The sequence below is a fragment of the Geminicoccus sp. genome (assembly GCF_035556675.1).
Lineage (GTDB): Bacteria > Pseudomonadota > Alphaproteobacteria > Geminicoccales > Geminicoccaceae > Geminicoccus.
Genome location: NZ_DATMFZ010000032.1, coordinates 1 through 49,189 on the forward strand (window position 1 = coordinate 1; position 49,189 = coordinate 49,189).

Genomic DNA, 49,189 nt, shown 5'->3' on the forward strand with positions numbered 1-49,189 from the left:
TAGAAGCCTTCCAGGTAGATCGCATAGAGGATCACCTCGGTGGCCCCCTGCGGACCGCCCTTGGTCATCACCGCCACCGTGTCGAACACCTTGAAGGCGGTGATCGAGGTGGTGACGATCACGAACAGGGTGGTCGGGCCCAGCAGCGGCCAGGTGATGGTGAGGAACCGGTCGACGCCGTTGCCCACCCCGTCGATCGCGGACGCCTCGTAGAGGTCGCGCGGGATCGAGGACAAGCCAGCCAGGAACAGGATCATGTTGAAGCCGATCAGCTGCCAGATGCCGATCATGGCGAGCGTCGGCAGGGCCAGGTCCGGGTCGCTCAGAAACGGCACCTCGCCGAAGCCCAGCTTGCGCAGGGCGGCGTTGATCACGCCCAGGCTCGGGTGGAGCAGGAACTGCCAGACCGTCGCCATCGCGATCAGGGTCGAGGTCACCGGCAGGAAGTAGATGATCTCGTAGAAGGAGCGGGTGCGCTTGCGCTGGTGGACCAGGACCGCCACCAGCAGCGAGAGGATCACCGAGCCCGGCAGCACGATCGCGACATAATAGAGCGTGTTGACCAGCGAGCGACGGAACGTCTCGTCGGAGAAGGCCTGGGCATAGTTGTCGAGCCCCACCCACTCGAACGTCACCACGCCCAGCTCGTAGTCGGTGAAGCTCAGACCCGCCAGGACCAGGAGCGGGACGACGTGGAGCGCCAGCAGCAGGAGGAAGGCCGGCAGGGCGAAGCCGGCACCGGTCAGCTTCTGCCAGAGGAGCTGGCGCCGGAACGGCATCGCCGCCGTGCTCATGTGCCGGAACCTCCGGCCAGCGGCGCCACCGGGCGGGCCGGTAGCGGGCTCGATGCCAGGGATGCCGGCAGGGCGACCCGCTCCCCGGCCGCATCGAAGACGTGGCAGGTGCCGGCCTCGAACAGCAGGTCGACCGGCTCGTCCGCCACGACCGCCTCGCTGCCCATCACCCGGCAGATCAGGCCGGCCTTCTCCCCTCCCAGCAGGTCGAAATGCAGGATCTGCTCGGGCCCCAGATTCTCGCGGCGATGCAGCCGCGCCGGCAGGCGCACGGGATCCTGGAAGGCAGGGGCCAGCGGGGCCGGCACCACCGCCTCCGGCCGGAGCCCGACCGTGACCTCGGATCCCGGCGGCAGGCCGGTGGCGAGGCCGATCCGGCCGCCCGGGATCTCGATGGCACCGTCCGCGTCGATCCGGCCCTTGATGAGGTTGATGGTCGGGCTGCCGATGAACTGGGCGACCGTGAGGTTGGCCGGCCGGTCATAGAGCTGGGCGGGGGTGCCCAGCTGGATGATCCGGCCGCCATGCATCATCGCGACCCGGTCCGACATGGTCATCGCCTCGACCTGGTCGTGGGTCACGTAGACGAAGGTGGCGCGCAGCCGGGCATGGAGGTCGGCCAGCTCGCTGCGCATGTGCACGCGCAGCTTGGCGTCCAGGTTGGAGAGCGGCTCGTCCATCAGGAACACGGCGGGATGGCGGACCATCGCCCGTCCGAGCGCGACGCGCTGGCGCTGGCCGCCCGAGAGCTGGGCCGGGCGGCGGTCGAGCAGCCGGTCGATCTGCAGCTGCTCGGCGACCGTGCCGACCTCCTGGCCGATTCCCGCCATGATCCGGCGGCGCCTGGGCGAGAGCAGGCGGAGGAGCGGCAGCCGCTCGGCCATGGTCAGGCGGGCCATGGTGAGCGGCAGGGCCAGGTTCTGGAACACCGTCATGTGCGGGTAGAGCGCGTAGCTCTGGAACACCATGGCCACGCGCCGCTCGTGCGGCCGCAGATGGTCGATCGCGGCCCCGTCCACCGCGATGCTGCCGGCGGTCTGCGGCTCCAGGCCGGCGATGATCCGGATCAGGGTCGACTTGCCGCAGCCCGACGGCCCGACCAGGGTCAGGAATTCGCCATCCGCGATCGAGAGATCGATGTCCCGCAGGACGGCGGTGTCGCCGAAGGACTTGCTGATGCCGCGAAGGTCGAGCTGCGCCATGGATGGGTCGATCCGCTCAGACGGGCCGCAGGACGGTCAGGAGACCGAGCTGCCGGGATAGATTTCGTGCAGGACGTCGTCGATCCAGAACATGTGCAGTTCCGGCACGTCGACACGGGCGACGGACAGTTCCCTGCCTTCGAACTCGTAGACCACGGCACCCAGCCGGCTCTCGCCCGGCATGCCCGGCTGCTGATCGGGGCGCAGCGCGAAGGCGGTGGACGGCGCCCAGACATAGCGCACGCCATCCAGCTCGAAGTCGTGCGACTTGTGCAGGTGGCCGGATGCGACCAGGCCGACATCGTGCCGGCCGATCAGCTCCATATAGGCCTGGCGCGGCTCCGGCTTGGCCGCCCAGTAGCCCATGTCCGGATCCTCGGGCTCATGGATGAACAAGGGCCGGTGCAGGAACCAGCCGATCCGCCGCCCGCCGGCGCTGGCCATCCGGTCCTTCAGCCAGTCGAGCTGCCTCACCTCCTCGCCCCGGCTGCTGCCGATCAGCATGGAGTTCAGGCCGATCAGCCGCCACTCCTCCAGGTCCATGACCCAGTTGCCGGTGCCGAACCCTTCCGCCCAGGCGGCGAGCCGCGCGTCGTCGACCGGCTGGGCCAGGGAGTCCGGATCGCCCACGTCATGGTTGCCCGGCACGGACTGCCAGGGGATGTCCAGGCCCTGCAGGAGTTCGGCGCAGTACGGGATGTCACGGGCGTCGCCGGCACCATCCAGCGTGACGTCGCCGGTATGGATCAGCAGGTCGGCGTCCTGGGCGTCCGCCCAGGCCTGGACCTTGCGCCAGTTGTCCAGGAAATGCCGCTTGGCGAAGCCGACATGGGTGTCGGAAATCTGCAGGACCTTCGCCATCAGCGGCCATGCCCCGGGCAGAAGATCGCTGCGCAGCGGCAGGCAGCCGGCCACGTCCAACTTTCGGGCATGTCACCATCCTGCGGGCTTCGTTCCGACAGCCGCCAGTGTTGCAGGGGATCCGGCGGGCCGCAACCCGACGCACGCCAGTGACCGGAAGTGGACGCGAAAAGGGCCGGACGTCGCCGCCCGGCCCTTCCCAGTAAGTTCGAAGCTGACTTGCGGCTCAGCGCTTGCTGAACTGGAAGCTGCGGCGAGCCTTGGCCTTGCCGTACTTCTTACGCTCGACCATGCGCGAGTCGCGGGTCAGGAAGCCGCGGACCTTCAGCGCCGGGCGGGCCGCCGGATCATAGGCCACCAGGGCGTGGCTGATGCCGTGGCGCACCGCGCCGGCCTGGCCGGACAGGCCGCCGCCGGCCACGGTCGCGACGATGTCGTAGCGGCCGACCGCCTGGATCTGCTCGAACGGCTGGTTGACGATCATCTGCAGGGTCGGCCGGGCGAAGTAGGCCGGCATTTCCTTGCCGTTGACCGTGAACTTGCCGGTGCCGGGCTTCACCCACACCCGGGCCACCGACTCCTTACGGCGGCCGGTGGCATAGGCGCGGCCCTGGGCGTCGATCTTGGGCTGTGCGGGTGCGGCCACCGGCTCCACAGGAGCGGCGGGGCGCAGGCGGGCGAGTTCGGAAAAGGAACGGGCGGTCTCGGCCATGGATCTGCTCAGGCTGCGGTGCGGGCGTTCTTGGTGTTCAGCGCGGCGAAGTCGACCTGGGTCGGCTGCTGCGCCTGATGCGGATGCTCCGCACCCTTGTAGACGTGGAGCTTGCGCATCACGTCACGGCCGAGCGGGTTGCGGGTGATCATCCGCTCCACCGCCTTCTGGATGACCCGCTCGGGGAAGCGGCCGTCCAGGATCTTGTCGGCGCGGGCCTCGCGGATGCCGCCCGGATGACCGGTGTGGCGATAGTAGACCTTCTGGGTCCGCTTGTTGCCGGTGAGGACCACCTTCTCGGCGTTGATGATCACCACGTGATCGCCGGTGTCCATGTGCGGCGTGTACATCGCCTTGTGCTTGCCACGCAGCCGGTTGGCCACGTAGGTCGCGAGCCGGCCCAAGACGAGGCCTTCGGCGTCGATCAACAGCCAGTCGCGCTGGATGTCGGCCGGCTTGGCGGAATAGGTGCCCATCAGATCAACTCACTTCTGCCATCAACGCTACCTGACGGCAGCCACAAGACATTCATCGCCGGGAGCCGATGCCTCCAGCGGTGGGCGGTCGTTTAGCGGCGGCACCGCCTCCCTGTCAAGCCGGCGCTCCATCGGGCCCTGTCCTGGAGGGGATCGCATAGGTGCCGACCGCGTGCGCCACCGGCTGGTCGCTGCCCTCGGACAGCAGCCTGACCTCGGCGATGGCCAGCGTGCGCCCGAGCCGGAGCAGGCGGGCTTCTGCGAGCACGTCGGCGTGACGGGGCTTGGCCAGGAAGTGGAAGGTCAGGTCGGTGGTCACGCACAAGGGTTCGTGGCCGATCCTGGCCAGGACCGCACCCCACAGCGCGATGTCGGCCAGCGTCATCATGGCCGGCCCCGATACCGAGCCGCCCGGGCGCAGGGCAGTGGCCGACCAGGGCAGGCGCACCACCGCGCCGTCGCGATCGAACCGGTCGACCTTCAGGCCGAGGGTTGCGGCGAGCGGCACGCTGCCCAGCGCCAGGGCTTCGAAGCCTGCGGCATCCAGGGGTTCCAGGGGTGAGGAAGACGTGGTCGACACTGGGTCAAGGGTTCCATTCGGCCGGTTCCGGGCCCTCCTTGCCGCATCCATGCTGGTGGGACCAGCCCGGATTGGCGGGCTGCCGGGCGTCGAGGGAACCGAGCCACGCTGCCGGCCACCATATTCCTGAAGAAGCTGATCGAGCCTGAGCGTGGCCGGCAGGAGCGGCTGAGGCGACGGCCGACACCGCTCCATGCCTTCCGAGACTCAGGGAAGGATGGCGGTCACGCGGATCTCGATGCGCATCGTCGGCAGTCCCAGGGCCGCCACCCCGAGCTGCGTCCAGATGGGGGCGTGGTTCGGCATGTAGTGGCGGTACAGCCTGGCCATCGTCGCGTTGACCTCCGGGGGAAAGCCGCCGACATGGTAGGAATTGACGTGCACGACGTGCTCCCAGCCGGCACCGGCGGTCGCCAGGGTCCGCTCCACGTTGCGGAACGCCTGGGCGATCTCATCCTCGAGGGTGTCCGGAATCTCCAAGTCGTCGTTCCAGCCGCCCTGGCCCGAGATCTCCACGCGGTTGCCGATCTTTACCGCCTGCGCGTAGTGCAGGAGCTCCAGCAGGCGCTCCCCATAGCCGGGGGTGATGAAGAATTCCGGCTTTGCCATTCGGCTGCTCCGTTCTTGGGGGGGCGTCGAGATTGTCAGGAGCGGCTCAGGCGATGGCGCCGCCATCCACCGTGAGGACGGTCCCGGTGATCTGCCGTGCCGCGGGGCTGGCCAGGAAGGCCACGGCGGCCGCCACGTCCTCCGGCGTGCCGTAGCGACCGAGCGCGGTCAGGGCACGCTGGCCCTCGGCTTGCTCGCTATCGGCCGGGTTCATGTCGGTGTCGGTGGAACCGGGCTGCACCAGGTTCACGGTGATGTCGCGGGGCCCCAGCTCGCGGGCGAGGCCCCGGGTCAGGGAGAGGAGCGCCGACTTGGTGAGCGAGTACGCCGTCACGTTCGGGAACGGGACGCGCTCGCCCAGGCCCGAGCCGATGGAGATGATGCGCCCCCCTTCCCGCAGGTGCGGGATGGCGGCCTGCGCGGCCAGCACGGGGCCGCGCACGTTGACGTGCAACAGGGCGTCGATCTCGGCGAGGCTGACCTCCGCCAATGGACCATAATGAGCGATGCCGGCGTTGTTGACCAGGATGTCGAGGCCGCCCAGCCCCTCGGCCGCCTCGTCCACCGAGCGCTTCACGGCCGCGGGATCGGCGCTGTCGGCCTGGATGGCGAGCCCCTTGCGCCCCTTGCCTTCGATCTCGCGGACGACCGCGGCGGCGCGATCGGCCGAGCGCTCGAAGGTGATGGCCACGTCCGCGCCCTTCTCGGCCAGCGCCAGCGCGATGCTGGCACCGATGCCGCGTGATCCGCCCGTGACGAGGGCGCGCTTACCAGCCAGTTCACTCATTGCTCTCACTTTCTGTATCGATTGATACATAAATAGCTAGGAGCGTTGAGGAGGCGGATCAAGGGATATATATGTAGTGACCGTTGCATAAATCGGGACAGACCGTGTCAGCCGACGGAACGGCCCCGGCTCGCCCACGCGGGCGGCCCCGCGCCTTCGACCGGGAGGCGGCCCTGGCGAAGGCCACCCGCCTGTTCTGGCTCAAAGGCTATGAGGCGACTTCGATTTCCGACCTGACCGAGGCGATGGGGATCGGCTCACCCAGCCTGTACGCCGCCTTCGGCTCGAAGGAGTCGCTCTATCTCGAGGCGCTGAGCTTTTATGCCGACCATTACGGCGATCTCGTCTGGGGCAGGTACAGCGCCGCGGCGACGGCGCGTCAGGCGGTCGAGTGCCTTCTGCTGGATTCGGCCGTGGCCCTGACCGACACGTGCGGCGGCAACCCACCGGGCTGCATGGTGACGCTCTCGTCGGCCGGCTGCGGGGAGCATGCCGAGCTCGACGCGCGCATGCGCTCGGCGCGGGCCGCCATGCTCGACCGCCTGGAGGCGCGCATCGGCAAGGCGGTGGCCGAAGGTGAGCTTCCGGCATCGACCGATGTCCAGGCGCTGGCCCGGTTCGTCCAGACCGTCCAGAGCGGCATGTCGATCCTGGCCCGCGACGGCGCTGGCCGCAGCGAGCTGGAGGCCGTGGCCAGGATCGCGATGCTCGGCTGGGACACCCACACCCGGAACAGCGACGACATTTGATCCCTGCCGTCAGGGGGTGGGAGAGCCCGTCCCGACACTATATGGAGGGTGCCAGCCAGCCCTTCACGGGCCGCATCCGCGCTTCCGGGACCAGTCCGCCATGTCCGGCACCAGCATCCAGAACGAGCCACTGATCCTGCGGGACGACCAAGACGGGGTCGCCACGCTCACGCTCAACCGGCCCAAGGCGTTCAACGCCCTGTCCCGGCCGGTCCTGGCCGAGCTGGAGGCGCAGCTGGACACGATTGCCGAGGACCGCTCGGTCCGGGTCGTGGTGCTGACCGGACACGGGCCGGCCTTTTCCGCCGGCCACGACATGAAGGAGATGGCGGCCGACCGCAGCGAGGCGACGCTCACTGAGCTGTTCAGCCACTGTTCCCGGGTGATGGTGAAGCTCGCCCGCCTGCCGCAGCCGGTGGTGGCGCGGGTGGACGGGATCGCGGCCGCGGCGGGGTGCCAGCTGGTCGCGGCCTGTGACCTCGCGATCTGCACCGAGGAGAGCCGCTTTGCCACCTCGGGCGTCAAGTTCGGCCTGTTCTGCGCGACCCCGGCCGTGGCGCTGCGCCGCGCCGTGCCGCAGAAGGCGGCGCTGGAGATGCTGTTCACCGGCGACTTCATCGATGCCGCCGAGGCGCTGCGCCTGGGGTTGGTCAACCGGGTGGTGGCGAAGGCGGAGCTGGACGGGGCGGTGGCCGACCTCGCGGCCCGGATCGCCGAGAAGCCGTTCGACGTGATCGCGCTCGGCAAGCGGGCTTTCCATGACGAGGCCGGGATGGGGCTGGAGGAGGCCTACCGGCATGCGACCGGGGTGATCGTCCAGAACGCGACCGGCCCGGACTTCGGCGAGGGCGTGGCTGCGTTCACCGAGAAGCGCAAGCCGGTCTGGCCGAACGGCTGAGCCACCTCCCTCCCCCGCCCCTGCCGCCTGGACCGTCATGACCGCCGAGCTGCGCTACGCCGACGCCGATCTCCGCCGCATCCTCAAGGAGGTGAAGACCATCGCCATGGTCGGCGCCTCGATGAACGAGATGCGGCCGTCCTACTTCGCCATGCTCTACCTGCAGGGCAAGGGCTTCCGGATCATCCCGGTCAACCCGCGCTATGCCGGCCAGACCCTCCTGGGCGAGACGGTCTATCCGGACCTGGCCTCCCTGCCGCTCGTGCCGGACATGGTCGACATCTTCCGCCGCTCCGAGGACGCGCCGCCGATCGTGGACGAGGCGATCCGGATCGGCGCCAAGGTGGTCTGGATGCAGCTGGGCGTGCGCCATGACGAGGCGGCGGCCAAAGCGGAGGCGGCCGGCCTCACCGTGGTGATGGATCGCTGCCCCAAGATCGAGTACGGCCGGCTGTTCGGCGAGATCGGCTGGATGGGGGTCAACCGCGGCATGATCTCGTCCAAGAAGGGCCAGGCCATGCAGCTGTCCAAGTTCCGGGCCAAGCCCTGATCCGCCCGGGCCCCGGGCTGTCGAAACTATTCAAGTGATTGAAACGGGCCGGGCCCTCGGGTTCGTTTCGCAAAAATCAACGCCGTGCGGGTTGCCGGCTCCGTCATCCGGAACAGCCTGCCATCATCGCATCGGACGACCTGGCATGGAAGGCCGTCGTTCCGGCCTCCCGGGGCGACCGAGCCTGCTCAGTTGCGTCGCGCCGCATAGCCGGGCGGCAGCGCCTCGGGCGCGCACGCGATCACCGTCTCGTCATCGCGGCCGCGGTCCTCCACGAAGGTGATCGTGGCAAAGGAATCGACCAGCTCGATCGGATAGGTCGGCCCGGCATCGCGATAGCCGAGCATCCGGTCGATCTGCGGGTTCTGGAAGCCCACGATCTTCTGCGGCGCGTCCGCCACCCAGCGCGGGAAGAAGATGGCGCCGTGCAGGCGGCGCTCGACCAGGTTGACGGCAAGGCTGACGCCGGTCCCGGTGGGCTCCACCCAGGACAACCGGAACACGCCCTCGGCCAGCCGGACGATATGCGCTTCCTGGTCCTTCACCCAGCGGCCGGCCACGATGCCGCTGTGCACCCGGTAGTCCAGGTGGCGCTCGTTCTTGATGTAGGTCTCGTACTGCCAGCCATTGTCGTAGGTGTAGATATAGTGCTTGCCGACGAAGGGGGCGATCTCGGCGGGCCGGGTCGACGCGAAGAGGTCGGGCATGCGGGTCTCCCTGACCCTGGACGGAGATGTACGGAGCAGTGCCGTAGCATCCCCGGTGCATGGCCGTATCGCCGCTGATTCTGTCCCTGAGGCAGCCAAGGTGCCGGAACTGCTCCCGCAGGCATGCGTTGCTCTGGTCTGAACGGGGCAGCCCGCCTTCGGCGACCTGGATCCTCGTCGGAACGAATTCCAACGCTGTCAGGCTGGAGCGGCGGGACCGCCGGCTCGTCCCTGGCGGCCATGGCAGGAGCACCCGGCATGAGCACGCTGTTCACGCCGATCCGGGTCGGCCATCTCGAGCTGGCCAACCGGATCGTCATCGCACCCATGTGCCAGTATTCGGCCGTCGATGGCTGCATGACCGACTGGCACCTCATCCACCTGGGCCACCTGGCGCTTTCCGGCGCGGCGCTCCTGACCATCGAGGCGACCGCCGTCCTGCCCGAAGGACGGATCACCTATGCCGATGTCGGGCTCTGGGACGACGGGACCGAGGCGGCGATCGCGCGCACGCTGGAGAGCGTGCGGCGCTGGTCCGAGATGCCCATCGCCATCCAGCTGGCCCATGCCGGCCGCAAGGCCTCGACCGAGGTCCCCTGGCAGGGCGGTGCGCAGATCCCGCCCGGGCAGGCGAACGGCTGGCAGACGGCGGCACCGTCCGCGGTCCCTTATGAAGCGGGCGAGCACCCGCCGGCGGCGCTCGACCGGGACGGCATGGCGCGGGTGCGGGATGCCTTTGCGGAGGCAGCGCGAAGGGCGGCACGGCTGGGGATCGAAGCCGTCCAGATCCACGGCGCGCACGGCTATCTGCTGCACCAGTTCCTCTCGCCACTCTCCAACCGCCGCGACGACGCGTATGGCGGCAGCCTGGAGAACCGGATGCGCTTCCCGCTCGAAGTCTTCGACGCGGTGCGTGCTGCGTTCCCGGCCGAGCGCGGCGTGTCCATGCGGGTGTCCGGCAGCGACTGGGTGGAAGGTGGCTGGGACATCGACCAGACCATCGCCTTCGCCCGGGCCCTCGAAGCGCGCGGCTGCGCCGCCATCCACGTCTCGAGCGGCGGGCTGGATCCGGCCCAGCGGATCCCGGTGGGGCCGAGCTACCAGGTGCCAATGGCACGGGCGGTGAAGGCGGCGACACGGATGCCGGTGATCGCGGTCGGGCTGATCACCGAGTTCGAGCAGGCCGAGGCCATCGTCGCCACCGGCGACGCCGACCTGATCGCGCTGGCGCGCACGATCCTCTACGACCCGCGCTGGCCCTGGCATGCGGCGGCCCATCTCGGCGGCCAGGTCACCGCACCTGCCCAGTACCTGGCCTCACGGCCGCGGCGGCATCGCGACCTGTTCGACATCGGGCATTGACGGGGCTTCGGGCCCGCCCCGCACGCTCCGACTATCGATGATCACAGCCATCGGTCGACGTTTGCGGCAGGCCGCGAGACGACGGCAGGTGACCGCACCTGCCGTCCACCTACGCCCTCACCCCGTCGGGATGGTCAGCAGCGGCTGCTGGCGCTCGGAATCGGTCTGGGCCAGGGAGACGAGCAGCATCAGCAGGGTGAAGGTCCGCTTGCTGGCATAGTCGCGGTCGTCGATCCAGAACCAGCCGTCGCCATAGTCGACCTCGACATAAGGGTCCTCGGGCCGCTCCTGTGCCGCCTCGATGCGCAGGACCGGCTGGCTCGGCACGTCGGTGACGGTGGCGGGCGTGCGGCCGGATTCCACGTCGGCCGCCGGCACCTTGATGCGCCCGGCCACCTCGAGCAGCACCTCCAGGAGCGGCCGGGTGATCATCCGGATCTCGTGGCCGTCGCCGGCCCCCGAGCCATAGACCAGCGGGAACTCGTTCTCCTCGGGATCGAGGCCCAGCAGGATCCGGATGTCCTGGACCCGCCGGTCGGTGCCGCGGCTCTCGTCGACCAGCACGAAGCGCGGCCGGCCCAGGCCATCGCGCTCGGTGCGGATGCCCAGCACGCCCGTGGTGCGCAGCACGCGGAACCGGTCGATCACGATCTCCCAGCGCGGGTGCGCCGGGATCGATTCGCCAGGCCGGGTCGAGCCGTTCGACAGGCCGTTCATCGAGCTCACCGTCAGGCCGAACACCATCTCGGGCGGATAGCCGGTGAGGCCCAGCACCGCGATCACGCCCGGCGGCAAGGGCTGCAGGAGCCGCTCGGACAAAGCCGCACCGGCCACCGGCTGCCAGGTGATGGTCGGCCGGTCGACATAGCGGCCATCCACCGAGAGCCGGACGTTCTCGCCGAGATCCAGGCCGCTGGTGAGTGCGGTGCCGGTGCCGATCCCGGTCTCGAACTGGTAGCCGGCCACGACCGAGCCGATGTCCAGGAAGCTGACATGGTCGCCGTAGCGCAGGCGCACCACCGCACCCAGCACCTGGCGCTTGGCCGCATCGGCGATGGCTTCGGTGTAGTCGCGCTGGTCGCGCACGATGGTCAGAGGCCCGATCGAGGCGCAGGCGGACAGGAGACCGGGCAAGGTAGCCAGGAGGGAGCGTCGCGCGAGCTTCATGGCCGCCGACCATGCCGGAAACCGGCGGAGCTTGAAAGTTCCGGGCTTCTCATGCAGCACCGCGTCACGTGCCGGACGGGAGACAATCGATGGCGGAAGAGACAGGTTACGGGTTCGAGACGCTGGCGGTGCATGCGGGGGCAGCCCCCGACCCGACCACGGGTGCGCGGGCGGTGCCGATCTACCAGACCACCTCCTACGTGTTCGACGATGTCGACCACGCGGCGGCGCTGTTCAACCTCCAGAAGTTCGGCAACATCTACAGCCGGCTGACCAACCCGACCGTGTCGGTGCTGGAGGAGCGCATCGCGGCCCTGGAGGGCGGCACGGCCGCCTGCGCCACGGCGTCTGGCCATGCCGCCCAGTTCCTGACCTTTTTGAACCTGCTCTCGCCGGGCGACCACGTGGTCTCGTCCAACCGCCTCTATGGCGGCTCGATCGCGCAGATGAGCGGCACCTTCCCGCAGTTCGACTGGCATGTGAGCTTCGTCGATCCCCGCGAGCCGAACAATTTCAAGGCAGCGATCACGCCGAAGACCAAGGCGCTGTTCATCGAGAGCGTGTCGAACCCGGACGGGATCGTCGCCGACATCGAGGCCATCGCCGAGATCGCGCATGCGGCGGGCGTGCCGCTGATCGTCGACAACACCCTGCCCAGCCCCTACTTCTGCAACCCGCTGAAATGGGGTGCGGACATCGTCGTCCACTCCATGACCAAGTATCTGGGCGGCCAGGGCAACTCGGTGGGTGGCGGCATCGTCGAGGGCGGCCGGTTCGACTGGGCGCAGAACGACAAGTTCCCGCTCATGACCAAGCCGACCCCGGCCTATCATGGGCTCAGCTTCTACGAGACCTTCGGCACCTTCGCGCTGACCGTGCGCAACAAGGCGATCGGGCTGCGCGACATGGGCCCGGCCATGTCGCCGTTCAACGCCTTCCTGATCCTGAACGGGATCGAGACCCTGCCTTTGCGCATGCAGCGGCACACCGAGAACGCCGACAAGGTCGCGGCCTTCCTGGAAGGGCATCCGGCGGTGTCCTGGGTGTCCTATGCCAGGCTGGAGCAGAACCGCACCCCGCTTTTGGACAAGTACTGCCCGAACGGGGTGGGCTCGGTCTTCACCTTCGGCGTGAAGGGCGGCTACGAGATGGGCGTGAAGGTGGTCGACAGCTGCGAGCTGCTGAGCCACGTGGCCAATATCGGCGACACCCGCTCGCTCATCATCCATCCGGCCTCCACCACGCATCGCCAGCTCACCCCGGAGAAGCAGGTGGCGGCCGGTGCCGGCCCGGACGTGGTGCGGCTCTCGGTCGGCATCGAGACGGCGTCCGACATCATCGCGGACCTCGACCAGGCGCTGAAGCAGGCAATGCGCTGACCGGGCCCGGCCCCTGCTGCCATCAGCGGGGGCCGACCAGGGCCACCAAGCTGGATCGTCTGGGCCGGCTCAGCGCCCGTCCCGGGCGAGCAGGACGCCGCCTGTCAGGATGCAGGCGGCACCGGCCAGGGTCCACAGGCCCGGCACCTCGCCGAACACGACGAAGCCCAGCAGGCCGGCGAACAGTACCCAGCTATAGGTGAGCGGGCCGATCACCGAGACCGGCAGGGCCCGCCAGGCGCGCACGTTCATGAACTGGCCGAGGATGCCGAGCGGGCCCAGGCCCAGGACGAACAGGGTGGTCGGCCAGTCCAGGGCGCGCCAGGTGAGTGCCGCCGGCACCGCCAGGACGAGGAGGCCCAGCACGTGGACGGTGAAGATCACCGTCCAGGCCTCGTCCAGCTCGACCAGCTTCTTGATGATCACCGCCTCCAGGGCGAACAGGACGGCACTGCCGAGTGCGATCGGCACGCCGATCGAGGCCTGCCAGTCGACCTGCCAGGGCTCCGCGGCCAGCACCGCGCCGGCCAGGCCGACCGCGGCCGCCAGCGTGTGGCGGCGGCTCACCTGCTCGTGGAGCAGGAGGGCGCCGAACAGGACCGCGAGCACGCCCTCCACGAGGCCCAGCGTGCTGGCCTGCGCCAGCGGCAGGCGCACGCCCGCCTCCAGCGCGCAGATCAGCCCGCCATAGCCGGCCAGCACCCGCAGGACGCTCCAGCCGGGCGCGCGGGTGAAGAGCGGGATCCGCTTGCCGGCGGCCAGACGCCAGACGGCCAGCACCGGCAAGGCCGCCAGCAGGCGCAGCGTCACGAGCTGGGCGAGCGGCACCTCGCCGCCGGTGAGCTTGCCGGCGGCGAAGATGATGGTGAACACCAGGACGCCGGCCAGCGCCCAGCCGATTCCTGCCAGCCGGCTGGGGGGCGGCATCGGTGCTGGGGGTTAGCTGGCCGGCAGGCTCAGCCCGCCGCGCTCTGGATCAGCTCGCGCAGCGGCCGGTGCACCCGGGCACCGTACTGCTCGATCACCGCGGCGGCGCAGGCACTGCCCAGGCGGCCGGCGGCGGCCAGGGAGAAGTCGTGGGTGTAGCCGTAGAGGAAGCCGGCAGCGTAGAGGTCGCCTGCCCCGGTCGTGTCCAGCACCTGGGCCGGGCGCACCATCTCGATCGGATGGGCCTCGTCGCCCGCCACGATCACCGAGCCCGAGGGTCCGCGGGTCAGCACGGCCAGGTCCACCTCGCGACGGACCGCCGCCATCGCCTCGTCGAAGCTGTCGGTCTCGTACAGGCTGGTGATCTCGCTCTCGTTGGCGAACAGGATGTCGACCCGGTCGCGGACCAGATCGCGGAACTCGGCGCGCCAGCGGTCGACGCAGAAGCTGTCGGACAGGGTCAGCGCCAGCTTGCGGCCGTTCGCTTCGGCGATCCGGGCGGCCTTCAGGCAGGCGGCCTTGGCACCGTCGCGGTCCCAGAGATAGCCTTCCAGATAGGTGACCTTGGCGCTGGCCACGAGCTGCTCGTCGACGTCGCTCTCGTCCAGCATCACGCAGGCGCCCAGATAGGTCTGCATGGTGCGCTGGGCGTCCGGCGTGACGAAGATCAGGCAGCGCGCGGTGGCCGGGCCGTCGGCGGCCGGGCTGTTGGGGAAGATCACGCCCGTGGCGCGGATGTCGTGGGCGAAGATGGCGCCCAGCTGGTCCTGCTTGACCCGGCCGACATAGCCGACATCGGCGCCGAGTGCCGCCAGCGCGGCCATGCTGTTGGCGCAGGAGCCGCCGGACTGCTCCACTCCCTGGCCCATATGAGAATAAAGGAACTCGGAGCGCTCGGCATCGACCAGGGTCATCGCTCCCTTGACGAGGCCCAGGCTCGCGAGCTGCGCCTCGTCCGCATCGGCCACGACGTCGACGATGGCGTTGCCGAGGCCCACGACGTCGAGCTGGTCGGGCAAGGAGGCGGCTGCCGGCATGTTCCAGAAACTCCAATGGTGGTGCGGCGGGACCATAGCGATGTCGCCAATGGGGGCAACGGCGGTGTATGGAGTGGCAATCTCGTGTCGCTTATGCAACGTATGGTTGATAAAGCGCCGCCTGCGCGGGTACGGCATCTTTGCCGGGGTTACCGGAAACGGCATGTTTCGCCAGTTCGTCCGAGTGCGGGACGTGCCGGGTTCTACCTTCCGGGCACGAGTGCTAGAGCCGGACATGTATCCGCGGCCCGGCGGCCGTGGGACGCCTCTGTGGAGGTCGGAGCCCTTCCGACGAACCCCAAGCCGACGGTGACCGCATGTTCCGCAGGAAAGACAACGAGCCACCTCGTCCCGAGAAGCTGGACCCCGTCCCCGCCCGCCCCTCGCTGGACCAGCGAGCGCCGGTGATGCCGGCCGTGCCCAAGCGCGAAGAGGCGCCGGCACCGACCGCGGCCAGCGTGATGGCGCCCAGGCCCGGTGCGGCGACGGTCGACGACGTAGCCGGCAAGCGGCTGATCGTCGGCCAGGGGATCCGGCTGGCCGGCGAGATCACCGCCTGCGACCGGCTGGTGGTGGAAGGCTTCTGCGAGGTCACGCTGAACGAGACCCGGGCGCTGGAGATCGCCGCGTCCGGGCGGTTCATCGGCGGCTGCGAGGTGGAGGAGGCCGAGATCAGCGGCGTCTACGAGGGCGAGCTCACCGTGCGCAAGCGGCTCCTGATCCGTGCCTCGGGCAAGGTGAAGGGCAATGTGCGCTATGGCGAGATCGAGATCGAGCGCGGCGGGATCCTGTCCGGCTCGGTGAACATGATCGAGGGCCGGCCGGAGCAGGCCGCGTCCCATAGCCAGTCCCAGCCCCAGTCTATCCAGGAGGCCGTCGCCAGCTGATGCAGCGGCAGTTCAACTTCTCCCGCGCGGCGGCGGTCGGGCTGCTCGTCCTGGTGACGGGCTGCACCGTGCAGCCGCCGCCTACGGCCATGGCACCGGCCGCGGCGCCAGTATCGTCCGTCATCGCGGCCGATGCCCTGCCGCGCCGGCTCGACCTGGTGGGCATGAACGCCCACCAGCTCGATGCCATGTTCGGCACGCCCGAGATGGTGATGAACGCCGGCCCGGCGCAGTGGTGGCGCTTCCACCTGGATGGCTGCGCGATCGAGGTGTTCCTGATCACCACCGAGAAGGGCATGGTGGTGCGCCATGCCGCGGTCGAGCGGCAGCTCGACGCCGGGCCGGCCCTGGCCCCGGCCTGCACCGAGCTCGATCCCCAGCGCGCCCGCCAGGCCCCGGAGGCACAGCTGGCGAGCGTCTCCAAAGAATTCTGAAGGTCCGCACGAAGCCCTGAATTCAGGGCGTCTGCTGGGCGCTCACGGTGCGGCGCACGCCCTGCGGGCGGGTGCGCTCGTTGACCTTGGCCTGCGCCTCGGTGGCGGCGCTGCCGGGCTTGCGCTCGATCATCCGGCCGGCACCCTGCTGCACGTCGAGCTGGCCGTCGCGCCAGACCACCTTGCCGTTGGCGATCGTGATGGCCGGCAGGCCCTCCACCCGGATTCCCTCGAACACGTTGGTGTCCATCTTGGAGTGGTGGGTCTTGACCGAGATCGTCCCGCTGGCCTTGGGGTCCCAGACCACCAGGTCGGCGTCCGCACCCGCCTGGATCACGCCCTTGCGCGGGTAGAGGCCGAAGATCTGCGCGCAGTTGGCCGAGCCGGCCGCCACGAACTCGTTGGGCGTGAGCCGGCCGGTGTTCACCCCGAAATGCCACAGGCATTTCAGCCGTTCCTCCAGCCCGCCCGTCCCGTTCGGGATGAGGGTGAAGTTGTCCAGGCCCATCTTCTTCTGCTGGATGGTGAAGGCGGCATGGTCGGTGGCGACCACATGGAGCGAGCCGGCGACCAGCCCGTCCCAGAGCGACTTCTGGTGCTCCTTGGAGCGGAACGGCGGGCTCATCACCCGGGACGCGGCGAACTCCCAGTCGGACGACCAGTAGACGCTCTCGTCCAGGACCAGGTGCTGGATCAAGGGCTCGCCATAGATGCGCAGGCCGGAGGCACGGGCGCGCGCGATCGCCTCGTGCGCCTCGCGGCAGGAGGTGTGGACGACGTAGAGCGGCGAGCCCACGGTCTGGGCGATCATGATGGCGCGGTTGGCGGCCTCGGCCTCGACATGGGGCGGGCGGGAGAGCGCGTGGCCCTCCGGGCCGGTGATGCCGCGGTCGAGCAGCTGCTGCTGGAGGAGGAAGACGGCGTCGCCGTTCTCGGCATGGACCATCGGCAGGGCACCCAGGTCGCGGCAGCGCGAGAAGCTGTGGAACAGGATCTCGTCGTCGACCATCAGGGCGCCCTTGTACGCCATGAAGTGCTTGAAGCTGGTCACGCCGCGATCGACCACCTCGGCCATCTGCTGGGCGGTGCGCTCGGTCCATTCGGTGATGGCGACGTGGAAGGAATAGTCGGCGCAGGCCTTCTTCGCCCAGGACTGCCAGTCGTCCAGCCCGTCGGTCAGGCTGCGGCCGGGCCCGGGGATGCAGAAGTCGATCAGCATGGTGGTGCCGCCGGCCAGGGCCGAGGCCGTGCCGGAGAAGAAGTCCTCGACCGCCACCGTGCCCATGAAGGGCATCTCCAGATGAGTGTGCGGGTCGATGCCGCCCGGGATCACATAGGCGCCGCCGGCGTCGATCACCTCGGCGCCTGCGGGCGCGTCGAGATTCTCGCCGACCGCCTGGATCAGGCCGCCATCCACCAGCACGTCGGCGCGGAAGCTGCGGTCGGCGTTGACCACGGTGCCGCCACGGATCAACAGCGCCATCGGACCTTCTCCCCCAGGATGTCGTGGTGCCGGGATGATCGGACGCCGCGCGGGTTCTGTCCACGCCCGGTCAGCGGCGCGCGGCATCCGCCCGGCGGAGCATGCGCTGGAAGCTCATCGAGATGTGCACCCGGCGCAGATGCCCGACCGACACGATGTCGCCCAGCCGCACCGCCGCCAGGATCTCGACCATCTCCTGGCGGAAGGCGGAGAACTCCTCCTGCAGGTTCATGGTCGGCAGGAGCTTCAGGACGATCCGCGAGGTCTGGTAGTAGAGCCGCTCGCTGATCTCGCGCAGCGGCTGGTTGCCGATCATGGCGCTGATCTCGGCGAAGAAGGCCATGTTGAGGCGGGCGAACGCCATGTGGTCGAGCCGGCTGGCCGCCTGCTCGTCGCAGCGCTCGATCAGTGCCTCGATCCGGCCGATCGCGTCGGCATCGGGCTGCACCGGCGCCAGGCGGCCCATCAGCGCGGCCAGCTCCAGGCGCAGGTGATAGACCTGCGCCAGCTCGTCCAGGTCGACATCGGTCACCAGCGTGCCGACACCATGGACGATGCTGACCAGGCCCTCGTTCTCCAGCCGGGTCAGGACCCGGCGCACCGGCGTGCGGCTGACGTTGAACTCGAGCGCCAGTTCCTCCTCGGACAGGCGCGTGCCCGGCGGGTAGGCCAGCATGCAGATCCGGTCGCGCAGGATGCCGTAGATCCGGTCCGAGCGCTCGCGCGCGGTGGCCGGGGCCTCGCCCGGCTCGTCCGGCAGGACGGGTGCGGTCATATCGCTTCCAGGCAGGCGCTCAGGAACTGCCGGGTCCGCTCGTTGTGCGCCTGGCCGAAGATCTGCTCAGGGGGACCCTGCTCGGCGATCCTGCCGCCATAGAAGAAGCAGACCCGGTCGGCAAACTCGCGGGCGAAGCCCATCTGGTGGGTGACCATCAGCATGGTGAGATCGAGCTCAGCACCCAAGCGCCGGATGACGTTCAGGACCTCGCCCACCAGTTCCGGGTCCAGCGCCGAGGTCACCTCGTCGAACAGCATGACCTTGGGCCGCATGGCAAGGGCGCGCGCGATGGCGACCCGCTGCTGCTGGCCGCCGGAGAGCTGGGAGGGGTAGTGGTCGAGCTTGTCCCCTAAGCCCACCATCTGCAGGAGCTCGGTGGCCCTGGCCCGCGCCTCGTCCTGGGAGAGCTTGAGCACGGTGACCGGCGCCTCCATGCAGTTCTTCAAGGCGCTCATGTGCGGGAACAGGTTGAAGTGCTGGAAGACCATGCCGATCTTGCCGCGCATCCGGCGCAGATGGGCGTTGTCGGCCAGCGCCAGCCCGCCATTGCGCGGCATGTGGGTGAGCGGCTCACCGTCCACCCAGATCACGCCGTCATTGATCTTCTCCAGCGTCATCAGCATGCGCAGCACGGTGGTCTTGCCCGAGCCGGACGGGCCGATGATCGCGACCTTCTCCCCCGGCAGGATCTCCAGGTCGAGATTGTCCAGGACGGTGAGCGCGCCATAGCGCTTGGTCACGCCGTCGAACTTCACCATGGGCTGGGGCGTCATCAGCGTGCTCCGATGCGGTTGAGGCGGCGTTCCACCATGCGGATCAGGGCAGCGGCGACCAGGCTGAACAGCAGGAAGAACGCGCCCACCAGCGTGATCGGCTCGATATAGCGGAAGGTGGTGGAGCCCAGGATCTTGGCCTGCTGCATCAGCTCCAGCACGGCGATCGCCGAGAGCAGCGGCGTTTCCTTGAACAGGGCGACCAGATAGTTGCCGAGTGCAGGCACCACCGGCGGGATCGCCTGGGGGATGATGATGTCGCGGAAGGTGTGATAGGGGCTGAGGTTTAGTGCCACCGAGGCTTCCCACTGGCCGCGCGGCACGTTGTCGAGCCCGGCGCGGAACACCTCGGCGCAGTAGGTGCCGTAATGGAGGCCCAGCGCCAGCACGCCTGCGGTGAGCGCGTCCAGGGACAGGCCGAACTCCGGGAAGACGAAGTAGAGAAAGAAGATCTGGATCAGGAGCGGCGTGGAGCGGATGAACTCGACCAGGGCCGCGACCGGCAGGGCGATCCAGGCAGCGCGCGACATCCGCAGGATGGCGAAGACGAGGCCCAGCACCAGCGCCAGCACGAAGCCCATGAGCGTCGCCTGGATGGTGACGAGCGAGGCCCGCGCCAGCACCGGCAGGATCTCGAAGGCATAGCTCCAGTCCCAGAGCATGACAGGCGGTCCCTTCCCTAGTGGCCGCGGCCGCGGGCCATGGCGCCCGCCGCCTTCTGCTCCAGCGCCTTCATGCCCACGGTGATGACCGCGGCGATGGCCAGGTAGATCACCAGCACGATACTGAAGATCTCGGCGGTGCGGAACGTGGTCTGGTTCATCTGCTGAGCGCGGAACGCCAGGTCCCCGATCGTGATCAGCGAGACCAGCGCGGTCGATTTCAGGAGCTCGATGAACAGGTTGCCCCAGGGCGGGATCATCGCGACGAAGGCCTGGGGCAGGATGACCCGGCGCAGCGCCTCGGTGCGGGTCATGTTGAGCGCCACCGTGGCCTCCCACTGGCCGCGCGGCACGGCGCCCACCGCGCCCCGCACCACCTCGGCCCCATAGGCGCCGATGTTCAGGCCGAGCGCCGCGATCGCCACGGTCATCGGCGGCAGGGTGACGCCGAACAAGGGCAGGACGAAGAACAGCCAGAACAGCTGCACCAGTGCCGAGGTCCCGCGGAACAGCTCGATATAGGCCACCGCCAGCCAGCGCAGCGGCCAGGGCCCGTACATCTTCAGGAGACCTGCGGTCACCGCGCAGACCACGGCGACCACGGCACCGGCCGCGGTGATCTGGACGGTGATCCAGGCCCCTTCGAGGAGCCCCGGGATGAACTCCCGAAAGCCCGCGAAGGAGGCGACGATCAGGCCCGCCGTGAAGCTCACGACCGCAGCCACCACGACCGAGCGCATCACCATGTCGTGTCTCCGCCGGATGATCGGCGACCGTGCATGGTCAAGGGATCACTCGCCAGCGCAAAGCTCGGCGGTGGTCTTGGTCGGCAGGAAGTCCTTGCCGAAGCCGAACGGCTCGACCAGGGCCAGATGCTCCTCCGAGCCCAGGAAGTTCTTCAATTCGGCGTTGAACGCCTGCTGCAGCTCGGTGTCGTCCTTGCGGAACGCCACCGCGCCATGGCCGGTCACCGACTTGCCGGCGACCTCGCCGAACGGCTTGGTCGATTCCACGCCCTCGTTCTTGGCCGCCATCTCGGCGATGGAGAGCGCGGTGAGCGCCGCGGCATCGGCGCGGCCGGCCTTCACGGCGGCCACCAGGCTGGACTGGTCGGGCAGCAGCACCAGCTGGGACTGGTCGATCCCGGCATCGGCGGCGTAGCCCGCCTCGACCGCCCCGGCCATCACCGCAAGCTTCAGGTCGGGATTCCCGGCGATGCTGCCATAGTCGGCGATCCCCTTGGGGTTGCCCTCCTGGACCAGCATGGCCTGGCCGATCCCGTAGGTGGGCTCGGAGAACAGGACCTGGCCGCAGCGCGCCGGATTGACGAACATGCCGGCCGCCACGACATCGAACCGCCCGGCCTGCAGGCCCGGGATCAGCGAGCCGAACTCGGTGAGCACGCCGTCGATCTCGGCGATGCCCAGCTTCTTGAGGACCGCGCGCACCACCTCAGGGGATTCGCCGGTGAGCTTGCCATCCGGGGTGGCGAAGCCGAACGGCGCCTCGTTGGCAAAGCCCACCCGGATATAGCCGGCTTCCTTGGCGGCCTCGAGGGTCGACTGGGCGTGGGCCTGGCCCACCGACAAGGCGGCGGCCGCAGCGAGCAGGGCGGCCATGGCACGACGCGACAGGATCGTCTTCAGCATGATGCGTCCTCCGTTGCAGGTTGGGCATTGCATATTGGGCAGCCTCTCGCCCGCGGGCAGGTCGCTCGCGCACAGGGTCCGTGGCTGATGAACTTCACGATCCGTTGAGGGTGCATCACTGCCACGACAGATTCAAGAGTTGTGTACATCTTCAGTGCGTACGCACGAATCCATCTTGATGAGAAGCAATTCCCCGCCAAAGATTGGCACTGCATGTATACATGCATGTGCTTCAGGATGATCACCGTGCAGCAATGGTCGGATCCCGGCGGGGCGGAAGCCGCCGGCGTGGTGGATACCCCCTTCCCGCCCGGCGAGTTCGCCGCGCGGATCACCGCGGTACGCCAGGCGATGGTCGAGCGGGAGCTCGATCTCCTGCTGGTCTCCTCCCCGGAGAACCTCGTCTACCTGACCGGGCTCGACCATTGGGGCTATTTCGCACCGCACCTCCTGATCCTGCCGCTGGCCGGCGAGGCGGTGCTGATCACCCGGGCGATGGAGCGGGTCACCGTGACGACCCAGGTCCGCCATGCCCGCTTCGCCGGCCATCCCGACCATGAGACGGTGGCCGATGTCGCCTATCGCGAGCTGGGCGGCCGGCCGCTCGGGCGGGTCGGCTTCGAGCCCGTCAGCAGCGGCCTGCCGATGGCGCTGGGCCAGGCCCTGCAGGCGCAGCTGACCGCGCGCGCCTTCGTCGATGCCAGCGGGCTGATCGACGCGATCCGGATGGTCAAGAGCCCGGCCGAGCAGGCCTGCCTGCGTGCCGCCGCCAAGGTGAGCGATGCCGCGGCCAGCGCCGCGATCCAGGCGGCCCGGGCCGGCGCCAGCGAGGCCGAGATCGCCGCCGCCAGCCTGGCCGCCATGGCCCTGCACGGCACCTATCCGGGCTTCGGCCCCTTCATCCGCGCCACCAGCCGGCTGGGCGAGGAGCATACCAGCTGGAGCCAGCAGCGGCTGCGCGCAGGGGACACGCTGTTCCTGGAGCTGTCGGGCTGCGTCGCCCGCTATCACGCCCCGCTCGGCCGGCTGCTCCATATCGGCCAGGCTCCGCCGGAAGCCCATGCGATGGCGGCCGTCGCCAAGGAGGCATTCGCCGCGGTGGTGGCGAGCCTGAAGGACGGCGTGCTCGCCCGCGACGTCTATGCCGCCTGGCAGGGCGTGGTGGACCGGGCCGGGCTCGGCCACTACCGCCGCCACCATTGCGGCTACCTGGTCGGGATCGGCGTGCCGCCCAGCTGGACCGGCGGCAACCAGGTCTGGGGCCTGCGCCCGGACAGCGACCTGCCGATCCGCACCGGCATGAGCTTCCACGTCCTGTCCTGGCTGATGGGCACCGGCCAGGGCGACTTCTTCATCTCCGACACCGTGCTCCTGGGCGACCAGGGTGCCGAGGTGCTCACCCACACCCCCACCGACGTGACGATCCGCTAGGACACACCATGGAATTCGGCAAGAACAACACCCCGTTCAGCGAAGCGGAGTTCGCCGAGCGGGTCGCCCGGACCAAGCAGCGGATGGCCGAGGCCGGCCTGGATGCGCTGATCTGCAGCGACCCGGCCAACATGAACTATCTGACCGGCTACAATGGCTGGTCGTTCTACGTCCACCAGGCGGTGGTGGTCCTGCAGGACCTGGAGCACCCCTTGTGGTTCGGCCGCGGCCAGGACGCCAATGGCGCTCGGATCACCACGATCCTGCCGGGCGAGAACATCCTCTACTATGCCGACGAGTTCGTGCAGTCGACCACCAGCCATCCCATGCAGGAGCTGGCGCGCAACCTGCGCGACCGGGGCCTGGGCCAAGGCCGGATCGGGGTCGAGGCGGACAGCTACTACTTCACCGCCCGCGCCCAGGCCGTGCTGGTCAAGGAGCTGCCGGACGCGGAGATCGTGGATGCCGACTGCCTGGTGAACTGGGTGCGCGCGGTGAAGTCGGACGCCGAGATCCGGCTGATGCAGGAAGCCGCGCGCATCACCGAGAAGATCATGACCACCGCGATCGACCGGATGGCGGTGGGTGTCCGCCAGTGCGACGTGGCCGCCGAGATCCAGGCGGCCGGCACGCGCGGCCTGGACGAATATGGCGGCGACTACCCGGCGATCGTGCCCCTGATGCCGACCGGGATCGGCACGTCCTGCCCGCACCTCACCTGGTCGGACGCGCCGTTCGAGGCGCAGACCGGCACCACGATCGAGGTGGCCGGCGTCCGCCACCGCTACCACGTGCCGCTCACCCGCACCGTCTATCTGGGCCAGCCGCCGCAGAAGATGGCCGATGCGGCCAAGGTGGTGGCCGAGGGGATCCAGGCGGCCCTGGAGGTGGCCAGGCCCGGGGCCGGCTCGCGCGACGTCCATGCCGCCTGGACCCGCACCATCGCCCGGCACGGCCTGGTCAAGGATTCCCGCTGCGGCTACTCGATCGGGCTGAACTTCCCGCCGGACTGGGGCGAGCGCACCATCTCGCTGCGCGCCACCGACGACACGATCCTCCAGCCGAACATGACCATCCACTTCATGCCCGGCATCTGGCTGGACGACTGGGGGATCGCGATCTCCGAGCCGATCCGGATCACCGAGACCGGGGTCGCGACCTTCTGCGAGTTCGAGCGGCGGCTGTTCGTGAAGTAGGGCGGGAACACGCTACCCTCATCCCTCCGTCATCCCCCGGCTCGACCGGGGGACCAACCGTCGCAATCCAGCCTTGCTCAGGGATCGGCTGGCCAGGAAGTGCGCCAGACGCGCAACCAAGGAGTTCAGGCGGCTAACAGGGGACCGCCTCCGACCCAAACCGGACTCTTCCGACAGCGGGTTTGCGTAGCATGTCTGGCCGATAGCGGAACGTCTGCTTCCAGGTGCAGTGTCCAAGCAGGCAGCCACTATGCGGCGGGACAAGCTCAGCAGCTTGAGTGGCTGGCGTCCGCATCAGTCTGTACCCGCGATATGTCCCTCGGAGCCTACTCGGCCTCTCTGGCACGGTCATATGCAGTGCTGGCGTCATGGATCGCGTCGCCATGCGCAAGTGCCCAACCGCAGAGCGCCTCGAAGGGCTGACGCAGCGAGTGTCCCAGCGGCGTGATGGCGTATTCCACGCCGATCGGCGCCGTCGGCAGCACGGTCCGCGTCACCAGCCCGTTCCGCTCCAGGCGCTTCAGCGCGTCCGCGAGGGCTTTGTGGGTGATGCCATCGAGGCGCCGCTTGATTTCGTTGAAGCGTGCAGGCTTCGGGCAGAGCACCGTGAGGATCAGGATGGTCCACTTGTCCGCGATCCTGTCGAGCACCGGGCGCACGCGCGCCATGTCGGACTGCGCGCGGGAAGAGAGGGTTTCCAGGTCGGTATCATCGGCCATATCTAAGCTATCCAAAGTGCGTTCTTGCTACCAGATACACTCTGTATATCTAGACCGCCATCGTTGCAGAACAGGAGACGACGATGGCGCGGATGTTGAACAAGGTTGCCCTGGTGGTGGGTGGCGCGAGCGGCATCGGCCTTGCCACCGCCCAGCGGCTGGCAGCCGAGGGTGCGACGGTCTTTCTCACCGGGCGCCGCGCCGAAACGGTGGAGATGGCCGCCGCCACGATCGGTCGGGGAGCACGCGGCCTCGTCGCGGACGCCAGCGTGGCGCAGGACGTGGCGGCGGCCGTCGCCGCGGTGCGGGACACGCATGGCCGGATCGACGCGCTGGTGCTCAATGCCGGGATCTCCGAACCGGCACTGCTGGTCGAGGAGACGACGGAGCACGTTGATCGCCACTTCCTGGTCAATGTGCGAGGCCCCGTTCTCGCTTTCCATGCTGCGGTCGGCGCCATGGACAAGGGCGGCTCGGTCGTGCTCATCGGGTCGATCGCGGACATGGCGGGCATTCCCCACTACGGCACCTATGCCGCCACCAAGGCGGCCTTGCGTTCCTACGCGCGCACCTGGACCGCGGAACTGGCGCCGCGCGGCATCCGCGTGAACGTCGTCAGCCCAGGCCCTACCGACACGGCGATGATAGCGGCCACGCCGGATGAGATGCGCGCGGCGCTGGTTGGGCAGATCCCGCTCGGCCGCATGGCGCGCCCGGAGGAAGTTGCGGCGGCAACGCTGTTTCTCCTCAGCGACGAGGCGAGCTACATCGCGGGCGCTGAACTCTGTGTCGATGGCGGGATGCGGCAGGTCTGAGCGGTTACGAGCCAGCGGAGGACAGGTCGGGCAGCGATCGCCAGCCTAGTTGGAGGCGCCATCCCATGACGCCGAGAGGACGGTGCCCTGCCAGTAGCCCGCATATCGCGGCTGGACGGGCGTGCTGGACCAGCCGAAGCACCCCTGAGGTCAAAGCCCGGAAGTCCTGGCCGCGCGGATCGGCACATGGAGGACCGGATGGGGTTCATGGAGACCTTCCTGGGACACGCGTTGCGGAAGCGGCCGCGGGGGCCGCTGACGTCAGGCGCGTATCGGGAGGAGGTTGGTCACCATGGGCTGAGCCATACACGACGGCGGGGCATCCAACACCGGACGGGCGCTAGAGCCGCGAAAGGAGCTCGGCCTTCTTGGCGGCGAACTCCGCCTCGCTGAGGATGCCCTTCTCCTTCAGCCCGGCCAGGCGCTCGATCGTGGCGAGGATCTGGTCCTGGTCGGCGGCGCCGGGACCGGGCTGTGCCGGGGGCTCGACCCGGGCGGGGGGCGCAGCGGCGGCCGGGGATGCCGATGCCGGTGCCGATGCGGCCCTGGTCGCGACCTGGACCGGCGCCACGATCGGCAGGTCGGCGATCCGGACCAGGCCGTGCTGGCTGGTGAAGGTCAGGGAGGCGTCGCCGCCCTGCTGCTGGCCGAAGCCGGTGATCCGGTGGTCGCCCGTGTCGTAGACGGTGACCCGGCCGTTGATCTCCAGAGCTAGGCGGCGCGTCTGCGGGAAGCAGGCATAGCGGACATGATTCTGGGCGCCGGTGGCGGACGGGCTGCCCAGCTCGGCCGGCCACCAGCTGCCGGCGCCGCTGCCGCCCAGGGTGAAGCTGGCGCCGGAGCCGCCGCCCTGCTGCTGGGACTGGCCGGCGGGTGCCGGCGGTGCCGCGAACAGGTCATGGCGGCTGCGCAGCTGGCCAGCCAGCTCGGTGCAGGCCGCGTCCACCCGCTGCTTCAGGCCGTGGTTGAACATGTCGCCGATCATGACCATGCCGCCCTGCGACCACTGGCCCATGCCGCCCAGGTCGGGATGGCTGAACTGCGCCATGGTGCCGGAACCGGCGGCGAGCGTGCGGAGCAGGACGGCCACGGCCTCGACGGACAGCCCATGCCGTGCCGCGACCTCCTCGGCCAGCCGGCGGCCCTGCGCGCTCAGCTCCTGCATCGACGCTTCTCCCTAGGCCGGAAAGGCGCGCCCGGCACCCGTGCCGGTCGGCCAGGATGAGCAGATGGCGCCGAGCGGCGGCGATTTCCACAGTCCCAGGCCGGCCCAGGGCCGGATTCAGCCGGCCGCCGCGGCCTGCCGGCGCCAGGCGGCCGCGCGCAGCCGGTAGAGCACGTGGTGGCGCATCGGGTGGCCGGCCTCGACCGAGGGGTGCTCGAAATCATCGGCCGGATCACGGCTCATGCCCAGGCGCTCCATCACCCCGCGCGAGGGCAGGTTGGCCGGCAGGGTGAAGGCGACGATTTCCGGCAGCCGGAGTTCCTCGAAGCCGAAGCGCAGGGACTCCCTGGCCGCCTCCAGCGTGTAGCCCTTGCGCCAGTAGGGCTTGAGCAGGCGCCAGCCGATCTCGACCGCCGGCGTGAAATGGGCCGGGAAGGTGGCGGTCGCGATGCCGACCGCCCCGATGAAGGCACCGTCCAGGGTCCGCTCGACCGCCCAGAAGCCCCAGCCATGCTCGGCGACATGCGCCTGCCAAGCGTCCATGATCGCGTCGCTGCGCTCGGCGCTGAGCGGCTGCGGGAAATGCTCCATCACTTCCGGATCGCCGTTCAGCGCCCGGAACGGCGCCCGGTCCGCCTCCTGCCATGGGCGAAGGATCAGCCGCTGGGTCACCAGCCGGCGCGGTTGCGGACGTCCCGCCATCGTGAAAATGCCCCCGTCGAGCTTGCCTGCCGGCAGCATAGCGAGCCTGGGACGGCGCAGACAGGTCAGCGGTGGTCGAGCCGCGCCACCAGCCGGTCGCCCAGCCATTGCAGGCCGCAGACCAGCACGATCAGGACGGCCACCACCGCCACCATGATCCCGGTCTCGAAGCGCTGGTAGCCGTAGCGGATCGCGAGGTCGCCCAGGCCGCCAGCACCGATGGCACCGGCCATGGCGGAGGCGCCGACCAGGGTGATGAGGGTGACGGTGAAGCCGGCCGCCAGGCCCGGCAGGGCCTCGGGCACCAGCACCTCGCGCACGATCGTCCAGCGGTTGCCGCCCATGGCGCGCACCGCCTCGACCAGGCCGCGATCGACCTCGCGCAGCGACACCTCGGCGATCCGGGCATAGTAGGGGATGGCCGCGATCGAGAGCGGCACGATCGCGGCCCAGGTGCCGATCGAGGTGCCGACGATGAAGCGGGTGACCGGGATCAGCGCCACCAGCAGGATGATGAACGGCACGGAGCGGAAGCCGTTGACCACCGCGGCCAGCAGCCGGTTGACCCAGAGGTTCTGGGCGATGCCGCCGCGTTCGGTCACCACCAGGAGCAGGCCGAGCGGCAGGCCCAGGACCAGGGAGATCAGGCCGGACAGGCCGGTCATCAGGACCGTTTCCCAGGTCGAGCGCAGCAGAAGATCAAGCATCATCGTCGACATATCCCAGCCTCTCGACCCGGGCACCCTGTTCCTCGAGAAAGCGGACCGCCCGTGCCGGCGCATCGCCCCGGTTCGGCACGCCCAGGAACAGCGTGCCGACCGGTTCGCCCTGGACGTGGTCGATGCCGCCATGGACCAGCCGGACCGGGGTCTGGAGCAAGGCGGCGAGCCGGCCGATCAGCGGGCTGCGCGCGGCCTCGCCGGCCAGATCGACCTGCAGGATGGCACTCGCACCCTGCACCGGGTCGAGCCTGACGGCGATCCCGGCCGGCAGCTTCGGGCGCAGGGACTGGAGCAGGCTCCGCGTGGTGGGCGAGTTCGGGGTGGCGAACACCTGCCAGACCGGCCCCTCCTCGACGATCCGGCCCTGGTCCAGCACCACGACCCGGTCGGCCACCTTGCGGATCACCTCCATCTCGTGGGTGATCAGCACGATGGTGAGCCCGAGCTTGCGGTTGATGTCCTTGAGCAGGGCCAGGATCGAGCCGGTGGTCTCGGGGTCCAGCGCCGAGGTCGCCTCGTCGCACAGGAGCAGGACCGGCTCGGCCGCCAGCGCCCGGGCGATCCCGACCCGCTGCTTCTGCCCGCCCGAGAGCTGCGCCGGGTAGGCATCGGCCCGGTTGGCCAGGCCCACCAGTTCCAGGAGCTCTCGCACCCGCGCCTGGCGCCGTGCCGCCGGGACGCCCGCGATCTTGAGCGGCAGGGCGACGTTGGCCGCGACGGTCTTGGCCGCGAGCAGGTTGAAGTGCTGGAAGATCATGCCGATGCGGCGGCGCACCGGCTGGAGCTGGCGCTCGTCGAGCCCGGTGATGTCCCGGCCCTCGATCTGGACCCGGCCGGAATCCAGCCGTTCCAGCCCGTTCAGGCAGCGGATCAGGGTGGACTTGCCGGCACCGCTGCGGCCGATGATGCCCAGCACCTCGCCTCGGTCGACCTTGAGCGACACCCCGTTCAGCGCGGCGGTGGCGCCGAAACGGCGCTCTGCTTCGACCACCCGCACGATCGGCTCCGGCATCGGTGGCGATGACGGTGCGGCGGGACGGACCTGCGGTGCGCGTTCCAGGACCATGGCGGCCACGGGGCATCCTCTGAGGCAGTGGCACCGCCAGCACGGTGCGGGTCGATGGCAGGACGGCCCGGGCCAACGGCCCAGGCCAACCAGTTCAGGAGATAGGGCCGGCTCGGCCGGTCAGTAGGCCGCGACACCCGTGCCGCGATAGACGCGGTCGAACACCGCGCGGACCGCCTCGTTCTGGTAGGCGGCCACCAGCGGCGCCACCCAGGGAGCGTCCTTGTCCTCGGTGCGCACCGCGATGAAGTTGCGGTACGGGTTGTTCTCGATCGGCTCCTGGGCGATCCGCTCCTGGTCGGGATCGAGGCCGGCCTTGAGCGCCCAGTCGGTGTTGACCACCGCGGCGTCCAGGTCGTCGATCGCCCGGCCGACCACGCCGGCATCCAGCTCGTTGATCCGGAGGTCCTTAGGGTTCTCGACGATGTCGGTCACCGTCGCGAGGATGCCGGCCTCGGGGTCGAGCCGGATCAGCCCCTCGTTCTGCAGGACGAGCAGCGCCCTGCCCTCGTTGGACGGGTCGTTCGGCACGCCGATCGTAGCACCCTCGGGCAGTTCCGCGACGCTCTTGTACTTGCGGGAATAGAGGCCGATCGGCCAGACGGCCGTGTAGCCGACCGCGGTGATCTCGTAGCCCTGGGACTGGATCTGGGCATCGAGATAGGGCTGGTGCTGGAAGGCATTGGCGTCGATGTCGCCGCGTGCCAGTGCCTCGTTCGGCTGGGTGTAGTCGGAGAACACCACGGGCTCGACCGTCAGGCCCGTCTTGGCCGCCTCGGCGACCACGGCCTGCCAGACCTCCTCGTCCTCGCCGGACATGATGCCGACCTTGATCGTCCGATCCTGCGCCAGTGCCGGCACGCCGGCCAGCATCAACCCGACCACGGCCAGGCACGCTGCCAAGCCACCGCGTCGCGTCCAGGACGACCGGCGGCCGGCCATGACGTTCGCTTCCTGCATGTTCTTCAGCCCGTTCGATGTCATGCCCGGGCCGAAACGGCGGCCAGGGACGATCAGCCAGATAGCTGACCATCCGCGGCGGCAAAATCAACTAATTCTATCGACTATTTCAAGTGCGGCCCGGTTCAGTCGGCCGGGTCGCGGGCACTGTAGAGGGCGATGCCGCGCAGCAGGTCCAAAGCACGCGAGAGCTGGTAGTCCTCGGCGCCGTCCTCCGGGATCGCCGAGGCTTCCGGAGGCAGCGGCGGCGCCACGCCGGGCACCTCCTCGCCCTGGTCGTTGCGCAGCCGGCCGCGCAGGTCCGCCTCGCGCCGCCCGAACGAGTCGTCGGTTTCCTCGATGTTCGCGGCATGCACCTCGATGTCGGGCGTGATGCCCTTGGCCTGGATCGAGGTGCCGGCCGGCGTGTAGTAGCGCGCGGTGGTGAGCCGGATGGCGCCATGGCCCGGGATCGGCATGATCGTCTGCACCGAGCCCTTGCCGAAGGTCTGGGTGCCCATGACGATCGCGCGGCGATGGTCCTGCAAGGCACCGGCGACGATCTCGGAGGCCGAGGCCGAGCCGCCGTTCACCAGCACCACCATCGGCACGCCTTCCAGGACGTCGCCCTTGCGCGCGTTGAAGCGCTGGATGTTCTCGTTCTCCCGTCCGCGGGTCGAGACGATCTCGCCCTGGTCGAGGAAGGCGTCGGATACCGCCACGGCCTGGTCGAGCAGCCCGCCCGGGTTGTTGCGCAGGTCGAGCACCAGGCCCTGCATCCTGCCGCCCATCTCGGCGCGCATCTTGTCGATCGCGTCGCGCATGCCGGACGCGGTCTGCTCGCTGAACGTGGTCAGCCGGACATAGCCGACATTGCCCTCGGCATGGGCGCGCACCGGCGAGATCTTGATGATCGCGCGATTGAGGGTCAGGTCGAGCGGCTCCTCCGAGCCCTCGCGCATCAGGCGCAGGCGGATCGGGGTATCGACCGGCCCGCGCATCTTGTCGACCGCCTCGGACAAGGCGAGTCCGGTGACCGCCTCGTCGTCGATATGGGTGATGAAGTCGCCCGAGCGCACGCCGGCCTTGGCGGCCGGGGTGTCGTCGATCGGCGAGACGACCTTGATCAGGCCGTTCTCCATGGTGACCTCGATGCCGAGCCCGCCGAACTCGCCGCGGGTCTGCACCTGCATGTCCCGGTAGCGGTCGGTGTCCAGGTAGCCCGAGTGCGGGTCGAGGCTGGTGAGCATGCCGTTGATGGCGTTCTCGATCAGCTTCTGGTCCGGCACGTCCTCGACATAGTCCGCACGGACCCGTTCAAAGACGTCGGCGAACAGCTTGAGCTGCCGATAGACCTCGCCGCCGGACTGCGCGGACAGCGGTGCCACTTGACCGACCAGCACGCCTAAGGCGACGGAACCGCCGATCAGTAGCCCAGAGCGTAGAATTCTCGCCGTCATCAACCCCGGACCTTGTCTTCGCGAGCCGCAAGCCACGGCATCGGATCCACCGGCACACCCTTGCGCCGCACTTCGACATATAGGCGTCCCGGCACGCCGGACCCAGCGTCCACCGTGCCGATCCGTTCACCGGCCAGGACCTCCGCTCCGGCCGCCACGCCGAGATGTGCGAATCCAGCCATCAACGTATGGTAGCCATTGCCGTGGTCGATGATCAAGATTTGCCCGTAGGACCGAAATAGTCCGGCGAACACGACCTTGCCGGCTTTCGGTGCCAGGATGATGCCGGAAGCCGGCGGGTCGAGCAGGATGCCGCGCCGGGCAGCACTACCCACGGTCGGCGGCAGCACCGACAGGCCGGCCGGCACGCCGTCCCAAGCAGACTCGTTCCCCCTGGCCAGGGGCCAGGGCAGGTCCCCGACGGTGCCGCCGGGCGGCAGGTCGGCCAGCGCCAGCGCCGCTGCGCCGTCTTCCGGCGTCGCGCGGGCGGGTGCCGGCAGGGGCACTGCCCCTTCCGGCAGGGAAACGGCTGGCAGGGAGGAGAGCGGCTCAGGCTGGCGCAGCTCCATGGCCAGCACGGCCAGCGGCACGTCCTCGATCCGGGCCCGTTCCTGGCCCAGCCCTGCCATGAGCCCGTCCACCGCAGCCATGGCCGCCTCGCCCTGGGCCTGGGCCTGCCTCAGCCGTGCCAGGGCCCGGTCGGCTTCCCGCAGGGTCTGTTCCGAGCGTCCCCAGCCGATGCTGCCGGCCCGCAGTGCCGCCCGGCGGTAGGACAGATCCTGGGTGGCCCCGCCCTCGCCCGCCAGCCGCCGTGCCGCAACCGCCCGAGCGGCGGCACCGCTGAACGCACGACGCAGCGAGCGCGCCCTGCCGGCCGCCTCTTCCAGCCGGATCTCGGCCTGCACCCGGTCCGCCGCGACCTGGTCGATCCGGTTCTGCGCGCCGCTCAGCGCGGCCTCCAGCCCCAGCGTCGCCAGATGGAGGCGGCGGATCCGCTGGGCGCGCTCGGCCAGCTCCGCCACCACTCCGGCTGCGCTCCGGTCCGGCCAGGGTCCCGGGCTGGTGGCAGCGGCCGGCGCCGCCAGGATCGTGAGCGTCGCCAGCAGGGCCAGGGCACCTGGGCGGCGCATCTGCTCAGCGATCCGCCGGCGCTGACGTGAGGAGTGAGCGGCCGGTCATGGTGCCGGGCTGCTCGACCCCCAGCAGGGCCAGCGCGGTCGGCGCCACGTCGGCCAGCACGCCGCCTGCGCCGAGCCCGACCCCGGGCGGTGCTCCCACCAGCACCAGCGGTACCGGGTTGGTGGTATGGGCGGTGTGCGGGTTGCCGGTCTTCGGATCCCGCATCACCTCGCAATTGCCATGATCGGCCGTTACCAGCAGCGCACCGCCCAGGCGTTCGACCGCCGCGATCACCCGGCCGAGGCAGGCATCGACCGTCTCCACCGCGCGGATTGCGGCCGGCAGTACGCCGCTATGTCCGACCATGTCGGGATTGGCGAAGTTCAGCAGGATGAAGTCGGGCCTGGTGTCGGCGATCGCCTGGACGACCCGGTCGGTCAGGCCCGGTGCGGACATCTCCGGCTGGAGGTCGTAGGTCGCGACCTTGGGCGACGGCTCCAGGATCTTCTGGCAGCCCGGCAGGTCCTTCTCCTCGCCGCCGTCGAAGAAGAAGGTCACGTGCGGGTACTTCTCGGTCTCGGCGGCGCGCAGCTGGGTGAGCCCCGCTCCCGCCACGACCTCGCCCATCAGCTCGGTGAGCGGCTCCGGCGGGAACAGGGTGGTGAGCCGCTCGTCCAGCGTGGCGGAGTAGCTGGTCATGCCGACCGCTGCCGCCAGCTCGGGGACCCGCCCGCGCGCAAAGCCCTCGAAGCCCGGGTCCACGAAGGCGTCCATGATCTGGCGCACCCGGTCGGAGCGGAAGTTGAAGCAGAGCAGCCCGTCGCCGTCCCGCATGCCCCGGTAGTCGCCCAGCACCACGGGCTCGATGAACTCGTCGGTCTTGCCGGTGGCATAGGCCTCGGCGATTGCCCGGTCGGCCGAGGCTGCCCGCGGCCCCTGGCCGGCCACGATCGCCTGCCAGCCCTTCTCGACCCGCTCCCAGCGATGGTCGCGGTCCATCACGAAATAGCGCCCGCCGAGCGTGGCGAGCCTCGCTGCGTCGCCCAGGTCCTGCTCGAACGTCGCGACGAACTCGCCGGCCGAGCGCGGCGGCGTGTCCCGGCCGTCGGTCAGGACATGGACCAGCACTTCCAGACCCTGCCCTGCCAGCGCCCTGGCCAGCGCCACCGCATGGTCCTGGTGGGAATGGACGCCGCCCGGCGACACCAGGCCCAGCAGATGGAACCGGCCGCCCTTCGCCCTGACCGCCCGTGCCGCAGCGAGCAGCCGCTCGTTCTGGGCGAGGCTGCCGTCCCGCGCGGCCTGGCTGATCCTGGGCAGGTCCTGCATCACGATCCGGCCGGCGCCGAGATTGGTATGCCCCACCTCCGAATTGCCGAACTGACCGTCCGGCAGGCCCACGGCCGCGCCGTCGGCGCGCAGCGTGGTCACGGGCCACTGCGCCCGGATCCGATCGATCACCGGGGTCGCCGCCAGCGCAGCGGCGTTGTCGCTCGGATCGGCGCGCTGGCCGAACCCGTCCAGCACCACCACCGCCACCGGCCTGATCTTCATGGGAAACCCCTAGCTGCAGTCCTGCCGATCCAGATGGCCAGCCGCACGCCTTGGGCAGGTGCTGACCAGGCCGGACAGGGTCCCCCGGGCTTATCGCTGATCACCATGGCGGTCCAGTGAACCCGGCCGCCCACCCGTCGAGGGGCCGCCGGACGCGCCTGTGGACGCAGCCGGCACGGCCCTTCAGTCGCCGGTGATCGCGTTCCAGAAGCTGCCGAACGATTCGTAGGATGCCCCGCCCTGGGACGGCGCCGGAGCCGGATCCGGACCGGCCGTGGGCTCGACCCTGGCCAGCCCCGCCATGTCCTCCGGGACAGCGCCGTCCGGCCCGGCCGCCGGCGCCACGTCGATGGGCCCGGCCTGGCTAAGGTCACCAGTGGTCTCGACCGGCTCGGCCCCGGGCGGATCGGAGAGCCCCGGATTGCCCGGCAGGGCCGCCGGCTCGCCGGCCGACCGTCCACGCAGCGGGCGGGCTTCCGCGTTCGCGCTCTCGAGCTGCTCGGATTTCCGCTCGATCCGCTCGGGCGTGTTCAGCCGCTCCGGCGTCCGCTCGATGTTGATCTCCTCGCGCGGCCGCTCGACGCCCAGCGTGTCCAGGAGCGCGCCGGTGATCGTGATCGTCCGGTACACGGCGAAGCGCTGCTGGTACTCGGCGGTGGTGAGGTTGACGCGCGACACGAACAGCTCGTTCTCCGCGTCCAGCAGGTCGAGCAGGGTGCGCTGGCCGACGATGAACTGGTCGGCATAGGCGTCGCGGGTGCGACGGTTCGCCTCGACCTGCAGGCGCAGGGTCTCGATCCGGGCCGTGGCGGTGTCCAGCGCGATGAAGGCGGCGCGTGCATCTTCCTCCGCCTGGCGCCGGACCCGGGCGAGCGAGGAGCGCGCCTCGTTCAGGCGGTGGAAGGCCTCGCGCTCCTGCGCGACGTCGGCGCCGCCGCGGAACAGGTTGTAGCGCATCACCAGGAGGACCTCGGCGCCGACATCGCTGCCGTCCACGCCGTTCACGTCATTGGCGGTAGTAGCGCCAGCCTCCACATTCAATCTCGGGTAATAGCCCGCCCGCGCTCCACGCACCTCGGCCGCGGCGACGTCGACATCCGAGGCCGCGATCTGCACGGTGGGGCTGGACGAGGACGCCCGCAGCGCCGCCGCCTCGATTCCGGCGGGCAGGGCCGCGGTCGGCGGCTCCTCCAGTTCCAGGTCCATGGGCGCCATGCCCACCACCTGCAGGTAGGTCGAGCCGGCCCTGGCGAAGTCGCCCCGGATCTGCTCCAGGCTGTCGACGGCCGCCGCGACGCGGGCTTCGGCCTGCCGAACGTCGGCGATGCCGGTGGTGCCGCCGGCCTCCAGGTCCCGGACCTCGCCCAGGATCCGCCGGTGCGCGGCGACGTTCGCCTCGGCCAGTGCGATCAGGTCCAGATTGCGCAGATAGTCCAGATGGGCCTGGATGCCGTCCAGCGCGATGAACTCGGCCGCCTCGCGCACCCGGTTGGACGCACTGTCCACCCTGGCCAGCTGCCGGTCGATCTCGCTGCGGGTGGCGCCGCCGTCGAAGACCCGCTGGGTGAGGGTCAGCGAGGTGTCGGTGCGGAAGCGCCCGTTGCTGTCGTTGCGCGCCCGGGTGCCGATCGAGTTGGTGTATTCCGGACCGCCGGCGATCCGGAGGTCGATCGTCGGCAGAACGAGTGCCCGCGCCTGCTGGAGTTCCTGGTCAACCGCCAGTCGATCGTTGCGGACCACGCCGATCTCGGGGTTGGTGGCCACGGTGGCCCGGACCGTGTCGGCGATCGTGGTCGCCTCGACCGAGCTCGCTCCCAGCACGAGCGCGCTGGTGGTCAGCAGACCGGCCAACACTCGCATCGGGTGGTGTCCACCATATCCTGGCATCCGATCCTTCCGCGCTGTCTCTGGCTACCCGAGAAAAACGGACAGCTACTTTCAACTGTCGATAGACGTCACTCCAAACACGCGTCAACGTCGACGTGTAGGAACCGCGGGCCGGCCTCGGACCCGGAACACGCATTTCCCCAATCGGCCGCAGATGGTGCATGTCAGCAACGCCGGGCCGAGTTGTGTTTAGGAAGCGAGAATGGGAAGGGAAAGCCGACCTGTTGGTGCTAGAACGCCGCCGCATGAGCTTGTGCTCATTCGATCACAGCCGAAAGGCGTGCTGCATGGCGGCAGCCGCTTCATTGCTTCGAGGCCTAAGGAAATACGATGACGGAAGTCCGGCCGGACGATGATCCCGGACGCGCGGTGGGCGACCCGACCGCCGATCCGAGTGCGGTGGCCGATCCGGTCCCGCCGCAGGCGGAGGCCGGTGCCAAGCGGCAGCAGGCGCCGCAGTGGCGGATCCGTGCCGCTACCTCGCAGATCGACGATCCGCTCCTGGCGAGCCTGGTGGCGCTCACCCACCTCCTGGACCGACCGTCCTCGGCCGACTCCCTGCGGGCCGGCCTGCCGCTCGAGGACGAGCGGCTGACCCCTGCCCTGTTCCCGCGTGCGGCGGAACGCGCCGGGCTGGACGCGCGGCTGGTGCGCCGCGGCCTGCGCGACATCGACGAGCTGGCCCTGCCCTGCGTCCTGCTGCTGCGCGACCGGCGCAGCTGCGTCCTGATCTCGCGCGATGACGACAAGGCGCGGGTGATCGTGCCCGAGACCGGCCTGGGCGTGCGCGAGGTCGAGCTGGCCGAGCTGGAGCGCATCTATACCGGCCACGCCTTCTTCGCCCGGCCCGAGCTCGAGCTGAACGAGCGCGACAAGCGCCAGTCAGCGCCCCGATTCGGCAATCACTGGTTCTGGTCGACCCTGTTCAAGCAGTGGCCGGTCTATATCGAGGTCGTGATCGCAGCTCTGCTGATCAACGTCTTCTCGCTCGTGTCGCCGCTATTCGTGATGAACGTGTATGATCGGGTCGTCCCGAACAACGCGCTGGAAACCCTCTGGGTGCTGGCCGCGGGTGCCTTGATCATCTTCGTGTTCGACTTCGTCCTGAAGACTGCCCGTGGCTACTTCGTGGACACGGCTGGGCGAGCCTCGGACGTGATCATGGCCAGCCGGATCTTCGAGCAGGTGCTGGGCATCCGCCTGGCCGGCCGCCCGGCATCGGCGGGTGCGTTCGCCAGCAACCTGCGCGAGTTCGAGACGCTGCGCGACTTCTTCACCTCGGCCACCGTGACGGCGCTGGTCGACCTGCCCTTCATCGTCCTGTTCCTGGCGATCGTGTTCCTGATCGGCGGCAACCTGGTGATCGTTCCGGGCCTGGCCGTGCCGATCGTGCTGGGTGTGGGCCTGCTGATCCAGCTGCCGCTCGACCGGATCGTGAAGGAGACCTTCCGCGAGACCGCGATGAAGCACGGCCTGCTGGTCGAGGCGATCAACGGGCTGGAAACCATCAAGAGCGTGGCGGCCGAGGGCCGGATGCAGCGCTCCTGGGAGCGGCTGGTCGCGGCCACCGCCAAGACCGCCAACAAGGCGCGCTTCCTGTCGTCGCTCACCGTGAACTTCGCCTCGACCTCGGCCAACCTGGTCTATGTCGGCATGGTGGTGATGGGGGTCTACAAGATCGCCGAGGGCGAGCTCACCGTGGGTGCGCTGATCGCCTGCACGATCATCGGCAGCCGGGCGATGGCGCCGCTGGGCCAGGTGGCGGCCCTGCTCACCCGGTTCCACCAGTCCAAGACCTCGCTGGAAACGCTCAACAACATCATGGCGCTGCCCACCGAGCGGCCGGACGGGGCCCGCTTCGTCCACCGCCCGCACCTGCGCGGCGACATCGAGTTCAAGAACGTCACCTTCACCTACCCGAACCAGAAGCTGCCGGCGCTGCGCAACGTCTCGTTCAAGATCACCGCGGGCGAGCGGGTGGCGCTGATCGGCCGGATCGGCTCGGGCAAGACCACGATCGAGAAGCTGGTGCTGGGCCTCTACGAGCCGCAGGAGGGTGCCGTGCTGGTGGATGGCACCGACGTCCGCCAGCTCGACCCGGCCGACCTGCGCCGCTCGATCGGCTGCGTGCCGCAGGACGTCTACCTGTTCCAGGGCTCGCTGCGCGACAACATCACCCTGGGGGCGGCCTTCGTCGACGACCAGGCGGTGCTGCGCGCCGCGCGGATCTCGGGCGTGGAGGAGTTCGCCACCCGCCATCCGATGGGCTACGACCTCCATGTCGGCGAGCGCGGCGAGGCGCTGTCCGGCGGCCAGCGCCAGGCGGTGGCGGTGGCGCGGGCCATGCTGCTGGACCCGCCGATCCTGATCCTGGACGAGCCGACCAGCGCCATGGACACCGGTGCCGAGAACCGGCTCAAGGCGCGCCTGGCCCGCGAGGTGGCGGGTCGGACCGTGCTGCTGGTCACCCACCGCCAGTCGATGCTGACCCTGGCCGACCGGATCCTGGTGATCGACAACGGCCGGGTCGCGGCGGACGGGCCGAAGGAGAAGGTGTTGAAGGCGCTGGCATCCGGCCAGATCCGGGGAGAGCGGTGATGGCGAACCGTCCGGCCACTCAGGGTGCTCCGGCCAGCGTTGGCGACTGGGTGCTGGGGGGTGCGCCCGAGCAGGCCTTCATCCCGGGCGCCCATGGCGCCTCGCGCTGGAAGCCCCGGCTGTTCAGCCACCTGATCCTGTGGTGCGTGGTGGCCTTCGTGGCCGTGTTCATCTGGTGGGCCCAATGGGCGACGCTGGACGAGGTCACCCGCGGCGAAGGCCGGGTCATCCCGTCCCGCCAGGTCCAGATCATCCAGAACCTGGAGGGCGGCATCCTGGCCGCGACCCTGGTGCGCGAGGGCGACATGGTCGAAAAGGACCAGGTGGTCGCAAGGATCGACAATGTCCGCGCCGCCAGCGACTATCGCGAGAACGTGATCCGCTATTACGGCCTGCTCGCCTCGGTGGAGCGGCTGCAGGCCCAGATCGACGACCGCGAGATCCAGTTCCCCCAGGAGGTGCTGGACCAGGCACCCATGATCGCCAAGAACGAGCTGAGCCTGTTCCAGGCGCGCCGGCAGCAGCTCGACGACCAGATCTCGGTCCTGAACCAGCAGGTCGAGCAGCGGCAGAACGAGCTGCGCGAACTGGCCAACAAGGAGGCGAGCCTGTCGGACTCCCTGGATCTCGCCCGGCAGGAGCAGGAGATGGCCGCCCCGCTCGCGGCGCGCGGCATCTTCTCCAAGATGGACGCGCTGCGGCTGCAGCGGCAGGTGGTCGAGCTGGAGGCGTCGCTGGAGCAGGCCCGGCTGCAGAAGCCCCGGGCGGAGAGTGCCCTGAAGGAGGCGTACCACCGGATCGAGGCGGTGCGCAGCGAATACCGCTCCGAATCCCTGCGTGAGCTGACCCTCAAGCGCACCGAGCTGCAGAGCATCCAGGAGGTGGTCTCGGCCGGGGCCGACCAGGTGCGGCGCACCGAGGTGCGCTCACCGGTGCGCGGCGTGGTCAAGCAGATCAAGATCAACACGGTGGGCGGCGTCCTGCCGCCCGGCGGCGAGATCATGGAGATCGTGCCGATCGAGGACACGCTGCTGGTCGAGGCGATGGTCCGCCCGTCCGACATCGCCTTCCTGCGGCCGGGCCTGCCCGCCACGGTGAAGATCACCGCCTACGACTACTCGATCTATGGCGGGATGCACGGGCGGGTCGAGGACATCAGCGCGGATGCCCTGGCCAACCAGCGTGGCGAGACCTTCTTCCGGGTGCGGGTGCGGACCGACAAGGCCCATCTCGGCACGGACGAGCGCCCGCTCGAGATCATCCCTGGCATGACCGCCCAGGTCGACATCCTGACCGGCAAGAAGACGGTGATGGACTATCTGCTCAAGCCCATCCTGCGCGCCCGGTCCGAAGCCCTGCGCGAGCGCTGACGGAGATTTGGGGGCACGCTGCGGCGTCGCCCCCTGCTCCTGCCCCGGCCTCGAACGTCAGGCGTGCCCTGCGGCACCGGACAGGAGCAGCGGGTCGACCTTCAGCTTGGCCATCGCCCGGTCCCATTTGCTCTCGTCGTTGCGGTCGAACACGATGTCCGCGTCCCCCGGCACCAGCAGCCAGCCATTGTCCATGATCTCGGCATCGAGCTGGCCCGGCGCCCAGCCGGCATAGCCCAGCGCCAGCACCAGGCGCCTGGGACCCTTGCCCTCGGCGATCGCCCGCAGGATCTCGACGGTCGCGGTCAGCGCGAACGACTCGTCGATCACCAGTGTCGAATCCAGCCGGTACTCGGCCGAGTGGAGCACGAAGCCGCGATTGGTCTCGACCGGCCCGCCGACATGGACCGGCTGATCGTCCGGCTGCCCGTTTCCGTCGATGCCGAGCTGCTGGAGCACGGCCGGCAGGCGGAGCTGGTCGATCGCCTGGTTGACCACGATGCCCATGGCACCCTCGGGCGAGTGCGAGCAGACATAGACCACCGACTTCGCGAAGCGCGTGTCGGCCATGCCCGGCATGGCGATCAGCATCATGCCGGTGAAATGCGGATGGGTATGATCAGGGGCAGCCATGGCATGCACATAGGCGCGCGGCCCCGGCGCGCCAAGATGGTCCCGTGACCGTTCGTTCATCCGCATAGCCTGTACCCTGGATGGCGCAGGCCGTCCGGGGGGGCGTGCGGGCAGTTGCGTGGTCGGGCCCGGTACTCCATTTCTCGTCCACGGGCCAAAGCGGCCCGATTCGAACATGAGCAATCCGCCCGGCGCCGCGCCGGGGCGTGGCGACAGGATGAACGAGACATGGCGATCCGTGTGGGCGATCGGCTGCCCGAGGCCAAGTTCAAGATCCGCACGGCCGAGGGCCTGGAGGACGTGTCGACGAGCCAGGTGTTCGGCGGCAAGAAGGCGGTGCTGTTTGCCGTGCCGGGCGCGTTCACCCCGACCTGCCACAACCGGCATCTGCCGAGCTTTCTCGAGCATGGCGAGGAGCTGAAGGCGAAGGGTGTGGAAGTCATCGCCTGCGTGGCGGTGAACGACGCCTTCGTCCTGGACGAGTGGGCCAGGGTCAATGACGTGCAGGGCCGGGTGCTGATGCTGGCGGACGGCAACGGGGCGTTCACCAAGGCGATCGGCATGGAGCTGGATGCGTCGGGGGCCGGCCTGGGCATCCGCTCGCTGCGCTACTCCATGCTGCTGGAGGACGGCGTGGTGAAGGTCCTGAATGTCGAGGAGAGCCCCGGCGTCATGGAGGTCACCGGCGCCGACCGGCTGCTGCAGTCCCTCTGATCCGCCTGCTGGCCGGCGAGCCCTTTGCCGGTTCCGGCAGCCTGCCCTGGTGCGGCCTGCCCGCCCGGGCGGGACCCGGGCGAATCGCCGCCGGTGCATGGGTGCCGTAGCAGCGCACCGGGCAGGTTCACCAAGCCCGTAGGCCGCAGCGCGCGATGCCCTGGTCCGCCCGCCTGTAGGTCACGGTGCTGCCAGCACGATCCGCCATGGGCTGACGCCGCCGAGCCTGTCGTCCGGCGGCGTCAGCGCAGATGCACGGCGGATGCAGCCAAGAGACCCGGACGGCACTCGAGACGCTCCACCAACCTGCTCCGGTAGCGCCCCAGGCCCGCATGCCGACCTTGGTCAAGACCGGCATCGTCCGGATGACGACGGAACCCGGATCGGATCATGTGCGTCCGGCCGGGCCCCGATGCAGCACCGGGCCCGGCCGGTCCGGCTGCGCTAGAGGCTGGTCGAGATCCCGCCGTCCACCATCAGCAGATGGCCGTGCACGTAGCTGGCCGCATCGGAGGCGAGGAACACGACCGCACCCTTCAGCTCGGCCGGATCCGCCCAGCGGCCGGCCGGGGTGCGGCTCTTGACCCAGCCAGTGAAGGCTTCGTCGTCGAGCAGCGCCCGGTTCATCTCGGTGGCGAAGTAGCCGGGGCCGATCGCGTTGACCCGCACCCCCTTGCCCGCGAGCTCCGCCGCGAGCGAGCGGGTCAGCCCGTGCAGGCCGGCCTTGGCGGCGACATAGCCATGGATGGTCGGGCGCGCCAGGACCGGGACGACCGAGCCGGTATTGACGATGCTGCCGCTGCCCTGGCGGAGCATCACCCGGGCAGCCTCGCGCGCCATCCGGAAGCAGGCGGTCAGGTTGACCGCCAGCACCCGCTCGAAATCCTCGTCGGCCCATTCCACCAGCGGCCGGCGATGCTGGATCCCGGCATTGTTGACCAGGATGTCGAGCCGCCCGTGCCGGTCGGCCAGGCGTGCCACCTCGGCGGCCGCGGCCGCTCCGTCCGAGACGTCGAACGCCGCCGCCTCGGCCGAGAGGCCCTGCGCCCGCAGGGCCGCCGCGCGCTCCTCCAGGCTGGCGGCGTCCCGCCCGTTCAGGACCACGGTGGCGCCGTGCTCGGCCAGCCCCTCGGCCATGGCGAAGCCCAGGCCGCGCGAGGCGCCGGTCACCAGCGCCACCCTTCCACTGAGATCGAACAGCTTGGACATCGGTTCCCCCTGGCCCTGATCGTGCTCCTGCGGGTGAAGCCCCACCCTGGCCAGGATGCAAGCAGGATCACAGGGGCTGCGGCGCCCCGACCGGCCGGGACGGCGCTGCAGCCGGGATCAGCCCAGCGCCCGGTCCAGGTCCTCGATCAGGTCCTCCGGGTCCTCCAGCCCGACCGAGAGCCGGATCAGGTCGTCGTGGATCCCGATCGCGATACGCTCGGCCTGGGGCAGCCGACCATGGGTGGTGGTGGCCGGGTGGGTGGCGATGGTCCGGCTGTCGCCCAGATTGTTGGTGATCTCGATCACCTCCAGCCGGCGCAGGAAGTCGAACGCCCCCTGCTTGCCCCCGCCGGTGCGCAGCGTGAGCAGGGTGCCGCCATGGTGCATCTGCCGGCTGGCCAGGGCGTGGAACGGATCGCCCGGCAGGCCCGGATAGCGCACCGCGCAGTTGCCGCGCTCCTGGAGGAAGGTGGCGATCCGCCCGGCACTCTGCGCCATGCGCAGCACCCGCAGCTCTATCGTTTCCAGGCTCTTCAGCAGCACCCAGGCATTGAAGGGCGACAGGTTCGGCCCGGTATGCTTGATGAACGGGTGCAGGATCTCGTCCCGGGTATGCCGGTCGCAGGCGATCAGGCCGCCCAGCACCCGGCCCTGGCCGTCGGCATGCTTGGTCGCCGAGGTGACGACCAGGTCGGCGCCGAGCTCCAGGGAATTCTGGCAGATCGGCGAGGCCAGCGCGTCGTCGACCACCAGCCGTGCACCCGCCGCATGGGCGAGTGCCGCCACCGCCTGGATGTCGATCAGGTCCAGGGTCGGGTTCGCCGGCGTCTCGATCAGGACCAGGGCGGCCGGCCGGCTGAGTGCTGCCTCGAAGCCTGCGAGATCGCCGGCATCGACGAACTCCACCTCGACCCCGAACCTGGGCAGGAGGTCGGTGCACAGCCACATGCAGGAGCCGAACAGCGGCCGTGAGGCGACCAGCCGGTCGCCGGCCTTCAGCATGGCGAGCAGGGCCGCCTGCACCGCCGCCATGCCGCTCGCGGTCGCGATCGCGGCCTCGCTGCCCTGGAGCAGTGCCCAGCGCTCCTCCAGGGCATGCACGGTCGGGTTGCCGACCCGGGTGTAGCAGTAGCGCCCGGCAGGCTCGCCGAACTCGGGCTCGGCCTCCTCGCCGCTGGCATAGGAGAAGCTCGCGGTGAGGAACAGCGCGTCGGAGGTTTCACCGAACTCGCTGCGCAGGCGTGGACGGTGCAGCATCGCCGTGGCGCGGCGCAACTTACTGGCCAAGCTCAGGGCTCCGGGAAATGTTCAGGCAAGCGCCCGCCTGGATGCGCCTCGGCCGGCCCCCGCGTCAATGGGTCGGACGAGGGGCCTGCCTGGCGGGACCGGTCGCGGAGCTCGCTCAGATGGGCCAGGCCCTCCGCCTCCAGCCGCTGGCGCAGGCCCTGGCGGATGCGCCGGGCGAGCGCCGGCCCCTCATAGACCATGCCGCTGTAGAGCTGGATCGCGTCGGCGCCGGCCCGGAACTTCGCCCAGGCGCGCTCCACCGAATCGATCCCGCCCACCGCGATGATCGGCAGATCCGGCAGGCGCGCGCGAAACCGCTGGAGCAGTGCAGTGGCGGGCTGGAACAATGGCGCTCCCGACAGGCCGCCGGCCTCGCCACGCCTGGCCGAGCGCAGGCTGTCCGGCCGCGCCAGCGTGGTGTTGGCCACGATCAGGCCGTCTGCCCCCTCGGTCAGCAGCACGTCCGCGATCGCCGCCTCGTCGGCCGGGGTCAGATCGGGCGCCACCTTGACGAAGAACGGCCGGGCCCGCCCGCCCGAGGCCACCTGGTCGCGCGTCGCGCGCACTTCGGCCACCAGGCGGGTGAGCGCCTCCTGCTTTTGCAGGAGGCGCAGGCCGGGCGTGTTCGGCGAGCTGACGTTCAGGACCAGATAGTCGACCAGGTCGTGCAGCCGGCGCACGCCCAGCCGGTAGTCCACGACCGGGTCGGCCGTGTCCTTGTTGGCGCCGATATTGGCACCGATCACCGGCCCCTTGGGCGAACGCCGCTCCAGCCGCCGCGCCACGGCCTCCAGCCCGTCATTGTTGAAGCCCATCCGGTTGATCACCGCCCGGTCCTCGCTCAGCCGGAACAGGCGCGGCCGCGGGTTGCCCGCCTGCGGCCTGGGCGTCACCGAGCCGATCTCGACGAAGCCGAACCCCATCCGCCCGAACGAGTCGAACGCCTCGGCACTCTTGTCGAACCCGGCGGCGAGCCCGACCGGCACCGGCAGGTCCAGCCCGGCCAGCCGGGTGCGCAGGAGCGGCTCCGGCACCGGCCGCCCGGCAGGCAGCAGGGCCGCGGCCCGGATCGCCACGCGATGCGCGGTCTCAGCCGGCAGCAGATGGAGGAGATGGTGCAGCATGCGGCCGCTCAGGCACCCCTTGCGATGAACTCGGGGTTCTCGAAGCCGGGCTTGGCATAGGCCAGCGGGCTGCCGTCCAGGCGCAGCACCCGGCCGCCGGCCGCCTCCAGCACCGCCTGGCCGGCCGCGGTGTCCCATTCCATGGTCCGGCCGAAGCGCGGGTAGAGGTCCGCCTTCGCCTCGGCCACCCGGCAGAACTTGAGCGAGCTGCCGGCCGAGACGATGTCCGCGACGTTCTGCTCGGCGAGCCAGGCATCGGTGCGGGCGTCGCGATGGGAGCGGCTGGCGACCGCCACCGGCGCCGCCGGCACCGGCCGCGCCTGGATCGCCCGCGTGCCGTCCGGATCACGCAGCGTGGCGCCGTGACCGATGGCACCCCACCAAGCGGTGCGGATCGCCGGGGCCAGCACCACGCCCAGGATCGGCCGCCTCGCCTCGATCAGGGCGATGTTGACGGTGAACTCGCCGTTGCGGGCGATGAACTCGCGGGTGCCGTCCAGCGGATCGACCAGCCAGAAGCTGCCATTGCCGACCTCCGGCACATCGCCGGCGGCGACCGCCTCCTCGGCGACCACCGGGATCGAGGGAGTGAGTTCCCGGAGTGCCGCGACGATCAGGGCTTCGGCGTCCTGGTCGGCCGCGGTCACCGGCGAGCCGTCGGCCTTGGCGGTGGCGGCCGTGCCCTGCTCGTAGTGGCGCAGGATGGCGGCACCGGCACGATCGGCGATCGCCACCACCTGGGGCAGGATGAGGATGGGCGGGAACAAGGCTGCGGCTCTCCGGAAGCTGGATGCGGCTCCGCGCCTGACGGCCATGCGGTGCCGCCATGGCGTTTACCTTTGTTCAACCTGAATCTGCCAGAGTGAACCGGACGCAGGTGCCAGCGGAGGAACGATCCCCCCTTGTGCCTGGCGGATGGCGGCAGTCCCGGTGCCTGCCGGGAGAAGGGTAGCGCGATGCGATCCGAGGAAGGGTCGGCAATGGTGGCGGCAGCGGCGGGCCCGGCGGCGATCGCCACCTCGTTCCCTGCGCTGGACGGGGATGCGCCGGATTCTGTCCGCCACCGTCCGGGTGGCCGTCACTGGCTGGATCCGGACCCGCCCGACCTTTTCCGGCGCAGGCTGGAGGAACTGCGCATCCGCCAGCATCGGCCGGGCGGGCAGCCCTGCGCAGGCTGCGTGCAGATGCTGGATCTGCAGCAGGTCCGGCTCCGGTTCGGCCGGCGCTGGCCGGCCCTGCGCGACAAGGCGCTGCAGTTCGTCGCGGCTGCGCTGGAACGGGTGCTGGGCGACCACGACCTGTACCTGCTGGCCGACGAGGACCGCATCCACCTGCTCTGCAGCGGCCTGCCCCACGAGGACGCCGAGCGCCGCGCCCAGCTGCTGGCCGGTGCCATCACCGAGCGCCTGTGCGGCGCCAATCCCGGCGGTGCCGCCGTCCGCGTCCGCTCGGTGCCGGCCGATCTCGGGCGGCTGCTGGAGGGGATCGTCGATCCGCAGGAACTGCAGGGACGGGTGGCAGAAGCCCTGGCGCGGGCCGAGACGGTCCTGCCGGACCGCCCGCCGCCAGCAGCGTTGGTGCCGGCCGTGGCCTGGCAGCCCGTGCTGGCGCCGGCCCGGGGGCTGGTGGCCGCCTACCGCCTGAACCCGGCCGTCCCCGATGCCCGGGCGTACCCGCCGGGCGACGATCCGGACCTCTGGTCGATCGAGGTGGCCGCAGCCGCCCTGCCGGCCACCGCCGCCCGCGGCCGCAAGGCGTTGCTGATCGTGCCGATCCGGTATGAGACGCTCGCCTCGATCCGGCTGCGCGAGCCGTTCTGCCGGGCCTGCCGGCGCCTGCCGCGCAGCTCCGCCCATCGGCTCCTGTTCGAGGTCGGGAACCTGCCGCCCGACATCGTCCAGTCGCGCGTCCGCGAGCTGATGGCCTATCTGCGGCCGTTCTGCCTGGGCATCCTGGCCGATCTGGCCGAGCCGCAGGTCGCGCACCTGACCGGGGCCGGCATCGTCGGCGTGGCGATGGACGATTTGCGCCAGGCGCCCGAGCTGGCCGGCCTTGCCCACCGCCACGGCCTGCGCAGCTTCCTGACCGGTCTCCGTTCCGCCGCCGAATGCCGCGAGGCCGCACAGGCCGGCGTCGACTACCTGGCCGGCAGCTTCGCCCCGTCCCTGCCGCGCCCGGGGCCGGTGGTCCGTCTGGCAGGCTCCGCCCGCCCGCTCCCCCGGCTCCGGTGATCCTGCCGTCAGATCCCCGGCGGTTCCTCATGGTGGGCATCGCTGCCGGGTGCGGGTCGACGGATGGCCTGGCGGACAGGCAGCGCGTGGCAGTGCCGGCTGGCCGCCTGCTCCGGCGCCTGCGCCCCCGGCCATGCCCAACCCCGCCGGCCGCAGCCACGGCGGCGTCGCCCGGCGGGTCGCGTCGCTTGCGGCCCGGATGCCCCGATGGCGGAGCCCGCCGCATCCTTGGCCAAGTCCAGCTGCCGCGGCGGCGTGTCCTGATCTGGGGTCGCAGTCTGGTGCCGTTGCCAAGCCAAGGACGGCGCTCCGGTGGGTGACCGGTGCACCTCCACGCGCAATCCGTGGGAGACTGCCGCAAACCCCCGGCATTCGGCCCTTTCTCATGATTCGATGCCGGGGTCGGAGGACGGGAGGCGGCCTGATGTGCGCGAGGCGGTAGGTCAGGCGAGCCTGGTTGAAGCTCTGCTGCCGGCAGCCTTGGGCAGCAACCCGCGGCTGGAGCGGATCGGGGCGCAGGTAATTGGGCACCGGTCGAGGTCCTCTTGCAGCCACTGCGCCCCGCGCCGACCGGGCGGGCTGGCTACCGCCCGCCGCTGGTGCAGCGGATAGCCCTGCTTCTCTCGCAGTGGTAGCGGCGGTCGGATCGTGATCTGGAGGAAGCACTGGCGGATCGGCCGAGCTTGCGGCAGTTCCTGCGGGCCGGGTCTGGAGGATGCGGTGCCGGATGCCACGACCTGGTCGCGCTTGCGGATCGATCTGGCCGAGGCGAGGCTGGCGGAAGCAGTGTTCATGGCGCCGAATGCCCGGCTCGGGCAGCGCGGCTGGATCATCAAGACCGGTGCCATGATCGATGCGACGCTGGTCGAGGCCGACGTGAGGCGGCCGCCTCTGCGTGAAGGCGAGGCCGTCATGACGGATCCGGCAGCTGGCTTGACCCGTCGCGGACAACGCAGCTTCTGCAGTTGCAAGGCGCACCGTGCGGTCGCTCAGGGCGCGGATCCGATCCGGCGGGCCGTTTCTGACCAGCGCCGGCATCGGGGAGCGCATCGCTGCCCTGATCTGTGGCAACGCGGCGGCGGTGCTGGCGGACAAAGATCTACGCGTCCGCGAGCAGGCGCGATGCCCTGGCGGCGGCCGGCATCAGCGACCGGATCATGCACCGGCGGCACCCGAGCAAGCTCTCGCCCTCCGGGCACCAGTGGCTGAACATCGCCGTGGCACCTCGCCTGGCCAGATCGAAAAGCCCTTCGCACGATGAAGCGGCGCGATCTCTACCGCCGGGTCCGCTACCGCCGCCTCCTGCGCAACCGTTGCCGGCTCTGGCTGCTCTGCTCCGCCATGAACCGGAGGCGGGCCGAGCAGCTTGCTGGCTGAACGGCCATCAGAAGGCTCGGCAGGGAACTCGACCAACCTTCCGCGGCTTCATGGCTTTGGATCGCCTGATCAGGGACGCCGGCTGAGGCGGGTATGGCGGATGGCACAGCTGTACTGGCGGTCGGACGGGACCTGGGCGCGGATCGAGCCGCATCTGCCCCATGGGTCGGCCCCGGGTCGGCGACCGGCGGGTGATCCGCGGGATCCTGCATGTGCTCAAGACCGGCTGCTGCCCGCCGAGGTCTCCTGACCTCGGTCCTCATGGGTATGGATGATCCGCCTGCTGCGGATCATGGCGGAACGTGCCGCCAGCCTGCGGCCGGCCATGGCCGCCTACAACCGCTGCAACAACAGACAACAGATGGTCGCGGCATGGTCTGTGGCAGCGCCTGTTCCAGCGCATTGCCG

48 protein-coding genes and 1 pseudogene are annotated in these 49,189 nt (G+C 69.9%); 16 read left to right on the plus strand and 33 right to left on the minus strand.

Going from position 1 to position 49,189, the window contains the following annotated elements; genetic code table 11:
• The 8 genes from VNS22_RS02210 to VNS22_RS02245 form a co-directional block, all read right to left on the minus strand.
• Positions 1–794, minus strand: a 794-nt coding sequence (locus tag VNS22_RS02210) for a sugar ABC transporter permease (protein ID WP_325729158.1), incomplete at its 3' end; no start/stop codon positions are given.
• Entirely contained in the window at positions 791–1,996 is a 1,206-nt protein-coding gene (locus VNS22_RS02215; RefSeq protein WP_325729160.1) for an ABC transporter ATP-binding protein, read from the minus strand. The genes VNS22_RS02215 and VNS22_RS02210, both read right to left, overlap by 4 nt.
• A gap of 36 nt (positions 1,997–2,032) precedes the next feature.
• The gene (locus VNS22_RS02220) at positions 2,033–2,857 is read right to left on the minus strand and encodes a metallophosphoesterase family protein (protein WP_325729162.1); all 825 of its coding nucleotides are present in this window, start codon (positions 2,855–2,857) and stop codon (positions 2,033–2,035) included.
• 226 nt (positions 2,858–3,083) lie between these two features.
• A complete protein-coding gene (gene rpsI, locus VNS22_RS02225) occupies positions 3,084–3,569 on the minus strand; it encodes a 30S ribosomal protein S9 (RefSeq protein WP_349261685.1) in 486 nt (161 codons plus the stop codon).
• A gap of 8 nt (positions 3,570–3,577) precedes the next feature.
• The gene (rplM, locus tag VNS22_RS02230; protein ID WP_325729164.1) at positions 3,578–4,045 is read right to left on the minus strand and encodes a 50S ribosomal protein L13; all 468 of its coding nucleotides are present in this window, start codon (positions 4,043–4,045) and stop codon (positions 3,578–3,580) included.
• A gap of 115 nt (positions 4,046–4,160) precedes the next feature.
• A complete protein-coding gene (locus VNS22_RS02235; protein WP_325729166.1) occupies positions 4,161–4,625 on the minus strand; it encodes a PaaI family thioesterase in 465 nt (154 codons plus the stop codon).
• A 207-nt stretch (positions 4,626–4,832) separates the two neighbouring features.
• Positions 4,833–5,234: a RidA family protein gene (locus VNS22_RS02240; RefSeq protein WP_325729168.1), complete on the minus strand. Its 402-nt coding sequence runs from the start codon at positions 5,232–5,234 to the stop codon at positions 4,833–4,835.
• Positions 5,235–5,280: 46 nt separating this feature from the next.
• A complete protein-coding gene (locus VNS22_RS02245) occupies positions 5,281–6,021 on the minus strand; it encodes a 3-oxoacyl-ACP reductase family protein (RefSeq protein ID WP_325729170.1) in 741 nt (246 codons plus the stop codon).
• A gap of 104 nt (positions 6,022–6,125) precedes the next feature.
• On the opposite strand from VNS22_RS02245, the gene VNS22_RS02250 reads away from it, so the two are divergent.
• From VNS22_RS02250 to VNS22_RS02260, 3 genes are all read left to right on the plus strand, one after another.
• The gene (locus VNS22_RS02250) at positions 6,126–6,770 is read left to right on the plus strand and encodes a TetR/AcrR family transcriptional regulator (protein WP_325729172.1); all 645 of its coding nucleotides are present in this window, start codon (positions 6,126–6,128) and stop codon (positions 6,768–6,770) included.
• A 100-nt stretch (positions 6,771–6,870) separates the two neighbouring features.
• A complete protein-coding gene (locus VNS22_RS02255) occupies positions 6,871–7,668 on the plus strand; it encodes an enoyl-CoA hydratase (protein WP_325729174.1) in 798 nt (265 codons plus the stop codon).
• Positions 7,669–7,705: 37 nt separating this feature from the next.
• Complete coding sequence (locus tag VNS22_RS02260; RefSeq protein WP_325729176.1) at positions 7,706–8,218, plus strand: CoA-binding protein; 513 nt, start codon at positions 7,706–7,708, stop codon at positions 8,216–8,218.
• Positions 8,219–8,406: 188 nt separating this feature from the next.
• On the opposite strand, the gene VNS22_RS02265 is transcribed toward VNS22_RS02260, so the two are convergent.
• Complete coding sequence (locus tag VNS22_RS02265; RefSeq protein ID WP_325729178.1) at positions 8,407–8,925, minus strand: phenolic acid decarboxylase; 519 nt, start codon at positions 8,923–8,925, stop codon at positions 8,407–8,409.
• A 258-nt stretch (positions 8,926–9,183) separates the two neighbouring features.
• Between VNS22_RS02265 and VNS22_RS02270 the strand changes: the two genes are divergently transcribed.
• Positions 9,184–10,287, plus strand: a complete 1,104-nt coding sequence (locus VNS22_RS02270) for an NADH:flavin oxidoreductase/NADH oxidase (protein ID WP_325729180.1) — start codon at positions 9,184–9,186, stop codon at positions 10,285–10,287.
• 117 nt (positions 10,288–10,404) lie between these two features.
• Here VNS22_RS02270 and VNS22_RS02275 read toward each other — a convergent pair whose 3' ends face one another.
• Positions 10,405–11,454, minus strand: a complete 1,050-nt coding sequence (locus VNS22_RS02275; protein WP_325729182.1) for a hypothetical protein — start codon at positions 11,452–11,454, stop codon at positions 10,405–10,407.
• 89 nt (positions 11,455–11,543) lie between these two features.
• Here VNS22_RS02275 and VNS22_RS02280 point away from each other — a divergent pair, with 89 nt between their 5' ends.
• Positions 11,544–12,833, plus strand: a complete 1,290-nt coding sequence (locus tag VNS22_RS02280; protein WP_325729184.1) for an O-acetylhomoserine aminocarboxypropyltransferase — start codon at positions 11,544–11,546, stop codon at positions 12,831–12,833.
• A gap of 69 nt (positions 12,834–12,902) precedes the next feature.
• Here VNS22_RS02280 and VNS22_RS02285 read toward each other — a convergent pair whose 3' ends face one another.
• The gene (locus VNS22_RS02285) at positions 12,903–13,760 is read right to left on the minus strand and encodes a DMT family transporter (protein ID WP_325729186.1); all 858 of its coding nucleotides are present in this window, start codon (positions 13,758–13,760) and stop codon (positions 12,903–12,905) included.
• A gap of 29 nt (positions 13,761–13,789) precedes the next feature.
• Positions 13,790–14,797: an adenosine kinase gene (locus VNS22_RS02290; RefSeq protein WP_325729188.1), complete on the minus strand. Its 1,008-nt coding sequence runs from the start codon at positions 14,795–14,797 to the stop codon at positions 13,790–13,792.
• Between the two features lie 317 nt (positions 14,798–15,114).
• Here VNS22_RS02290 and VNS22_RS02295 point away from each other — a divergent pair, with 317 nt between their 5' ends.
• Both VNS22_RS02295 and VNS22_RS02300 read left to right on the plus strand, forming a co-directional pair.
• A complete protein-coding gene (locus tag VNS22_RS02295) occupies positions 15,115–15,684 on the plus strand; it encodes a polymer-forming cytoskeletal protein (protein ID WP_325729190.1) in 570 nt (189 codons plus the stop codon).
• On the plus strand, positions 15,684–16,118 hold the full coding sequence (locus VNS22_RS02300) for a hypothetical protein (RefSeq protein WP_325729191.1): 435 nt from the start codon (positions 15,684–15,686) through the stop codon (positions 16,116–16,118). The genes VNS22_RS02295 and VNS22_RS02300 overlap by 1 nt, the downstream gene beginning before the upstream one ends.
• Before the next feature lie 22 nt (positions 16,119–16,140).
• Here the strand turns inward: VNS22_RS02300 and hydA are convergent, their stop codons facing one another.
• From hydA to ehuB, 6 genes are all read right to left on the minus strand, one after another.
• Positions 16,141–17,601: a dihydropyrimidinase gene (hydA, locus tag VNS22_RS02305; protein WP_325729192.1), complete on the minus strand. Its 1,461-nt coding sequence runs from the start codon at positions 17,599–17,601 to the stop codon at positions 16,141–16,143.
• Between the two features lie 70 nt (positions 17,602–17,671).
• The gene (locus tag VNS22_RS02310; protein WP_325729194.1) at positions 17,672–18,376 is read right to left on the minus strand and encodes a GntR family transcriptional regulator; all 705 of its coding nucleotides are present in this window, start codon (positions 18,374–18,376) and stop codon (positions 17,672–17,674) included.
• Positions 18,373–19,152 (minus strand): ectoine/hydroxyectoine ABC transporter ATP-binding protein EhuA, encoded by a 780-nt coding sequence (ehuA, locus tag VNS22_RS02315; RefSeq protein ID WP_325729196.1) that lies wholly within the window; start codon positions 19,150–19,152, stop codon positions 18,373–18,375. Before ehuA ends, VNS22_RS02310 begins: the two co-directional genes overlap by 4 nt.
• Positions 19,152–19,814, minus strand: a complete 663-nt coding sequence (gene ehuD / locus VNS22_RS02320; RefSeq protein ID WP_325729198.1) for an ectoine/hydroxyectoine ABC transporter permease subunit EhuD — start codon at positions 19,812–19,814, stop codon at positions 19,152–19,154. Before ehuD ends, ehuA begins: the two co-directional genes overlap by 1 nt.
• A gap of 17 nt (positions 19,815–19,831) precedes the next feature.
• Complete coding sequence (gene ehuC, locus VNS22_RS02325; protein WP_325729200.1) at positions 19,832–20,560, minus strand: ectoine/hydroxyectoine ABC transporter permease subunit EhuC; 729 nt, start codon at positions 20,558–20,560, stop codon at positions 19,832–19,834.
• A 45-nt stretch (positions 20,561–20,605) separates the two neighbouring features.
• Positions 20,606–21,463, minus strand: coding sequence for an ectoine/hydroxyectoine ABC transporter substrate-binding protein EhuB (ehuB, locus tag VNS22_RS02330; RefSeq protein WP_325729202.1), 858 nt, complete (start codon positions 21,461–21,463; stop codon positions 20,606–20,608).
• A 246-nt stretch (positions 21,464–21,709) separates the two neighbouring features.
• Between ehuB and VNS22_RS02335 the strand changes: the two genes are divergently transcribed.
• Together VNS22_RS02335 and VNS22_RS02340 are read left to right on the plus strand one after the other, a co-directional pair.
• Positions 21,710–22,894 carry a Xaa-Pro peptidase family protein gene (locus VNS22_RS02335; RefSeq protein WP_325729204.1) on the plus strand — a complete coding sequence of 395 codons (1,185 nt, stop codon included), beginning with the start codon at positions 21,710–21,712 and terminating at the stop codon, positions 22,892–22,894.
• Between the two features lie 8 nt (positions 22,895–22,902).
• On the plus strand, positions 22,903–24,090 hold the full coding sequence (locus VNS22_RS02340; protein ID WP_325729206.1) for a Xaa-Pro peptidase family protein: 1,188 nt from the start codon (positions 22,903–22,905) through the stop codon (positions 24,088–24,090).
• Between the two features lie 326 nt (positions 24,091–24,416).
• On the opposite strand, the gene VNS22_RS02345 is transcribed toward VNS22_RS02340, so the two are convergent.
• Complete coding sequence (locus VNS22_RS02345; protein ID WP_325729208.1) at positions 24,417–24,809, minus strand: helix-turn-helix domain-containing protein; 393 nt, start codon at positions 24,807–24,809, stop codon at positions 24,417–24,419.
• Between the two features lie 83 nt (positions 24,810–24,892).
• On the opposite strand from VNS22_RS02345, the gene VNS22_RS02350 reads away from it, so the two are divergent.
• A complete protein-coding gene (locus tag VNS22_RS02350; RefSeq protein WP_325729210.1) occupies positions 24,893–25,624 on the plus strand; it encodes an SDR family NAD(P)-dependent oxidoreductase in 732 nt (243 codons plus the stop codon).
• Between the two features lie 340 nt (positions 25,625–25,964).
• Here VNS22_RS02350 and VNS22_RS02355 read toward each other — a convergent pair whose 3' ends face one another.
• The 9 genes from VNS22_RS02355 to VNS22_RS02395 form a co-directional block, all read right to left on the minus strand.
• Complete coding sequence (locus tag VNS22_RS02355; RefSeq protein WP_325729212.1) at positions 25,965–26,789, minus strand: SHOCT domain-containing protein; 825 nt, start codon at positions 26,787–26,789, stop codon at positions 25,965–25,967.
• 117 nt (positions 26,790–26,906) lie between these two features.
• Entirely contained in the window at positions 26,907–27,491 is a 585-nt protein-coding gene (locus tag VNS22_RS02360) for a GNAT family N-acetyltransferase (protein ID WP_325729214.1), read from the minus strand.
• A 65-nt stretch (positions 27,492–27,556) separates the two neighbouring features.
• Positions 27,557–28,210, minus strand: a complete 654-nt coding sequence (locus VNS22_RS02365) for a methionine ABC transporter permease (protein ID WP_349261686.1) — start codon at positions 28,208–28,210, stop codon at positions 27,557–27,559.
• Complete coding sequence (locus VNS22_RS02370) at positions 28,191–29,288, minus strand: methionine ABC transporter ATP-binding protein (RefSeq protein WP_414653296.1); 1,098 nt, start codon at positions 29,286–29,288, stop codon at positions 28,191–28,193. The genes VNS22_RS02365 and VNS22_RS02370 overlap by 20 nt, the downstream gene beginning before the upstream one ends.
• A 111-nt stretch (positions 29,289–29,399) precedes the next feature.
• On the minus strand, positions 29,400–30,221 hold the full coding sequence (locus VNS22_RS02375) for a MetQ/NlpA family ABC transporter substrate-binding protein (RefSeq protein WP_325729219.1): 822 nt from the start codon (positions 30,219–30,221) through the stop codon (positions 29,400–29,402).
• Between the two features lie 143 nt (positions 30,222–30,364).
• Positions 30,365–31,678, minus strand: coding sequence for a S41 family peptidase (locus VNS22_RS02380; protein ID WP_414653298.1), 1,314 nt, complete (start codon positions 31,676–31,678; stop codon positions 30,365–30,367).
• The gene (locus VNS22_RS02385; protein ID WP_325729223.1) at positions 31,678–32,808 is read right to left on the minus strand and encodes a murein hydrolase activator EnvC family protein; all 1,131 of its coding nucleotides are present in this window, start codon (positions 32,806–32,808) and stop codon (positions 31,678–31,680) included. The genes VNS22_RS02380 and VNS22_RS02385 overlap by 1 nt, the downstream gene beginning before the upstream one ends.
• Before the next feature lie 4 nt (positions 32,809–32,812).
• Positions 32,813–34,351, minus strand: a complete 1,539-nt coding sequence (gpmI, locus tag VNS22_RS02390) for a 2,3-bisphosphoglycerate-independent phosphoglycerate mutase (protein ID WP_325729225.1) — start codon at positions 34,349–34,351, stop codon at positions 32,813–32,815.
• 183 nt (positions 34,352–34,534) lie between these two features.
• Positions 34,535–36,211 (minus strand): TolC family outer membrane protein, encoded by a 1,677-nt coding sequence (locus VNS22_RS02395; RefSeq protein ID WP_325729227.1) that lies wholly within the window; start codon positions 36,209–36,211, stop codon positions 34,535–34,537.
• Between the two features lie 357 nt (positions 36,212–36,568).
• On the opposite strand from VNS22_RS02395, the gene VNS22_RS02400 reads away from it, so the two are divergent.
• Both VNS22_RS02400 and VNS22_RS02405 read left to right on the plus strand, forming a co-directional pair.
• A complete protein-coding gene (locus VNS22_RS02400; protein WP_325729229.1) occupies positions 36,569–38,836 on the plus strand; it encodes a type I secretion system permease/ATPase in 2,268 nt (755 codons plus the stop codon).
• Entirely contained in the window at positions 38,836–40,206 is a 1,371-nt protein-coding gene (locus VNS22_RS02405) for an HlyD family type I secretion periplasmic adaptor subunit (RefSeq protein ID WP_325729231.1), read from the plus strand. The genes VNS22_RS02400 and VNS22_RS02405 overlap by 1 nt, the downstream gene beginning before the upstream one ends.
• Positions 40,207–40,263: 57 nt before the next feature.
• On the opposite strand, the gene VNS22_RS02410 is transcribed toward VNS22_RS02405, so the two are convergent.
• A complete protein-coding gene (locus tag VNS22_RS02410; protein WP_414653301.1) occupies positions 40,264–40,839 on the minus strand; it encodes a YqgE/AlgH family protein in 576 nt (191 codons plus the stop codon).
• Positions 40,840–41,067: 228 nt separating this feature from the next.
• Between VNS22_RS02410 and VNS22_RS02415 the strand changes: the two genes are divergently transcribed.
• Positions 41,068–41,553 (plus strand): peroxiredoxin, encoded by a 486-nt coding sequence (locus VNS22_RS02415; protein WP_325729236.1) that lies wholly within the window; start codon positions 41,068–41,070, stop codon positions 41,551–41,553.
• A 444-nt stretch (positions 41,554–41,997) separates the two neighbouring features.
• Here VNS22_RS02415 and VNS22_RS02420 read toward each other — a convergent pair whose 3' ends face one another.
• From VNS22_RS02420 to cysQ, 4 genes are all read right to left on the minus strand, one after another.
• Positions 41,998–42,762: a glucose 1-dehydrogenase gene (locus tag VNS22_RS02420; protein ID WP_325729237.1), complete on the minus strand. Its 765-nt coding sequence runs from the start codon at positions 42,760–42,762 to the stop codon at positions 41,998–42,000.
• Between the two features lie 117 nt (positions 42,763–42,879).
• Positions 42,880–44,049, minus strand: a complete 1,170-nt coding sequence (locus tag VNS22_RS02425; RefSeq protein WP_325729239.1) for a trans-sulfuration enzyme family protein — start codon at positions 44,047–44,049, stop codon at positions 42,880–42,882.
• 2 nt (positions 44,050–44,051) lie between these two features.
• Entirely contained in the window at positions 44,052–45,173 is a 1,122-nt protein-coding gene (locus VNS22_RS02430) for a quinone-dependent dihydroorotate dehydrogenase (RefSeq protein WP_325729241.1), read from the minus strand.
• A gap of 8 nt (positions 45,174–45,181) precedes the next feature.
• Positions 45,182–45,940: a 3'(2'),5'-bisphosphate nucleotidase CysQ gene (gene cysQ, locus VNS22_RS02435; RefSeq protein ID WP_325729243.1), complete on the minus strand. Its 759-nt coding sequence runs from the start codon at positions 45,938–45,940 to the stop codon at positions 45,182–45,184.
• Between the two features lie 189 nt (positions 45,941–46,129).
• On the opposite strand from cysQ, the gene VNS22_RS02440 reads away from it, so the two are divergent.
• The 3 genes and pseudogenes from VNS22_RS02440 to VNS22_RS28200 form a co-directional block, all read left to right on the plus strand.
• A complete protein-coding gene (locus VNS22_RS02440) occupies positions 46,130–47,404 on the plus strand; it encodes a hypothetical protein (RefSeq protein WP_325729245.1) in 1,275 nt (424 codons plus the stop codon).
• 720 nt (positions 47,405–48,124) lie between these two features.
• Positions 48,125–48,613, plus strand: coding sequence for a hypothetical protein (locus tag VNS22_RS02445; protein WP_325729248.1), 489 nt, complete (start codon positions 48,125–48,127; stop codon positions 48,611–48,613).
• 268 nt (positions 48,614–48,881) lie between these two features.
• Positions 48,882–49,189 (plus strand): annotated as a pseudogene (locus VNS22_RS28200) (transposase); the annotation flags it as partial.

Excerpts from the sequence above, each read along its gene's own strand:
- VNS22_RS02215 (WP_325729160.1), bottom strand. The coding sequence starts at position 1,996 with ATGGCGCAGCTCGACCTTCGCGGCATCAGCAAGTCCTTCGGCGACACC.
- VNS22_RS02220 (WP_325729162.1), bottom strand. The coding sequence starts at position 2,857 with ATGGCGAAGGTCCTGCAGATTTCCGACACCCATGTCGGCTTCGCCAAG.
- rpsI (WP_349261685.1), bottom strand. The coding sequence starts at position 3,569 with ATGGCCGAGACCGCCCGTTCCTTTTCCGAACTCGCCCGCCTGCGCCCC.
- rplM (WP_325729164.1), bottom strand. The coding sequence starts at position 4,045 with ATGGGCACCTATTCCGCCAAGCCGGCCGACATCCAGCGCGACTGGCTG.
- VNS22_RS02240 (WP_325729168.1), bottom strand. The coding sequence starts at position 5,234 with ATGGCAAAGCCGGAATTCTTCATCACCCCCGGCTATGGGGAGCGCCTG.
- VNS22_RS02245 (WP_325729170.1), bottom strand. The coding sequence starts at position 6,021 with ATGAGTGAACTGGCTGGTAAGCGCGCCCTCGTCACGGGCGGATCACGC.
- VNS22_RS02255 (WP_325729174.1), top strand. The coding sequence starts at position 6,871 with ATGTCCGGCACCAGCATCCAGAACGAGCCACTGATCCTGCGGGACGAC.
- VNS22_RS02260 (WP_325729176.1), top strand. The coding sequence starts at position 7,706 with ATGACCGCCGAGCTGCGCTACGCCGACGCCGATCTCCGCCGCATCCTC.
- VNS22_RS02265 (WP_325729178.1), bottom strand. The coding sequence starts at position 8,925 with ATGCCCGACCTCTTCGCGTCGACCCGGCCCGCCGAGATCGCCCCCTTC.
- VNS22_RS02270 (WP_325729180.1), top strand. The coding sequence starts at position 9,184 with ATGAGCACGCTGTTCACGCCGATCCGGGTCGGCCATCTCGAGCTGGCC.
- VNS22_RS02275 (WP_325729182.1), bottom strand. The coding sequence starts at position 11,454 with ATGAAGCTCGCGCGACGCTCCCTCCTGGCTACCTTGCCCGGTCTCCTG.
- VNS22_RS02280 (WP_325729184.1), top strand. The coding sequence starts at position 11,544 with ATGGCGGAAGAGACAGGTTACGGGTTCGAGACGCTGGCGGTGCATGCG.
- VNS22_RS02285 (WP_325729186.1), bottom strand. The coding sequence starts at position 13,760 with ATGCCGCCCCCCAGCCGGCTGGCAGGAATCGGCTGGGCGCTGGCCGGC.
- VNS22_RS02290 (WP_325729188.1), bottom strand. The coding sequence starts at position 14,797 with ATGCCGGCAGCCGCCTCCTTGCCCGACCAGCTCGACGTCGTGGGCCTC.
- VNS22_RS02295 (WP_325729190.1), top strand. The coding sequence starts at position 15,115 with ATGTTCCGCAGGAAAGACAACGAGCCACCTCGTCCCGAGAAGCTGGAC.
- VNS22_RS02300 (WP_325729191.1), top strand. The coding sequence starts at position 15,684 with ATGCAGCGGCAGTTCAACTTCTCCCGCGCGGCGGCGGTCGGGCTGCTC.
- hydA (WP_325729192.1), bottom strand. The coding sequence starts at position 17,601 with ATGGCGCTGTTGATCCGTGGCGGCACCGTGGTCAACGCCGACCGCAGC.
- VNS22_RS02310 (WP_325729194.1), bottom strand. The coding sequence starts at position 18,376 with ATGACCGCACCCGTCCTGCCGGACGAGCCGGGCGAGGCCCCGGCCACC.
- ehuA (WP_325729196.1), bottom strand. The coding sequence starts at position 19,152 with ATGACGCCCCAGCCCATGGTGAAGTTCGACGGCGTGACCAAGCGCTAT.
- ehuD (WP_325729198.1), bottom strand. The coding sequence starts at position 19,814 with ATGCTCTGGGACTGGAGCTATGCCTTCGAGATCCTGCCGGTGCTGGCG.
- ehuC (WP_325729200.1), bottom strand. The coding sequence starts at position 20,560 with ATGGTGATGCGCTCGGTCGTGGTGGCTGCGGTCGTGAGCTTCACGGCG.
- ehuB (WP_325729202.1), bottom strand. The coding sequence starts at position 21,463 with ATGCTGAAGACGATCCTGTCGCGTCGTGCCATGGCCGCCCTGCTCGCT.
- VNS22_RS02340 (WP_325729206.1), top strand. The coding sequence starts at position 22,903 with ATGGAATTCGGCAAGAACAACACCCCGTTCAGCGAAGCGGAGTTCGCC.
- VNS22_RS02345 (WP_325729208.1), bottom strand. The coding sequence starts at position 24,809 with ATGGCCGATGATACCGACCTGGAAACCCTCTCTTCCCGCGCGCAGTCC.
- VNS22_RS02350 (WP_325729210.1), top strand. The coding sequence starts at position 24,893 with ATGGCGCGGATGTTGAACAAGGTTGCCCTGGTGGTGGGTGGCGCGAGC.
- VNS22_RS02355 (WP_325729212.1), bottom strand. The coding sequence starts at position 26,789 with ATGCAGGAGCTGAGCGCGCAGGGCCGCCGGCTGGCCGAGGAGGTCGCG.
- VNS22_RS02360 (WP_325729214.1), bottom strand. The coding sequence starts at position 27,491 with ATGGCGGGACGTCCGCAACCGCGCCGGCTGGTGACCCAGCGGCTGATC.
- VNS22_RS02365 (WP_349261686.1), bottom strand. The coding sequence starts at position 28,210 with ATGTCGACGATGATGCTTGATCTTCTGCTGCGCTCGACCTGGGAAACG.
- VNS22_RS02375 (WP_325729219.1), bottom strand. The coding sequence starts at position 30,221 with ATGGCCGGCCGCCGGTCGTCCTGGACGCGACGCGGTGGCTTGGCAGCG.
- VNS22_RS02380 (WP_414653298.1), bottom strand. The coding sequence starts at position 31,678 with ATGACGGCGAGAATTCTACGCTCTGGGCTACTGATCGGCGGTTCCGTC.
- VNS22_RS02385 (WP_325729223.1), bottom strand. The coding sequence starts at position 32,808 with ATGCGCCGCCCAGGTGCCCTGGCCCTGCTGGCGACGCTCACGATCCTG.
- gpmI (WP_325729225.1), bottom strand. The coding sequence starts at position 34,351 with ATGAAGATCAGGCCGGTGGCGGTGGTGGTGCTGGACGGGTTCGGCCAG.
- VNS22_RS02395 (WP_325729227.1), bottom strand. The coding sequence starts at position 36,211 with ATGCGAGTGTTGGCCGGTCTGCTGACCACCAGCGCGCTCGTGCTGGGA.
- VNS22_RS02400 (WP_325729229.1), top strand. The coding sequence starts at position 36,569 with ATGACGGAAGTCCGGCCGGACGATGATCCCGGACGCGCGGTGGGCGAC.
- VNS22_RS02405 (WP_325729231.1), top strand. The coding sequence starts at position 38,836 with ATGGCGAACCGTCCGGCCACTCAGGGTGCTCCGGCCAGCGTTGGCGAC.
- VNS22_RS02410 (WP_414653301.1), bottom strand. The coding sequence starts at position 40,839 with ATGGCTGCCCCTGATCATACCCATCCGCATTTCACCGGCATGATGCTG.
- VNS22_RS02415 (WP_325729236.1), top strand. The coding sequence starts at position 41,068 with ATGGCGATCCGTGTGGGCGATCGGCTGCCCGAGGCCAAGTTCAAGATC.
- VNS22_RS02420 (WP_325729237.1), bottom strand. The coding sequence starts at position 42,762 with ATGTCCAAGCTGTTCGATCTCAGTGGAAGGGTGGCGCTGGTGACCGGC.
- VNS22_RS02430 (WP_325729241.1), bottom strand. The coding sequence starts at position 45,173 with ATGCTGCACCATCTCCTCCATCTGCTGCCGGCTGAGACCGCGCATCGC.
- VNS22_RS02440 (WP_325729245.1), top strand. The coding sequence starts at position 46,130 with ATGCGATCCGAGGAAGGGTCGGCAATGGTGGCGGCAGCGGCGGGCCCG.